Raw genomic sequence first — 57,671 nt, 5'->3', positions numbered from 1 at the left:
GCGGCGTGATGGACGCTGGCGGCGATTTCGCGGGTGGCGGCGGCCTGTTCTTCGACTGCGGCGGCAATGGCCGAAGATATGCCGTTGATTTCGTTGATTCTGGCCGTGATGGTGCGGATTGCTTCGACCGCTCCCGAGGTCGCGGTTTGAACCGACTGCACTTGGGCGATAATCGAATCCGTCGCCTGGGCGGTCTGGTTGGCCAGGGTCTTGACCTCGCCTGCGACAACGGCGAAGCCCTTTCCGGCTTCACCGGCCCGGGCCGCCTCGATCGTCGCATTCAGCGCCAGCAAGTTGGTCTGGCTGGCGATATCGGTGATGAGGTTGATTACCTGGGAAATCTGATCGACCGAATCCGCCAGCGAGCGGATCTGCTCGCCGGTCTTGTTGGCTTCGTCAACCGCCGAACTGGCAACGCGGGTCGAGGTCGCCGCCTGCGAGCCGATCTCACGGATCGATGCCGCCAGTTCCTCCGCCGCCGAGGCGACGGTCTGGACACTGGAGGTGGCCCGGTCCGAAGCCTGGGCGATCTGGTCGGTCTGTTTCGTCGTCGATTGCGACAGCGTCACCAGATCGTTTGCCGCGGTTCGCATGTTCTCGGCCGAGGTGGCGACCGCCTGGGCGATCCCCTTGATCTCGTCTTCGATCTGGGTCGCCAGACGGTTGAGGATCGCACGCTGGCTGGCTTCGGCTTTTTCTTGCTCGGCTGCGGCGCTGGCTTCCAGCGCTTTCATCTGCCGCAATGTGTCGCTGAAGCGGACCACCGCCGTTGTCAGCACGCCGACCTCGTCGCGGCGATCGCTGGCGGCCAGCGTCACCTCGGTATTCCCGGCCAGCAGGCGGTCGATTGCGGTCGTGATGTCGTTCAGTGGCGCCACCATGTGGCGGCGGAACAAGATCGCGGCGATGACGATAACGATGATCCCGACCGTCCCGGTCAGGATCATCAGCCCGGCATAATCCTGGAACCGCGCTTTGACGTCGTCCATGTAGACCCCGGAAATCAGCACCATCTTCCAGGGTTCGAACGACTTGACATAGCTCAGTTTTTCGACGGCTTCGTCATGGCCGGGCTTGGGCCAGTAATAGCTGACATAGCCGCTTTTCCCGGACTGCTGGAAGAAATCGCGGTAGAAATAGCGCCCGGTCTTGTCTTGGATGTTGTTAAGGTTCTTCCCCTCCAATTCCTTCTTGATCGGGTGCATCATCATCACGCCGCTGACGTCGCTGACGAAGAAATATTCGCCGTCGCCGTAACGCAGGCCGCGGATGGTGTCGAGGGCGGCGGCGACGGCGTCGTCGTGGGACAGCTTGCCCTCTGTTTCCAGCCCTTGATAATGAACCAGCACCGAATGAGCGACATCGACCGAGCTTTGCACGGCGAACTGACGCTCCTTGAGGACGGCGGAATTCAGGATGCCGAGGCTTAGCCCCAGCAGCACGGCGACGGTCAGTCCCGAGAGGCTGATGATCATGAACAGCTTGGACTGGAAAGAGAAATCGCCGATTCGCATAGGAAGCCTCCACTGACCATCGATAATTGGTCAAAGGCTACCTTGGAAAAGGTTACCTAATAATAAAAGACTGACCAGACGAAGAGAGGTTCGCCATTTAAGGGCGAGATAATTCATGGATAACGAAGGCGACGTGTTCGGCGGCTTCGGGATGGGGACGAAAGCGGCGGAATTCTCCGGCGGCTGCCCAGTGTCCGTCCAGCAGATCGCGGCGGATTTCAGGTGAGACCTGGGCAATCTCGCTTTCGATATCGGAAACCGCGATCACTGCCTTGGTCTCGATATCGACCACATCCCAGGAATAGCAGGGCGGAACGCTGCCGCGAATGCCGTTGTCCCGGATGGTGAACAGCCTGAACCTCACGGCGGATTTCCTTGGGCGGGTGTGGTGGGAGGGGACAAGACGACGGAGCGGACGACCCGCTCCGCCGCCAGCGGGGCGATTTAGAGCTTCAGCAGGGCGATCAGCGATACGGCGGCGACAAAGGTGGCGGTGCCGTAACACACCCGCTTCAATCCCAGTCCGCCGCCCCAGCCGAGATCGTGGGCGGTGGCCTGGATGCGATGAGCGGCGTGCCAGGCGGGCAGGGCCACCAGGGTCAGAATGATCAGCTTGCCGATCCAGCCCGCGGCCAGGGCGCGGATGTGATCGTAGGAGAGGTCGAGCAACCCGAGCGGCAGCAGTACCCCGGTGGCGAGGATCAGTGCCGGGGTGACCAGGGCGGCGACCATGCCGCCCGCGCCGAACGGCATCCAGACGAAGGGTTCGTTCGATTTGGTCATGGCCTTAGCCTCCCAGCACGAGCAGAACGGCCAGCGACAGCACCGCCCACAAGATGAAATGGCCCCGGATGATGGTGCGGGCCGGGATCGGCTCGCCCTTGACCAGCAGCGGCGGCATCGCCTTCGGCGTCACCCCGAACCAGGTGACGGCATGGAAGGCGGCGAAGGCCAGACAGATCACCTGGACCGTGACGCCGAGCGGGCTGGACAACGCGGCAAGATAGGTCTCCCACGCCTCGCGCCCCTGCGCTAGCCGGATCAGCCCATCCATCAGGATCGCCGAGTAAAGTCCGACAAAGACGCTGGTGCCCTCGCGGACGATATAAAGGAACTGGCGGCGGTCGCGCAGCCACCAATGGGGATGGAGCGGACGAACATAGGGGCGACGGGTCATGGCGTGCCTCCCGGCAGCAAGCGCGCTTTCAGCCAGCGGAACGAGGCGGAAATCTTGGTCCGCTGGATCGCCGCGGCGGGATCGACGTTCTTCGGGCAGACCTCGGAGCAGGCTCCGACGAAGGTGCAGTCCCACACGCCGTGATGGCTGTCGGTGATTTCCGACCGCAGCTCTTCGCCCGAATCGCGCGAATCACGGTTATAGCGGTGGGCGATGGCCAGAGCCGCCGGACCGGAGAACGCTTCGTTGATCGCCACCTGGGGACAGGCGGCATAGCACAGCAGGCAGTTGATGCATTGGGTGAAGGGACGAAACGCCGCCAACTGGGCCGGAGTCTGGAGATTCGGCCCTTCGCTCAACGGCTTGTCGTGCTCGGTGACCAGATAGGGATAAAGGCTGGAGAGTTTCTCGATGAAGCCGTCCTGATCGACGATCAGGTCGCGTTCGATCGGGAAATGATCAAGCGGTTCAACGGTTACCAGCTGTCCGCGATAATCGCGGATGAAGCTGTGACAGGCCAGCTTGGGCTGGCGGTTGATCATCATCCCGCACGAGCCGCATACCGCCATGTGGCACGAGCCGCGATAAGCGAGGCTGGGGTCCAGCACTTCCTTGATATAGGCCAGGGCGTCGAGCACGACCCATTCGTCCCGGTAGGGAACGATGAAATCATCGAAGCGCGGCTCGGCATCCTTGTCCGGGTCATAGCGCAGAACCCGGATCGTGATCGTCTCGCTCATGACCCGCCTCCGCCATAGATGCGCTCGCCGGGCCGCGAGCGGGTGATCACCACGTTGCGGGACCCGATCGCCGGGCGCTCTCCGCTGGAATAGCTGGCGATGCTGTGGGCCAGGAAGTCCTCGTCGTCGCGCTTGGGATAATCGAGCCGCTGGTGCGAGCCGCGCGATTCGGTGCGGGTCAGCGCCGCTTCGGCCATCGTCTGAGCGACGTCGAGCATTGCCCCCAGTTCCAGCACCTGGACCAGATCGGTGTTGAAGACATTGCTGCGATCTTCAAGCCGGACCTGGGCGAAGCGGGTGCGCAGATCGGCCAGGACGGCACAGCTTTGCTGGAGCGACTCTTCGGTGCGGAAGATGCCGACGCCACTTTCCATCGTCTCGTTCATCGCCCGGCGAAGCGCCGGGGCGGATTCGGTGCCGTCATTGAGGAACAGGGCGCGGATTTTGGCCTGGGCTTCGTCGGCGCGGGCCTTGGCGGCACGCTCGGACCCATGCGGGTTGGCCTGGGCGAAGGCGATCGCGCTGCGACCGGCGCGAGCGCCGAACACCAGGATTTCGGCCAGCGAGTTCGATCCCAGCCGATTGGCCCCGTTGATCGAGACGCAGGCGCATTCCCCGGCGGCGAACAGGCCGGGCAGGGGGGTCGCCGCGTCGATGTCGGTGTCGATCCCGCCCATCGTGTAATGGACCACCGGCCGCACCGGGATCGGCGCGTGGACCGGGTCGATCCCGACATAGCTGATCGCCAGTTCGCGCACCATCGGCAGGCGCTCATCGATCTTCTTCTCGCCGAGATGGCGGATGTCGAGATTGACCGCATCGCCGAATGGCGTTTCGACGGTGCGGCCCTTCTGCTGCTCGTGCCAGAACGCCTGACTGAGACGGTCGCGCGGGCCCAGCTCCATCGCCTTGTTGCGCGGCCAGGGGTCGGGCGGCCCCAGCCCGTAATCCTGGAGATAGCGATAGCCGTCGCGGTTGGTCAGCAAGCCGCCTTCGCCGCGCGCGCCCTCGGTAATCAGGATGCCGGTACCGGGCAGGCCGGTCGGATGGTACTGAACGAATTCCATGTCCTTCAACGGCACCCCGGCGCGGTAGGCCATCGCCATTCCGTCGCCGGTCTTGATCGCACCGTTGGTGGTGAAGGGGAAGACCCGCCCGGCCCCGCCGGTGGCGAGGATCACCGCCTTGGCCCGGAACGCGACCAGCTTGCCGCTGCGTAATTCGATGGCGACCAGACCGGTACAGCGCTTTTCCTCGACCAGCAATTCGGTCGAATAGAACTCGTCATAGCGGGTGATCGACGGATATTTCAGCGAGGTCTGAAACAGGGTATGCAGCATATGAAAGCCGCTTTTGTCGGCGGCGTACCATGTCCGCTCGGTCTTCATGCCGCCGAACGCGCGCACAGCGACCCGGCCGTCGGCATCGCGGCTCCACGGACAGCCCCAATGCTCCATCCGGGTCAGTTCCTCGGGCGCGGCGCGGACGAACAGATCGACCGCATCCTGGTCGCACAGCCAATCGCCGCCGCTGACGGTATCGTCGAAATGAAGATCGAAGCTGTCATTGGGCTTGACCACCCCCGCCGCCCCACCTTCGGCGGCCACGGTGTGGCTGCGCATCGGGAAGACCTTGGAGATCAGCGCGATTTTCAACGACGGGTTCTGTTCCGCCACTTCAATCGCGGCCCTGAGGCCCGCGCCTCCGGCGCCGACAATGGCGATGTCGGTGACGATCACGTCCATGGACTGGTTCCCCCGCAAGGCTTTAGCCGGTCCGCGTCGGACCTTTCCGACTTTCGCATGCCTGTTTCCCAACCGCAACTTTCATCCGGTCGGAGACACCATCCCCTATGGAATAGCCGATGAAACCTTCGGCGTAGCCGAGGGATTTGCACGCGGGCGGCGCTTCGGTCAAACTGCGGCCATGACCGAGACCGCCCCCCCCGCCGAGCCCCGTTCCGCCGGTAACGTGCCGGAATACACCGTCAGCGAGATTGCCGACACCCTGCGCCGCACGGTCGAGGAGACCTTCTCCTTCGTCCGGGTGCGGGGAGAGATTTCCGGCTTCAAGCGCCATTCCTCCGGCCATCTGTACTTCGCCCTCAAAGATGCCGAGGCGGTGCTGGACGCGGTCTGCTGGCGTGGGCAGGCGGCGCGGCTGGGGCTGGCGCCCGAGGACGGGATGGAGGTGATCGCCACCGGGCGGCTGACCACCTATCCCGGCCGCTCGAAATACCAGATGGTGGTCGAGCGGATGGAACTGGCCGGGCAGGGGGCGTTGCTGAAGCTGCTGGAGGACCGCCGCAAGCGTCTGGCTGCCGAAGGTCTGTTCGCCAGCGAGCGCAAGCGGCCGATCCCGTTTCTGCCTCGCGTCATCGGCGTCGTGACGTCGCCGACCGGGGCGGTGATCCGCGACATTCTCCACCGTCTCGCCGAACGCTTTCCCCGCCGGGTGCTGCTGTGGCCGGTGGCGGTGCAGGGCGAAGGCGCGGCGGCTCAGATTGCCGCCGCCATTCGCGGCTTCAACGCCCTGCCCGAAGGTGGGCCGGTGCCGCGCCCCGACGTGCTGATCGTCGCTCGCGGCGGCGGCTCGCTCGAAGATCTGATGGCCTTCAACGAAGAGGAGGTGGTGCGTGCCGCCGCCGCCTCGCTGATCCCGCTGATTTCGGCGGTCGGGCACGAGACCGACACCACCCTGATCGACTTTGCTGCCAGCCTGCGCGCCCCCACCCCCACCGCCGCCGCCGAAAAGGCGGTGCCGGTCCGGGCCGAACTGGTGGCGACTGTCGCCGAGCTGAACGGGCGGATGGTCGGTGCGACCCAGCGCAGGCTGGAGGATGCCCGGCAGAGGCTGACCCAGACCTTCCGGGCGCTGCCCCACCCCCGCCGCCTGATCGAAGACGGGACGATCCGCCTTGACGACCGCGCCGAGCGGCTGCGCAACGCCTTGCCCAATCTGCTCGCCCGCCGCACCGCCGAGCTTGACCGCTTGGCCTCCCGGCTGCGCCATCCGCGCGAGCGGCTGGCCGAGGAAAGCCATCGCCTCACCGTGTTGGCGACCCGGCTTGACCATGCCTGGAAAAGTGTCCGCGCCGCCGAACTGGCCGGGCTGGAAAAAGGCGGTCTGCGCCTCGACCAGAGCGGCCGTCGTCTGGGCGAGGCGATCAATCGCCTGTTGGCCGACCGGGCGATGAAAGTCGAGACCTCGGGCAAGCTGCTCGACAGCTATTCCTATCGCAAGGTGCTGGAGCGCGGCTATGCGATGGTGCGCGATGCGGCGGGTCAGCCGGTTCTGTCCGCCGCGATCGTCGCGCCGGGAGCCGCCTTGTCGGTCGAGTTCGCCGACGGTTCCATCGCCGTCACCGCCGGGGGCGAACCGCCGCCTGCGTCGCCGCCGCCGTCTCCCCGCCCGCGCCGGAAGGGAGACGGGGATAAGCGTCAGACGACTTTGTTCTAATCGGCTGATTTTTAAAGAAAGAGGTGGGCTCCGCCCACGCCCGCCAAGGGCACAGCCCTTGGAACCCGATCCGAGGGAACGGGGAGGGGTCTGTCTTATTTATCAATCTCTTGCGGGTGATCGTTTAGGTAAGATCTGCGGCCCGCATCGAGTCGGCAAGACGGCGGATATGGCCCCGCGTGATCGCTTCGGCGGCGTCGCCATCGCGCCGCGCCAACGCTTCGACCATCGCGACATGCTCGTCGGTGCGTTCGTCGAAATCGCCGCCTTTGCGGTTGCGGCGTAGGCACATCGCGGTGATCCGGGTCCATAATTGCGCCACCAATCCGGTCAGGGTGGCGTTGCCGCCCAATTCGGTCAGGCGAGTGTGGAACAGGTTGGCTTCATTGGTGTAAAGCTCGATTGCCCCGGCCTGGATAAAAGCGCGCTGGCGCTCGATCGACAGCCGCAGTTCGATAATCTCGTCCGCCGTCGCCCGTTCCGCCGCCAGCCGGGCCGCCGCGCCCTCCAGCACCTCGCGCACGACAAAGATTTCCCGCAGCCGGTCGATGTCGAAGCCGACGAAGAACACCCCCTGACGCGGCCGCACCTCGACCATCCCCTCGGCTTCCAGCCGGGCGATCGCCGCCCAGACCGGCGACCGGCTGACCCCCAACTGACGCGACAGATCCTCGACGCTGATCTTGTCGCCGGGCAGAAAGCGATCCCCCGTCAACAATTCGTCGCGGATCGCCTGATAGGCCTGTTCGGCCAGATTGGTGCGTTTTATCGTCGCGGTCTTCATCATGCTCGTATCCGTCAGGCGCGGGAAAGCGCGCCCTCGATCCTGCCCGAGCTTGCCGTCCGGCGCAAACGAGTTTACCGTAACACGTAACATGAAACATTAAGGACGAGGCCGATGTCCCCCTCTCTCTCCTTGCCCCGCCTGACGCCGTCTCAGGCTCTTGCTTGGCTGGCCCTGGCTGCCGGTCTGGCGATCCTGATCGTTCGCCCGCTGCCCGGCGGTGAAAGTGCCGCCCTGGCGCTGGCGGTGGCCTGTATCGGCCTGTGGGCGACCGGGGCGGTGCCGGAACCGGTGACGGCGGTGATCTTCTTTACCGCCGCGATGCTGTTGAAGGTCGCCCCGCCCCAGGTGGTGTTCGGCGGCTTTGAATCCGCTGCCTTGTGGCTGGTGTTCGGCGGTTTGGTGATGGGGGTCGCCGTCCGCACGACCGGGTTGGGCGAACGGATCGCCACCCGCCTCAGTGTCGCCTTCGGCTCGACCTATTGGGGCGTCATCGCCGGAACCACCCTGATCGGAGTGGCGCTGGGCTTTTTGCTGCCCTCCTCGATGGGCCGCGCCATCCTGCTGATGCCGATTGCCCTGGGGCTGGCGTCGCGCGCCGGGTTCACCCCCGGATCGAACGGGCATATCGGGGTGGTGCTTGCCGCCGCGTTCGGCTGCCATGTGCCGACCTTTTCGATTCTGCCCGCCAATCTGCCCAATCTGGTTCTGGTCGGCTCGGCCGAGACGCTGGGCTATGCCAGCCCCAGCTATGGCGAGTATCTGCTACTCCATTTCCCGGTTCTCGGCCTGTTGAAGACGGCGATCATGGTGGTTCTGATCGTCCGGCTGTGGCCCGACACGCCCCGGCCGCAGAGTGCGGCGGCGGAAGGCGTATCCCGGCCGATGAGCAAAGCCGAGATTCGTCTGTCGGCGCTGCTGGCGCTGGCGCTGGCCTTGTGGGCGACCGACTTCCTCCACCATGTCAGCCCGGCCTGGGTCAGCATGGCGGCGGCGGTGCTGCTGCTGCTGCCGGGGATCGGACTGGTTGACCGCAAGGATTTCAGCGAGAAGGTCAATTACGGCTCGATGTTCTATGTCGCCGGGATCATGGGGCTGGGCGCGCTGGTCGGCTCGTCGGGGCTGGGGGTGCGGCTGGCCGAGGCGATTTTGACCCTGCTGCCGCTCTCGCCCGGCAACGATGTCGGCAATTTCGCCGGTCTGGCCGCGCTATCGACCCTGCTGGGGCTGGCGACGACGTTGCCCGGCGTCCCGGCGGTGCTGACCCCGATGACCGCCCATCTCGCCGAGGCGTCGGGATGGCCGGTCGAGGCGGTGCTGATGAGCCAGGTTCTCGGCTTCTCGAACCCGATCCTGCCCTATGAATCCGCGCCCCTGGTGGTGGCGATGCATCTGGGCGGCGAGCGGTTGAAGCCCGCTCGCGATCTGTGCCTGCTGCTGGCTCTGATCAGCGTGGTGGTGCTGCTGCCGCTCGATTTTCTGTGGTGGAAACTGCTGGGCTGGCTTTAGGTCCTGTCCCCATAAACGTCACGGTCGCGACGCGCGAGGGTTATGGGGACAGGACCTAGTCACCCGGGCGCGGCCATGCTTTAATCGTCGTCATGACGGAGACGAAAAGCGTTCGGGTGCTGATCGAAGGCCGGGTCCAGGGCGTCTGGTTCCGGGGTTGGACGGTGGAGCGGGCCACGGCCTCCGCCCTGTCCGGCTGGGTCCGTAACCGCTCTGACGGTTCGGTCGAAGCCCTGTTCTCCGGCCCGGCCGCAACGGTTGAGGCGATGGTCGCCGCCTGTCGGATCGGGCCTCCCGCCGCCCGCGTCTCGCGCCTCTTGGTCGAGCCCGCCGAAGCTCCGGCGGGGCCCGGCTTTCACCAGCGCCCCACGGTGTGACCATGAAGCCGAATCGTCGTCAGTTCCTCGCCGGATTTGCCGCCATGAGTATCGCCAGACCCACCGAAGCCGCGCCTGCCCGTCAGTTCCCCAAGGATTTCTTCTGGGGCGCGTCCAGCGCGGCCTATCAGATCGAGGGCGCAACCGAGACCGATGGTCGCGGCCCTTCGATCTGGGACACCTTCACCGCCCAGGGCCATATCCTCGACGGCAGTTCGGCCCGGATCGCCTGCGACCATTATCACCGCTATGCCGAAGATATCGCCCTGATGAAGCAGGCTGGCTTTTCCGCCTATCGCTTCTCGCTGGCCTGGCCACGGATCGTTCCCGCCGGAACCGGCGCGATCAATCCCAAGGGGCTGGAGTTCTACGACCGTCTGGTCGATAAGATTCTCGCCGCCGGGATTCGCCCGATGGCCTGTCTCTATCATTGGGATCTGCCGCAGCCGCTTCAGGATGCCGGGGGCTGGCAGGGCCGCGAGATCGTCGCTCCCTTCGCCGATTATGCCCGGATCGCCGTCGCCCGTCTGGGCGACCGGGTCAAGGATTGGTTCACCTTGAACGAGCCGAACGTGGTGGCGATCATCGGTCATGGCACCGCCGAGCACGCTCCCGGTCTGCGGGCGGGCGATCTGGGCATCCTCAAGGTGCTTCATCACCAGAATCTGGCCCAAGGAACCGCGTTCCGGGCGATGCGGGCCGAACGGTCGGACCTGCGCGTCGGCACCGTCATCAGCCTCCAACCCGCCCGGCCCGAAAACGACGATCCGTTGAACCGCGCCGCCGCGATCCGCTGGGACGCGGTGTGGAACCGGGTGGCGCTGGACGGGGTGCTGCGCGGTGCCATTCCCGACGTGCTGGCCGAACAGATGGCCCCGATCGTCAAGCCCGGCGATCTGGAGACGATCCGCTTCCCGATCGATTCGCTTGGGATCAATTATTATTCGCGGATGACGATGCGCCACGAACCCGGCCGTCCGTTCGATGTCGGCTGGGGTAATGCCCATTGCGACCGCTGGACCGGGATGGGCTGGCCGGTCCAGCCCGACGGGCTGTACGACCTGTTGCAGGAATTCAAGAATTTGTACGGCAACCCGGCGGTGTTTATCGCCGAGAACGGGGCCGCCTATGACGATGTCGTCTCGCCCGACGGGCAGGTCCACGATTCCGAGCGGGTCGCCTTCCTGAAGGACCACGTCGCCGAGGTTGCCCGCGCCCTGAAGGACGGTTGTAACGTCAAAGGCTATCTGGTGTGGTCGCTGCTCGACAATTTCGAGTGGGCGTTCGGCCTGTCGAAGCGGTTCGGTCTGGTTCGGGTCGATTACGACACCCTGAAACGGACGCCGAAGGACAGCTATCGCTGGTTCGCCGAACTGATCCGGACCGGCCGGGTCGCCTGACAAAAAAAGAGAGCGGACTCAACGGAGTCCGCTCTCTTTCTAATCTACTCTGTTCGATGCGCGTGGCTTTAGTAAGCCCGCTCGATACAGAAATCGATGACATCAAGCATCGCCTGACGGGCCGCACAATCGGGGAAGATCGCCAGGGCGGCGCGGGCGTCCTCGCCATACTGGCGGGCGTGCGCAATGGTAACCTCGACGCTGCCATGCTTGGCCAGCAGGGCGTTGGCGTGTTCGAGATCGCCATCCTGCTGGTCTAGCTTTTCGAGGCAGCGGCGCCAGAACGCCTTTTCCTCGTCGTCGCCGGCATGGAAGGCGTGGATGACCGGCAGGGTGATCTTGCCCTCGCGGAAATCGTCGCCGACGGTCTTGCCCAACTCGGCCTCGCGGGCGGAATAATCGAGCGCGTCGTCGATCAGCTGGAAGGCGATGCCGAGGCTGAGGCCATAAGCGGCCAGCGCCTCTTCTTCCGCCGAGGGGCGGTCGGACACCACCGCGCCGATGCGGCAGGCAGCGGCGAACAAAGCGGCGGTCTTCGAACAGATCACCTGAAGATAGGATTCGACGGTGGTCTCGGTGTCGTTGGCGGTGATCAGCTGGAGCACCTCGCCTTCGGCAATCACCGCCGAGGCGCGCGACAGAATCGCCAGCACCCGCAGCGAGCCGTCCTCGACCATCAGTTCGAACGAGCGCGAGAACAGGAAGTCGCCGACCAGCACGCTCGGCTGATTGCCGAACAAGGCGTTGGCCGATGCCCGTCCGCGCCGCAACTCGGATTCATCGACGACGTCGTCATGCAGCAAGGTCGCGGTGTGCAACAGCTCGATCACCGCCGCCAGCTTGACATGCCGGTCGCCCTCATAGCCGACCAGCTTGGCCGAAGCCAGGGTCAGCACCGGGCGCAGCCGTTTGCCGCCAGCCGCGATGATGTGCCCGGCCAACTGCGGAATCAGGGCAATCGGGCTGTGCATGTGATCGACGATGGTGCGGTTGACCTGTTCAAGGTCGTCCTTGACCAAAGTTAACAGTCCGTCCAGGCTTTTGGCCACGCGGTCGCTTTTATTGTCGAGAGAGCCCTCAATCGCCACGGTACCCAAACTCCTCCCACTCCGATCCATGCCGGATCGCGGGACGAACATAGTGTTGCGGCGGAAAGTCGGTCAAGCTTACATCGCAGAGCGTTAAGGGTTTTTTGGAGGGGGAATGCCGGGCGACGAACTCGCGAGCGTCACCGAGGACCGTCTGATCGGCGGAAGGGTGCGGCTTTGCCAGCCCGCGAAGGGCTATCGCGCCGCCATCGACCCGGTTTTTCTGGCCGCCGCAATGACGGTCGAACCGGACGAGACGGTGCTTGATCTCGGCTGCGGCGTCGGTGCGGCCGGGCTGTGTCTGCTGGCCCGCCAGCCGCTGGCGCGGGTCACCGGGCTGGAACTCCAGGCCGGGATGGCCGATTTGGCCCGGCGCAACGGTGACGCCAACGGCCATCCGCCCGACAGGTTCAAGATCGTCGAAGGGTCGGCCCTGTCGCCGCCGCCTGAACTTACGGGGGGCGGCTTCGCCCATGTGATGACCAATCCCCCCTTCCAGCCGCCCGGTCGTGGCACCGCCCCGCCCGAAGGGTCGAAGGCGCTGGCCCATGTCGAGTCCGCGGGCGATCTGGCGGCCTGGGTCAAGGCGGCGGCCCGGCTGTTGGCGCCCAAGGGGCGGCTGTGGGTGATCCACCGCGCCGACCGGCTGGAGGAATTGCTGGCCGCGTTCGCCGGGCGGGGGCTGGGGGAGGTGAGGGTGCTGCCGCTCTGGCCCAAGCCCGGCCGTGCGGCGGGTCGGGTGATCGTCGCGGCGCGCAAGGGATCGCGCACGCCCTTCGCCCTCTTGCCCGGTCTCGTGCTGCATCGGGACGACGGGGGTTACAGCCCGGCGGCCGAGTCGGTGCTGCGCGAGGCTGCCGCGATCTCCTGGGAAGGATAGGGGCCACTCGTCTTGCCCCGTTGCCCCGGCGGCGGGTTGGGGCTAATGTCCTTGCCTCGGTTTTCAATCGTCATTCGGATGTCTGCCATGTTCAAAGGATCTATCACCGCCCTCATCACTCCATTCCGCCAGGGGCGGGTGGATGAGAAGGCGTTTCAGGATCTGGTCGCCTGGCAGATCGAGCAAGGCACCCACGCTTTGGTTCCCTGCGGCACCACCGGCGAATCGCCGACTCTGTCGCATACCGAGCATCACCGGGTGGTCGAATTGTGCATCGAGGTTGCCCGCGGCCGGGTGCCGGTGATCGCCGGAACCGGCTCGAACTCGACCGACGAGGCGATCGACCTCACCCGCCATGCCCGCGCCGCCGGAGCCGATGCCGCCCTGGTGGTGGCGCCTTATTACAACAAGCCGAGCCAGGAAGGGCTGTTCCGCCATTTCGAGGCGATTGCCCAGGCGGTCGATATTCCGATCGTCGTCTACAACATCCCCGGCCGCTCGGTGGTCAACATCTCGGTCGAGACCTTTATCCGGCTGGCCGAAATCCCCAATATCGTGGGCATCAAGGATGCCACCGCCGATCTGGCCCGGCCGCTGCAAATCCGTGCCGCGCTGGGCGACCGGCTGTGCCAATTGTCGGGCGAGGACGCCACCGCCACCGCTTTCAACGCCCAAGGCGGCGTCGGCTGCATCTCGGTGACTTCGAACATCGTGCCCGGCCTGTGTGCGCAAATGCAGAACGCCTGGGCGGCGGGCGATCTCGCCACCTGTTTCGCGATCCGCGACCGGCTGATGCCGCTGCATGACGCGATGTTCTGCGAGGGTAATCCGGTGCCGGTGAAGTATGCTTTCAGCCTGCTCGGTCGGGGCGAGCCCGACGTCCGCCTGCCGCTGGTGCCGGCCTCTCCCGCCGCCCGGGCCAAGGTCGAGGCGGCGATGCGCTCCCTCGACCTGATCTGAGCGCGGCGATGTCGCTTCCCGGTCATATCGCCGCCCAGAACCGCCGCGCCCGCCACGATTACTTCATCGTGTCGGAGATTGAGGCCGGGATCATGCTGGTCGGGACCGAAATCAAGTCGCTGCGGGTTGGCAAGGGCAACGTCAACGAAGCCTATGCCGGGCCGATGCACGACGAATTGTATCTGTTTAACGCCTATATCCCCGAATATCAGTCGAAGATGCCGTTTCCGCATGAGACGCGGCGGCCGCGCAAGCTGCTGCTGCACAAGCGGGAAATGGCCAAGCTGATGGGTGCGATCACCAAGGACGGGATGACCCTGGTTCCGCTCGACATCCATTTCGGCCCGCGCGGGCTGGCCAAGGTTCAGCTTGGGCTGGCCAAGGGTAAAAAGCTGCACGACAAGCGCGAGGCGATCAAGGAACGCGACTGGAACCGCGACAAGGCGCGGCTGATGCGCGAAAAGGGCAAGGAATAGGGGGCCGCGAGGCCCCCTTTTTTCGTCCGCTCAGGCGATTTGCAAAAACGCCTTCGTCTCGGAATCGAGCTTCCACAATTGCCCTTTCTCGACGTCGAACCACCAGCCGTGCAGGGTCAGCTTGCCCTGCTCAACCCGTTCGCGAATCCAGGGAAAGGTCATCAGATTGGCCAGCGAGATCGCCACCGTTTCCCGTTCGCACATCTGCCGGGCGTAATTCCGGTTCTCGCCCGCGCTGTGGGCCAGGGTGAGATAGCGGTCGCGGGCGGCTTGGGCGATTCCCATCCAGGGACGGACGAAATTGGTGCCGTCGGCGACCTCGTCTTCGATCAGGGCGCGGACGCCGCCGCAACCGGCATGGCCCAGCACCACCGTATGCTCGACGTCAAGCTTGCGGATGGCGAATTCGATCGCGGCCGAGGTTCCGTGATAGGTGCCGGTGGTCTCGAACGGCGGGACCAGATTGGCAACGTTGCGGATGACGAACATCTCGCCCGGTTGAGTCCCGAACAACAGGCCGGGATCGACCCGGGAATCCGAACAGCCGATCAACAGCACTTTGGGCCTTTGTCCGCCCTGGGCCAGAGTTTCGAACAGAGTTCTGTTCTCTTCGAAATAGGTGGCGCGGAAATGCCGGAATCCCTCGACCAAACGCTCCATTGTGACGTCCCTGTTTCAAATCGGGTCGAATGACTTAGCACATCGCGTCGGCCGCGAACATCCCCGATGGCTTGGGTACGGGGCGATGCGATCCCGAGGGAGGTGCATGCCTGCCAAGACACACTTAAAAAAAGAAAATGCCGTTTTTTTCTATGATGGATTGGAAAAGGGGAGGGCAGACCGGAACGGTTGCGATGGCGGGTAGAACAGGGCGGCAGGGAGATCGTTTGCTCAATCGTCGTCTTCCTCGCCGTCAAGATCGACCGGGCGGGTAAAGCGGGTGATCCGGCCGCAGCCGCATTGCAACTGGTCCCAGCCGGGGACGTCGAGGGTCAGTTCGGCCAAGGCCCCGGTCGGGTATTTCCGCGCCATCCGGTCGAGCGCCACCGGCTCGCCTTGTCCGCCGCCCAGGAAGTCGGCCAGCCGCTCCAGGCCGGGATTGTGTCCGACCACGATCACCGATTCGAGCGGAGGATCAAGCTTCTGCAAACGCCGGAGCAGGTCGCTTTGCCCGGCGGCGTAGAGGCAGGGTTCAAACGAGGTGGGAATGGCGGGGATCGTCTCGGCCAGCACGTCCCAGGTCTCGCGGGTACGCCGCGCGGTCGAGACCAGCGCCAGATTAGGCGTAAGACCGATTCGCTCGATAAAAGCGGCGATTCGGGCCGCCGCGTCACGGCCCCGTCGGCTGAGCGGGCGGTCGAAATCAGTTAGAACCGGATCGTCCCAACTCGATTTGGCGTGTCGGAGCAGGAAGAGTTTTCGCATGGTCCTCTCAGCCTCGGCCATGACATGATTGGCAGGAGCATATATAACAGATCGCGGGGACACCATCCCCACTCGATCGGAGAAACAGTGGTGACAATTCCGCAGTCAGTCGATCTTCCCCCCATCGGCATCGACTCGAAGGACCGCTTCATCAACCGTGAGCTTTCCTGGCTGGCATTCAATGCCAGGGTTATTGACGAAGCCTTGAACCGCCGTCATCCCCTGCTCGAACGCTTGCGTTTCTTGTCGATCTCGGCCGGAAATCTGGATGAGTTCTATATGGTCCGCGTCGCTGGCCTCAAAGGTCAGGTCAGCGCCGGAATCATCAGTCCCAGCCAGGACGGCCTGTCTCCGGCGCAGCAATTGGCCGCGATCAACCTTGAAGCGGTCAAGCTGCTGGAGGCGCAGAAGGACGGCTGGCACGCCTTGAAGGCCGAATTGCGCGAGGCCGGGCTGGCGGTGATCGCCCGCGCCGAATTGTCGGACGGCGATGTCGCGTGGCTGGAACGCCGGTTCATGGATCATGTCTTCCCGGTGCTGACTCCGCTGGCGATTGATCCGGCCCATCCGTTTCCGTTTCTGCCTAATGGCGGTTTCGCCCTGGTGCTGCATCTGTGCAAGCTCGACGATGGCGAGGTTCTGCGCGCCCTGCTGCCGCTGCCCAGCCAGATCGAGCGCTTCACCCGCCTGCCCGGCGAGGCGATCCGTTTCCTGCCGATCGAGGATTTCGTCCTGCTGTTCCTCGACCACATCTTTCCCGGCTTTAGCATGGAATCGTGGGGTCTGTTCCGGGTCATCCGCGATTCCGAGATGGAGATCGACGAAGAGGCCGAGGATCTGGTCCGGGTGTTCGAATCCGCGCTGAAGCGGCGTCGGCGCGGCAATGTGATCCGCCTGACCTTCAATGCCGGAATTCCCGACGATTTGCGTCGTCTCGTCATCGCCGAAATGAATGTCGATGAGGCCGACGTGTTCGAGATCGACGGCCTGCTGGGGCTGGTCGATACCAGCAAGCTGATCGTCGATGAGCGGCCCGATCTGCTGTTCCCGCCCTATAACGCCCGTTTCCCGCAACGAATAAGGGATTTTGGCGGCGATTGCTTTGCCGCGATCCGCAAAAAGGACATCGTCGTCCATCACCCGTTCGAAAGCTTCGACGTGGTGGTCCAGTTCATCCGTCAGGCGGCGCGCGATCCCCAGGTGGTCGCGATCAAGCAGACGTTGTACCGCACCAGTGCCGATAGCCCGATCGTCAAGGCGTTGGTCGAGGCGGCCGAGGCGGGTAAATCGGTGACCTGCATGGTCGAACTGAAGGCTCGCTTCGACGAAGAGGCCAATATCCGCTGGGCTCGCGATCTCGAACGCGCCGGAGCCCAGGTGGTGTTCGGCTTCATGGAACTGAAGACCCACGCCAAGATATCCCTGGTGGTGCGGCGCGAAGGGCCAGATTTAACCTCCTACGTCCATTTCGGTACCGGGAACTATCATCCGATCACCGCGAAGATTTACACCGATTTGTCGTTTTTCACCTGCGACCCGGTGTTGTGCCGCGACGCCTCGCGGACCTTCAATTTCATGACCGGCTATGCCAAGCCGGAAAAGCTCGAACGGCTGGTGATCGCGCCACTGCATCTGCGCCAGACCCTGCTCGACCTGATCGAAGCCGAAATCGCCCACGCCAAGGCTGGTCGTCCGGCGACGATCTGGGTCAAGATGAACTCCCTGGTCGATCCCCAATTGATCGATGCGCTCTACCGCGCCTCGCAAGGCGGGGTGAAGATCGAACTGGTGATTCGCGGCATCTGCTGCCTGCGTCCCGGCATTCCCGGCCTGTCCGAGACGATCCGGGTCAAAAGCATCGTCGGGCGTTTTCTCGAACACGCCCGTATCGTCTGTTTCGGCAACGGTCACCGGATGCCGTCGCGCGAGGCCAAGGTGTTCATTTCCTCGGCCGACTGGATGCCGCGCAATATGGATTGGCGGGTCGAGACCTTTGTTCCGATCGAGAACCCGACCGTTCATGCCCAGATCCTCGAACAGATCATGATGGCCAACCTCAAGGATCAGGCCCAATCCTGGACCTTGCGGCCCGACGGCACTTTCCAGCGTGTCCGGGCCGGGGTGGGGGCGTTCAACGCCCACAGCTATTTCATGACCTATCCCTCGCTGTCCGGACGGGGCAGCGCGGTCCAACCAGGGCGCAAGCCGAAGTTGCGGATCGGAAACTAAGGAGAGCGCCGTGAAAATCTGGCATCGCGTGGAACCGATCGGAATCATCGATATCGGTTCGAACTCCATCCGTTTGTGCGTGTACGACATCGCGCACCGGGTTCCCGTCCCGTTATTCAATGAAAAGGGTGTTTGCGCCCTGGGGCGTGGGCTGGGCAGTTCCGGCCGTCTCAATCCCGAAGGCGTCCAGGCTGCCCGCGCCGTGGTTGGGCGTTTCGTCGCCCTGTGCCGGGCGATGCAGGTCGAACGTCTCGACATCCTGGCGACGGCAGCGGTCCGCGACGCCGAGGACGGTGATGCCTTCGTCGCCGAGCTCGAAAAACGCTATGACGTCCGCATCAAGGTGCTGTCGGGCGGTCAGGAAGCCAAGATGGCCGCGTCCGGTGTGCTGTGCGGCTCGCCCGATGCCGATGGCATCGTCGCCGATCTGGGCGGCGGCTCGCTCGAACTGGTGACGGTTCAGGGCGGCAAGTCAGGACGTCACGTCACCATGCCGCTCGGTCTCCTCCGCCTGTCCGAAGCCTCGGGCGAAGACCGCATCCGCGCTGGCGAGATCGTCGAAAGCCGGCTGTCCGGAATTTCCTGGCTGGGGGAAGGGCAGGGCCGCAACCTCTATGCCGTCGGTGGTGCGTGGCGCGCCCTGGCCCGCATCTGCATTGCCCACACCCACCATCCCCTGACCGTGCTTGATAATTTCTCGCTCGATGCGAAAGAGGCGCTGACCCTGCTCGATCTGGTCTCGACCCAAAGCCGCAAATCGCTGGAAAAAGTGCCCGGCCTGTCGCGCAAGCGCCTGCCCGGATTGCCGCTCGCTGCCCTGATACTCGAACGGGTCACCCGGGAGGTGAAGCCGTCGCGACTGGTTTTCTCGATCTATGGGATGCGGGAAGGCCAGTTCTTCCGCCGCCTGCCCGAACGCCTGCGCGCCGAAGACCCGCTTTTGTCGGTGTGCCGCCGGATGGCGCTCAGCAATTCCCGCTTTCCCGAACATGGCGACGAGCTTCTGGCCTGGATGGCTCCGCTGTTTCCCCGGGAAACACCGCGCGCCGCTCGACTGCGTCATGCCGCCTGCATCGTCTCCGACATCTTCTGGAACGAGCATCCCGATTATCGGGCCGAACAGGCGTTCCTGCGGATCTTGCGCCTTCCCTTCATGGGGGTCGGCCACGATGACCGAGCCGCGATCGCCTTTACCGTCTATTGCCGCTATCAAGGCGCCGAGGATTCCCCCGTCGTCGCCCGCGCGATCCAATTGCTCGACGAGGAATCGCTCCGCCGCTGCCGGACCGTCGGCCAGGCCCTGCGCCTTGCCCATACCCTTTCGGGCGGCGCGCCCAACCTGCTGCGGCGCACCCGCCTGATTGCCGAGCAGGGCTCTCTCGTCCTCGAAATGCCTGCCGACAATCCCGCCTTCGTTCTCGATCCCGACCGCGCCTTCGACCGACTGGCCCGTTCGCTCGGCTACGAATCCCTGCTGGCTCGCCGCGTATCGTGACCGCGATCTTCGTCGATGGCGACGCCTGCCCGGTCAAGGCCGAGGTGTTCCGGGTTGCCGAGCGCTATGGCTTGCCCGTCACCGTCGTCGGCAATTCCTGGCTGCGGCTGCCCGACCACCCTTTGTTCAAGATGATTGTCGTCTCCGAAGGCCCCGACGTCGCCGACAAGCGGATTGTCGATCTGATTGAGCGGGGCGATATCTGCGTCACCAACGATATCCCCTTGGCGGCGCGCTGCCTGGAAAAGGCCGCCCTTGCCATCCGTCCCGACGGACGGGCGTTTACCGAATCCTCAATCGGTGACGTGCTCGCCACCCGCGATCTGATGACGTCGCTGCGCGAAACCGGGGCGATCACCGGCGGTCCTGCTCCGTTCGGCCCCCGCGACCGGTCCCGCTTCCTCTCCGCCCTCGATACGATGGTCCATGCCGCGCGTCGGGTAACGTAACGCAGCGAGGCGGGAGAGTGGTTGGTCGGGGGAAACCGGCGCATGGGGCACAAACGCAAACCGGGGACCAGAAGCATGGCTCCTGATCCCCGGATGCAGCACTCTTAACGCGCTATTCGGGCTTGCAGGTCTTGATCCCGAACGGGAGATAAGCCGGGCAACGGCGGACCAGAGCGGTCGCGATCGGGAGAACACCGATCCAGCCCCACACGCCGATGGTGCCAGCCAGGGTGAGGATAATCAGCACGATTCCGACGCCGAGACGGAGTATGCGGTCGATGTCGCCGATATTCTTGTCCATGTCGATCCTCTTGGGTTGACGTGACGGGCGGGGGGAGACTTATGCGGCCGCCGGTCTGGCGGCGGCGAACGTGGTCGTAGGCTTAAGACAAGAGCGTCAGCGATCTGCGACGGCCCGTCTTCCCTGTCGGGGGGCATGGCAAACCGTTCGCCATGCCGGATAAATTAGATTCAAAGAATATAATAATGCTCGACTGTCCGCAAGCATTAACCTCTCCGAAAAGGAGAATTCAGCCTTGGCCTGTCTGGCCTAAAGGATGAAAGCGGACCGAGAGTCAGTTCGGCCGCATCGGCGACAAGCGCCCGATGCGCTTATTCCGTGATGTCGGAATCGAGCGGTGGCGGGGCGAGCAGGACCGGTGGCGGCGGGGCGACCGGCGCAGCGGGGGCCGGGCTGGCGGGAGTCGCTTTCAGCGGACGGGGCGCTGCGAGAGTCTCTTCGGACCAGCGCATCGGGCATTCGCCGATATGGCGATTGTGCCAGTCGCGCAGGGCGATTCCGCGCAATTCCAGGGTCAGCCGACCCTTGGTGTCGCGGACGACCCGGCGCTGATAAAGAGCTAGCGTGGGCTGCTGGTTGGGGTCGAAGCGCAGAGTGCCGCGCGCCGAGGCGAAGTCGGCCCGGCGCAGCGCATTGCGGACGGCGTCGCGGTCTCCGGTGCGGCCATTGGTGGCCCGCATCGCCGAATCGAGCAGCAGGGCGGCGTCATAGCCCTGGACAACCCAACTGGTGACCGGGCGGGCATATTCGGCTTCGAAATCTGCGATCAGGCGGCGATTGACCGGCTGGTCGAGATCGGGGCTCCACGACGATACCGTCAGGATGTCGAGGGCGGACTCATCCATCGCCGCCAACAGCGGACGTTCGAATCCGTTCGAGGGTCCGATCAGGGGAATCTCGGCTTTCAACCCGGCGGCGGCGAAATCGCGGACAAATGCCAGCCCCATTCCACCGGTGAGGAGGGAATAGACCGCGTCGGGACCAAGACGGCGCACCGCGTCAAGCTCTGCGGCGAAAGTTGCCGCGCCATGGCGGGGGCGTAAAACAGTGACCACTTCGCCTGTCCAGGTCCGCCGCAGCGCGGCCAGGGCCATGTCGGTCTGGGGCGTATCGGGGCCGATCACCACCAGACGGTGCATTTTGTCGGCAGTGAGGACTGCGCCAACCGCTTCGTGGAGGGCTTCGGGCGGGGTGGAGAGATCGAACAGACTGGGATTGCATCCGGCCCCGGCCAGATCGGTCGGGATGGCGTCGAGATTGAGGATGAACACCCGCGAGTCGAGCAACGTCCGGATGATCGCCGCCATCGAGGCCTGCGACACCGCCGTCATCACGAAATCGACCTTTTCGCGTTCGAGCAGGCGCTGGGTAACCTGGAGAGCGGTATCGGGCGAACCGTGGTCATCGACCGCGACCACTTTCACTTCCTGATTGGCGAAGCGGCCGCCCAATTGGCGAACGGCGGTGATGACGCCGTCCAACTCGTCCTGACCGGCCAGCGCGCCGGGGCCGCTTAAGGTCGCGATCACGCCGATAACGATGGTGGGATTGCCCGCGGCGCTGGTCGGGTTGGGCAGCGCCGCGGCCATCTTGGGGGGAAGCAGCGCCGCCGCCAGCAGCAGCGCGAACGAGACGGCGCGGCGACCCATCGCGGTTACCTCTTTTTCAGCGCGGCCCGGGCAAAGGCGGCGGCCAGCGCGCCGTCGCCTTCCTCGGCCGGACTCGGGGACTTGGCCGGACGGCGCGGCTCACGCGGGGCGGCCGCATCGTTGCCCGAACGCGGGTGACGGGGCGGGCGGGAATCGGTTCCTTTCCGCTCGGGTTTGTCGCCGCCCGACCGGGCCGGAGCCGCCGCTTCGTCCAGCCGCATCGACAAGGCGATCCGCTTCCGCTTCGGATCGACCTCAAGCACCTTGACCTTGACCAGATCGCCCGGCTTGACCACCTCGTGCGGGTCTTTGACGAAGCGATTGGCCAGTAGCGAGATGTGCACCAGCCCGTCCTGATGAACCCCGATATCGACGAACGCGCCGAAATTGGTGACGTTGGTCACCACGCCTTCCAGGATCATGCCGGGCTGAAGGTCGGTCAGGCTTTCGACCCCGTCGCGGAAGGTGGCGGTCTTGAATTCGGGCCGGGGATCGCGGCCGGGCTTTTCCAACTCGCGCAGGATGTCGCGGACAGTCGGCTCGCCGAAACGCTCGTCGGTGAAGTCGGCGGGATCGAGGCTGCGGACAAAGGCGGTGTCGCCAATCAGGGCCTGGACCGGGCGGCCGGTCGTCTTGACGATCCGCTCGACCACCGGATAGGCCTCGGGGTGGACCGCCGAGGAATCGAGCGGGTTGACGCCATCAATGACGCGGAGGAAGCCCGCCGCCTGCTCGAACGCCTTCGGTCCCAGCCGGTCGACCTGCTTGAGCGCCTCGCGGCTGGCGAACGGGCCAAAGCGGTCGCGGTACTCGACGATGTTGCGGGCCACCGTCGGCCCCAGACCGGCGACGCGGGCCAGCAGCGGCACCGAGGCGGTGTTGACCTCGACCCCGACCGCGTTGACGCAATCCTCGACGACGGCGTCGAGCGAGCGGCCCAGCCGTCCCTGATCGACGTCATGTTGATATTGCCCGACTCCGATCGCCTTGGGGTCGATCTTGACCAGTTCGGCCAGCGGGTCTTGCAAGCGCCGGGCAATCGACACCGCGCCGCGCAGGCTGACATCAATGTCGGGGAATTCCTTCGCCGCCAGTTCCGAGGCGGAATAGACCGAGGCCCCGGCTTCGCTGACCACCAGCTTTTCCAGCTTCATCTCGGGGTGCTGGCGGATCAGATCCTGGGCCAGCTTGTCGGTTTCGCGCGAGGCGGTGCCGTTGCCGATCGCGATCAGGTTCGGCTTGTGCTTGCGGACCAGCGCGCCGAGCGCCGCCAGTGCGCCCTGCCAATCGTTACGGGGCTGGTGGGGATACAGGGTCGCGGTTTCGACCAGCTTGCCGGTGGAATCGGTGACCGCCACCTTGACCCCGGTGCGGATGCCGGGATCGAGCCCGATGCAGGCCCGCGCTCCGGCCGGAGCCTGGAGCAGCAACGCGCGCAGATTGCGGGCGAAGACGCGGATCGCCTCCTCCTCGGCGGTTTCGCGCAGGCGACCCATCAATTCGAGTTCGAGGTGCATCTGAATCTTGACCCGCCAAGCCCAGCGCACCGTCTCGGCCAGCCAGGGATCGGCCGGACGCTTGCGGTCGATGATGCCAAAGCGCCGGGCGATCCGGCCTTCGCACTCGCCGGGAGCGGTGGGGGCGGGGGCGTCGTCGGGGCGGGCGGCTTCGTCGGGAGCGAGCAGCTTCAGCGACAGCACCCCTTCGTTGCGCCCCCGGAACAAAGCCAGGGCGCGGTGCGACGGGACCGCCTTCAGCGTCTCGCGGTAATCGAAATAGTCGCTGAACTTGGCGCCCGCCTCGGCCTTGCCCTCGACGACAGTCGAGATCAGCACGCCGCCCTGCCACAGATGATCGCGTAAGCCGCCGAGCAGTTCGGCGTCTTCGGCAAAGCGCTCCATCAGAATCTGACGGGCACCGTCCAACGCCGCCTTGACGTCGGCCACGCCCTTGTCGGCGTCGAGATAGGCTTGAGCGGCTTGATCGGGGACCAGCGCCGGGTCGGCCAGCAGCGCGTCGGCCAGCGGCTCCAGCCCGGCTTCGCGGGCGATCTGGGCCTTGGTCCGGCGCTTCTGCTTGAAGGGCAGGTAAAGGTCTTCCAGCCGTGCCTTGCTGTCGGCCCCGGCGATCCGTTCGGCCAGATCGGGGGTCAGCTTGCCCTGTTCGTCGATGGATTTCAGGATCGCGGCGCGGCGATCCTCCAATTCGCGCAGGTAAGACAGCCGCTCCTCCAGGGTTCGGAGCTGGGTGTCGTCCAATCCGCCCGTTGCTTCCTTGCGGTAACGGGCGACGAAGGGAACCGTCGCGCCACCGTCGAGCAACTGTACCGTCGCCTCGACCTGGGCGGTGCGAACCGACAATTCCTGGGCGATGCGGGAAAGGATCGCGGCCGAAGCCGAAGCGGACTGGGATGAGGAGGTCATGCGCTCTCTGCCGATGAGAAAAACGACCGCCCGGGTCATCCCCGGGCGGGTTCGAAACAAAGCAGGCGACCCGGGCCGATCAGGCGGCGGGCTGGACCTTGGCCGGATCGGCCGTGGGTGCGGGCGGGGCGTCGGTCGAGACCTTGCTCGGCATCACGCTGATCAGCGAAGTGATCAGGGCGGCCAGGAACGGCATCGCCTGCACCACCAGCACCAGCGACCACAGCCGCACATCGGGGTCGTAGAAATTGTTCTTGGGCAGCAGCACCACGATTGCCGCGATCCATTGCGCCAGCATCAGGGCACTTTCTTCCGATGCCATCAGGAAGCCCTGGGTAAAGGCGGCCTTGTTGGCCATCTTCGGCGTCCGCATGAACGGCGTCGATTTGGTGAACATCCCCTGCCACATCGCCCGGGCGATCGAATAGGTCAGCCCCATGCCAGCAATCGCCGCCAGCGAGCGCTGACGCAGGGTGCATTTGACCCGGGTGGTGTAGAGGAAGAAGTGGTGAACGATCTTGGCGACGAACACACCGACGGTGGGCAGGGTGAACACCGCGAGCGGGGTGGGGAAGTAACGCGGCGCCAGCACCATACCCAGCGACCAGATCAAGCTGGCGATGGTGAACAGCAGATAGAAGGCGTCGGCGAACCACGGCAGCCAGCCCGAGACAAAATGGTACTTCTGCCCGGCGGTCAGCCCGCTCTTGGTAAACGGCATCAGCGAGCGCCAATGCGCCTTCAGAATCTGCACCGCGCCATAGGCCCAGCGGAAGCGCTGCTTCTTGTAGGCCATGAAGCTGTCGGGAACGAGGCCGTGGCCGATGCGGTCCTGGACATAGACGGATTCGTAGCCGTCTTTGAGGAAGCGCAGACCCAGTTCAGCGTCCTCGACGATGCACCATTCGCCCCAGCGCCCAGCCTTTTCCAGCGCTTCCTTGCGGATCAGGGTCATGGTTCCGTGCTGGATGATCGCGTTGGCTTCGTTGCGATAGACCATGCCGATGTCAAAGAACCCGGCATATTCCCAATTGATCATCTCCTTGAACAGGTCGTTTTCCCATTCGCGGTGATCCTGCGGGGCCTGGACGTGGCCGACCTTGGGATTTTCGAAATAGGGGACCAGCCCCTTCAGCCAGTTGGGGGAGACGATATAGTCGGAATCGACGACACCGATGATCTCGGCCTCGGGATCGGTGACGGTCAGCGCGAAATTCAGCGCCCCGGCCTTGGCCCCCGGCCAGGGGGCGAGGTGGAAGAACTTCACCTTCTCGCCCAGCGTGTCGCAATAATCGCGCACCGGCCCCCACACGTTCGGATCCTTGGTGTTGTTGTCGAGCACCAGGATTTCGAAATTGGGGTAGTCGAGCGCCATCAGGCTGTCGATGGTCAGCTTCACCATGTCTGGCGGTTCGTTATAGCAGGGCAGATGCAGCGACACTTTGGGGAAGCGTTTGCACTCGGCCGACGGCAAGGCGGTGAAGCGACGCTTGAAACGGCTGGCCCAGGTCAGTTCGGTAACCTCGATCCCGGCGATCAGGACCACGAACAGCAACAGCAATTGTGCGGGCAGCAGCAATCCCAGCATCAGCCCGGTGCCGGGCGCGACGTCCTTCAGCACCGGCGTCGACATCGTCCAGATCACCAGGGTGGCGGCGAACTGGACCAGGACGCCAAAGAAAATCTTACCGGGCAGGCGCAGATTGCGCCATTTGAACAGGAACCAGGCGACCGGCAGGAAGGCGATGAAGGTCGCGGCGGCGGCCTGGAACGGCCATTCCTCGAATTCGATGACTGGGCCGATCCAGTTGAATTTCGGCTGGCGATCGACGGTCCAGATACCCCAGTGCTTTTCACTGGCGTTGTTGTCGAGGTTGACCTTCCATGGCTGGTCGAACGCCTCGACGATGTTGTAATCAAGCTTTTCCTGATGCGCCCAATTGAGGAAATGGCGCAGGAACAGGGCCTGATTGACCAGTGACGGTTCGGAATCGCCATAGGAGCGTCCAGCCGAGGGCCAGCCGACTTCCCCGATGAACAGCGGCTTATCGGGATAGGCGTTCTTGACCTCGCGCACCATTCGCTTGGTGAAATCAAGCGCTCCGCTGATATCGACCCGCTCCCAGAAGGGCAGGGTATGGATGGTGATGAAATCGACTTCGCGCGCCAGTTCGGGATAATCGAGCCAGATCGACCACGCCTCGGCGGTGCTGATCTTGACCCGGTCGGGAAGCGCGGCGCGGACCCGGCGCAGATAGCGGATCATCTGATCGACGCTGAGACGGTGGAGCGTCAGATTTTCGTTGCCGATGATCACCCGTTCGACGTTGGGATTGTCCCGCGCGATCCGGATGATGTTGTTGAGTTCGACCTCGTTGCGGGCGAGGCGCTCGTCGAGCCAGGCCCCCGGCAGTGCCTTCAGCCCATGATGGGCGGCCAGTTCCGGCACTTGGTCGAGCCCTTCCAGGGTCGAATAGGTGCGGACCTGCTCGACCTTACCGGCGAGCAGGGCGAGATCCTCGTCCATCTCTTCGCGGGTGGCGAGGCGGGTCTCGTCCAGATAGGGCAGCTTGCGGACCAGCGTCGGGTCGTCATCGGCCCGGCTGGGGCTGAACGACACGCTCTTGATGGTGCCTGACCAGGGCAAGCCGGTCTGGGGGCGGTTGATCGCCGCCCAGAAGCCGAGATTGCCAAGAACGATCAACAGCAGGACAACGATACCGGAGAGGCGCATGAAGGGGCGGGGTCCGAATGGGGGTGAAGGAAACCGACCGCGCGCCCACCTTCGCGTCCTGTGACGGAAATCGACGCGATCAGGACAGGCGCGGCGGTCCTTATCCCTAAGAAACGAGCGCGATTATTAGCCCAGCCGCCGCCCGCTGTCCATGGTCACCGCCACAGGCCCCCATGCCGGAGCCGCGCGCGCGTGCGACGGTGACAGACGGGGCGATCGGGAGTAAACTGGCGGTCTCATCAATCGGTGGGGAGCTTCACCTTGGCGATCAGCGGTTTGAACCGTCGTCTCGACGATCGGCACCAGGGAGACGGACTGTTCCTGCTGTTCCAGGGTACTCTGGTCGAGGTGATCGACGTTTCGATTGGCGGTCTTAAATTCCGCAATCCTCCCTACCGTCTCGATCCCGGATTTCGGTTTTCGTTCGAGCTTCGCTCGACCTTTGAGGCTCCCAATCCGCTGGCCCGGGGGATCGCGGTGGTCCGCGCCGCCCGGGAGGATTGGGTGGCGGTCGAGTTCGTGCGGCCGACCTTCGCGTTGATGAAGGTGGTGGGCCGCCATATCGGCCGACAATTGAACGGTCGCAACCATTTGTTCCGGCTCTGATCGACCGATGCGTCTGGCCATCGCCGAATCGGGCGGGTCCGCTGCGCCGCCGCTGGTGATCCTGCACGGATTGCTGGGCTCGTCGCGCAATTGGGGCGGTGTGGCGAAAGCGTTGAGCGCAGAGTGGCGCGTCCTCGCCCTCGACCTGCCCAATCACGGGGCCAGTCCGTGGTCCGAGACAATGGATTATCCCTTCATGGCCCGCGAGGTCGCGGCGACGATTGAGTCCTTGGGACGAAAGGTCGTCCTGATCGGCCATTCGATGGGCGGTAAGGCGGCGATGGTTCTGGCCCTGACCCGTCCCGATCTGGTCGAGCGTCTGGTTGTCGTCGATATCGCTCCGGTGACCTACGATCACACCTTCGCTCCCTTCATTCGGGCGATGCGGGCGGTACGGCTGTCCGAGGTCCGCACCCGTGCCGACGTCTCCGCCGCCTTGGCGCAGGCAGTGCCCGACCCGGCCTTTCGCGCCTTTTTGTTGCAGAATCTGGAGAGTGGTGCCGAAGGGTATCGCTGGCGGCCCAATCTGGCGGTGCTGTTGGCTCATATGGAAGATATCCTGGGCTTCCCTGCACTTGCGCCCGCAAGCGTCTTTTCCGGGCCGACCCTGTTTTTGGCCGGGGGACGTTCGGATTACCTGCGTCCTTCCCATTGCGAGGCCATCTCCGCTTTGTTTCCCGCCGCCCGTCACACCGTGATCGCCGAAGCCGGGCACTGGGTTCATGCCGACGCGCCCGAGGCTTTTCTCGCGGCCCTGGGGGACTTTCTTCGCCGATAAGGGCGAGGGTTACCCTCTGTTACAGACAATAAACGTGGCTAGCGGCCATAATCCTCGCCGCGACCGAGCCAAAGGGAGTTGACGGCGTGTCTTCACACCAGCCTAACAACAGCACCGCGTTCCGGCGGCTGGCGATTGCCGTCGCCGTTCTGGTCGGCCTTGGTCTGGCGGCTTATTTTTTCTTTCCCGGCCTGACCTCCGGATTGCTGGCCTCAAGCGGATCGCGCTCCGCTCCCGCCAAGGGTGGCCCCGGTGGCCCCGGAGGCCCCGGCGGGCCGGAAGGACGTCCGGTGCCGGTGCTGACCGCCGCCGTGTCGCGGCGTGACGTCCCGATCTATCTCAACGCGCTGGGGACGGTGCAGGCGTTCAACACCGTTACGGTGCGCTCTCAGGTCGATGGCGAACTGATCGAGGTGCTGTTCCGCGAGGGCCAGGACGTCAAGGCGGGCGACGTGCTGGCTCAGATCGACCCGCGCACCTATCGGGCCGCCTTCGAGCAGTCCCTGGCCACCCGCGACAAGGATCTGGCCCAGCTTGATGCGGCCCGGCGCGATCTCGCCCGCTATGTCGCCCTGGGCGACCGCGTCACCGGCCAAAGCGTCGATACCCAGCGTGCTCAGGTCCGTCAGCTTGAAGCGACGGTTCGCGCCGACGAAGCGGCGATCAGTTCGGCCAAGGTCCAACTCAGCCATACCGTGATCACCGCTCCGATCGACGGCCGGGCCGGGTTGCGGCTGGTCGATCGCGGCAATATCGTTCGCGCCTCGGACACCACCGGGCTGGTCACCCTGACCCAGGTCCAGCCCATCGCGGTTATTTTCACTCTGCCGCAACAGACTCTGACCGCGATCAACGAGCAGATGGCCCAAGGCAAGCGCTTGACCGTTCTGGCGACCCAGTCGGATGGCAAGGGCGGCGTGATCGATGCGGGCGAACTGGAACTGATCGACAACCAGATCGACCAGACCACCGGGACGATCAAACTGAAGGCGGTGTTGCCTAATGCCGAGCGGCGGCTGTGGCCGGGCGGATTCGTCACGGTGCGGCTGCTGCTCGACGTTCGCCGCGCCGGATTGGTGGTGCCGCTTCCGGCGGTGCAGCGTGGACCGCAAGGGCCTTATGTCTTCCACGTCACCCCGGACAAGACAGTCGAGATGCGTCCGGTCACGGTGGGTGCGATCGAGTCCGAGCAGGCGCTGATCGATTCCGGGCTGGACGAGGGCGAGGTGATCGTTACCGACGGCGTTGCCAAGCTGAAACCGGGCTCGAAGATCAGCCTGCCCGAGGATCGCGCCAAGGGTGCGGCGGCACCGGCCTCTGTTCCGGTCGCGACTCCGATTCCGCCTGCTCCGGCTCCGGCTCAAGAGCAAGGCCGGTGAGGCGAACCGCCATGACCACGTCGCGCCCGGCGATTGAGGGGCATCCAATATGAACATTTCCGAGCCGTTCATTCGTCGGCCGATTGCGTCCTGGTTGCTGGCTTTCGCGGTGGTTTTGGGCGGGCTGCTGGGCTTTCGCATGCTGCCGGTGTCGGCGCTGCCTCAGGTCGATTTTCCCACCATCCAGGTTACCACCCGCCTGCCGGGAGCCAGCGCGGACACGGTCGCGTCGTTGTTGACGACTCCGCTTGAGCGCCAGTTCGGGTTGATCCCCGGTCTGACGACGATGACCTCGACCAGTTCGCAGGGAATCAGCGCGATCACTCTGCAATTCGACCTGTCGAAGAATATCGACGTTGCCTCGCAGGATGTTCAAGCGGCGATCAACGCCGCCAACGGGGTGTTGCCGGACAATCTGCCCTATCCCCCCGCTTATGCCAAGGTCAACCCGGCCGACCCGCCGATCCTGACCCTGGCGTTGCGGTCGGAGACCTTGCCGATTACCGCCGTCAATGACGTTGCCGACACGCTTTTGTCGCAGAAATTGAGCCAGATCGGCGGAGTCGGTCGGGTGGTGGTCGAAGGCGGCCAGCGTCCCGCGGTGCGGGTGCGGATCGATCCGGCCCGGCTGTCGGGCTACGATCTGTCGCTGGAGGAGGTGCGGACAGCGCTGGCCAAGGCCAATGTCGATCTGCCCAAGGGCAGCTTCGATGGCGTCACCCAGTCTTTGTCGCTGGGGGCCAACGATCAGATCACCACGCCCGCCGGGTATGCGGCCCAGGTGATCGCCTGGCGCAATGGCGCGCCGGTCAGGGTGCGCGATGTCGGCGAGGTGATCGAGGGGGTCGAGAACGCCCGTGTCGGCGGCTGGCACGACGGCAAGCCCGCGGTGATCCTCAACGTCCAGCGCCAACCGGGGGCCAATATCGTCGAGACGGTCGATCGGTTGAAGGCAAAGCTGCCCGATCTGGCATTGTCGATCCCGGCCGGGATAACGCTTTCGGTGCTGGCCGACCGCACCGAAACGATTCGCGCCTCGGTTGCCGACGTCGAATTCACCCTGGCTCTGACCGTTCTGCTGGTGATCGGGGTGATTTGGGGCTTCTTGCGCAGCCCGCGCGCGACGATGATTCCGGCAGTGGCGCTGCCCTTGTCGCTGATTGGCACCTTTGGGGTGATGTCGCTGGCGGGGTTCTCGCTCGACAATCTGTCGCTGATGGCGCTGACGATTTCGGCGGGCTTTGTCGTCGATGATGCGATCGTGATGATCGAGAACATTGTCCGCTATATCGAGAAGGGGATGAAGCCGTTCGAGGCCGCGCTGGAAGGCGCGCGCGAAATCGGCTTCACCATCGTCTCGCTGACGGTGTCGCTGGTGGCGGTGTTCATTCCTCTGCTGTTCATGACCGGGATCGTCGGGCGGCTGTTTCGCGAATTCGCCCTGACCCTGACCATCGCGGTGGTGGTGTCGGCGGTGGTGTCGCTGACCCTGACCCCGATGATGTGCGCCCACATGCTGAAGGGCGGCGACCGCGAGGCACGCTCGGGGCGGTTGTTCCTGGCCTTGTCCGCCGCCTATGCCCGTTCGCTCGATTGGGTGCTGGTGCGGCAGACGGCGACGTTGTGGCTGGCGGTGGCGACGCTGGTGGGTACGGTGGCGCTCTATGTCGCGATGCCCAAGGGCTTCCTGCCGTCGCAGGATACCGGTCTGATTGTCGCGACCACCGATGCCCGCCCGGAAATCTCGTTTTCGGCGATGACGGAGTTGCAGGGCCAAGTGGCGGCGATCGTCCGCCAGGATCCCGACGTCGCCGGGGTGGCGTCGTTCCTGGGAGCGGGGCCGACCAACATCACCGCCAATACCGGGCAATTGACGATCGTGTTAAAGCCCCGGCGCAAGCGCGAGGCGACGGCCGAGGAGGTGATCACCCGGCTGTCGCGTCAACTGGCCCCGGTGGCGGGGATTCAGGTCCATCTGCGCGCCGCTCAGGATATCCAGATCAGCCCGCGCACCAGCCGGACCCGCTTCCAATACACCATGGCCGACGTCGATGCCGCCGAACTGGCGGAGTGGGCGCCCCGGGTGTTGGAGCGGATGCGGGCCTCGCCGCTGCTGACCGATCTCGCCTCGGACGCGCAAGAAGGCGGCCTGGTCGCCCAGATCACGATCGACCGCGACAAAGCCGGGCGGTTGGGGGTGCTGCCTCAGGTGATCGACGACACCCTCTATGACGCGTTCGGCCAGCGCCAGATTTCGACGATCTATTCCCAGGTCAACCAATATCATGTGATCCTTGAGGTCACGCCCGACTTCCAGTTGGGTCCGGATGCGCTGGAATCGATCTATCTCCGCTCGTCGAACGGCTCGTTGGTGCCGCTGTCGGCGGTGGCGACGGTGACCCGCAAGACCGCGCCGCTGGTGGTGATCCACCAGAGTCAGTTCCCGGCGGTGACGCTGAGCTTCAACCTCGCTCCCGGCGCGTCGCTGGGGCAGGCGATCGAGGCAATCGGCGCGATCGAGGCCGAGATGGGGCTGCCCGAGACGATCGCGGGCGATTTCACCGGCGACGCCGCCGAGTTCCGCGCTTCGCTGAAGAACGAGCCCTGGCTGATCGTCGCGGCGCTGGTGGTGATCTACATTGTGTTGGGCGTGCTGTATGAAAGCTTCATCCACCCGCTGACGATCATGTCGACCTTGCCCTCGGCCGGAATCGGGGCGTTGCTGGCCTTGTCCTTCACCGGCAACGATCTGTCGCTGGTCGGGCTGATCGGCATCTTGCTGCTGATGGGCATCGTCAAGAAGAACGCGATCATGATGATCGACTTCGCGCTGGAGGCGGAACGGGTCGAAGGGCACCCACCGCTGGAGGCGATCCGTCAGGCCTGCGCGCTGCGGTTTCGTCCGATCATGATGACGACGATGGCGGCGCTGTTGGGCGCGATCCCGCTGGCGATCGACAGCGGGACTGGGTCCGAATTGCGCCGTCCCTTGGGCATCGCGATCGTCGGTGGCCTGCTGCTCAGTCAGTTCCTCACCCTTTACACCACGCCGGTGATCTATCTGGCGCTTGACCGGCTGCGGCGGGGCAGGGCGGCATGAGCCCGAGCGAACTGTTCATCCGCCGTCCGGTTGCCACCCTGTTGCTGGCGCTGGGGATGCTGCTGGCTGGAATGGTGGCGTTCGAGCGATTGCCGGTGGCACCGCTGCCCTCGGTCGATTTTCCCACCATCATGGTGATGGCCCGGCTACCCGGAGCCGATCCGGCGACGATGGCGGCGACGGTCGCGGCCCCGTTGGAGCGGCGGCTGGGTGAGATCGCCGGGGTCACCGAACTGATCTCGACCAGCAACCGGGGCTCGACCTCGATCATCGTCCAGTTCGACCTGGAGCGCGACATCAACGGCGCGGCCCAGGATGTGCAGTCGGCGATCAATTCGGCCGGGGCCGAATTGGCGGTCGATCTGCCGACGCCACCGACCTTTCGCAAGATGAATCCGGCCGACGCGCCAATCATGATTTTGGCGGTGACCTCGCAGAGTCTGCCGCCGGGCAAGATCTACGACGCCGCCGACGCGATCTTGCTCCAGCGTATATCGCAGGTCGATGGGGTCGGGCGGGTGTTCCTCGGCGGGGCCGATAAACCGGCAGTCCGGGTCGCGGTCGATCCCGGCCGGTTGTCGGCGATGGGGCTGTCGCTCGAGGAGATTCGCAGCGTTCTGGCCCAATCGAACGTCGCCCAGCCGCTGGGCAGCATCGACGGCCCGAAGGAGGCGATGAGCCTTGCCACCAACGATCAGATTTTCAACGCGGCCGGGCATGAGCCGCTGATCATCCGGGCGCAGAACGGGGCGATCGTGCGGTTGTCTCAGATCGCCCAGGTGACGGATTCGGTCGAAAGCATCCGTCAGGCCGGGTGGTACAATCGCGACCGCGCCGTGATCGTGATGATCAGCAAGCAGCCCGGGGCCAACGTCGTCGAAACCACCGAGCGCATTCACGCCATTCTGCCCCAGTTGCAGCGTTGGATGCCGGCCGGAACCACGGTCACAGTGGTCAATGACCGCACCGGAAATATCCGCGATACCCTGGCCGACGTCGAAACGACCTTGCTGATCTCGATCTTTCTGGTCGTGCTGGTGGTTTATCTGTCGCTGGGGCGGGCGACGCCGACTCTGGCCGCGACGGTGACGGTGCCTTTGTCGTTGGCGGCGACGTTCGCGGCGATGGCGCTGCTGGGCTACAGCCTCAACACGATTTCGCTGCTGGCGATCATCATCTCGGTCGGTTTTGTCGTCGATGACGCCATTGTGATGATCGAGAACATCTCCCGTCATATCGAAGCGGGCGAGACGGCAATTGATGCCGCGATCAAGGGCGCGTCGGAAATCGTCTTTACCGTGATCTCGATTACCCTGTCGCTGATTGCCGTGTTCATCCCGCTGTTGTTCATGGGCGGCATTATCGGCCGGATGTTCCGTGAATTCGCGGTGACGCTTTCGGTGGCGATCGCCGCTTCGGCGTTGGTGTCCCTGACGGTAACCCCGGCTTTGTTCGGCTATCTGATGGCGCGGGCGAAGCCGGGCGGGCGGCCCTGGCTCCCGGCGCGGGCGGGCGAAGCGGCGATGGCCTGGATGCAACGGGTCTACGAGGCCGGTCTGGTCCATGCCCTGGCCTTTCCCCGACTGATGCTGGGGGTGACCTTCGCGGCGGTGGGGCTGACGATCTATCTCTACGGAGTGGTGCCCAAGGGGTTCTTTCCGCCCCAGGATACCGGGATGATCTTCACCTCGGTCGAGGCGCGGGTCGATATCTCGTTCCGGGCGATGGCCGATCGCCAGCAGAAAGTCGCCGAAGTGGTTCTGTCCGACCCGGCGGTCGAGGGGGTCGCCTCGTTCATCGGCTCGGGCGGCGATGGCGGCCTCAACAACCAGGGGCGGATGTTCGTTACCTTGAAGCCGATCGACCAGCGCAAGGCGAGCGCCCAGGACGTGATCGACCGCTTGCGGCCCAAGCTGGCAAAGATCGACGGCGTCACCGCCTTCATGCAGCCCGGTCAGGATATCCGCGTCGGCGGCAACCGGGGACGGGCGCAGTTCCAGTTCGCGCTGTCGTCGGATTCCCTTGAGGAATTAAAGGAATGGACCCCGAAGCTGGCCGAGCGTCTGAAGAAGGATCCTGCGCTTGCCGATATTTCGAGCGACCTCGACATCGCGATGCCGCAATTCCAGGTGGTGATTGACCGCGATGCCGCCGCCCGTCTGGGGGTCAATGTCGCCGCGATCGATCAGGTGATGCAGAACGCCTACGCCGAGCGGCAGGTGGCGACGATGTACACCCAGCGCAACCAGTACAAGGTTGTGCTGGAGGTCGATCGCAAACACACCGAAAACCCGGATTCGCTCCATCAATTGTGGGTTACCGCCACCGACGGCACCCTGGTTCCGTTCGACGCGCTGGCCCGGTTCGAGTACGGGACCTCGCCGGTTACGGTGGCCCATCGTGAGCAATTCCCGACCGCGACGTTGAGCTTCAACCTGTCGCCCGGCACCCCGCTCAGCATCGCGGCAGAGCGGATGGAGCAGGCCGGGCGTGAGATCGGCCTGCCCGCCACCATTCGCATCGCTCCGGCCGGTAACGTCAAAGCCTTTGCCGACACCGCCCGCGATCAGCCGATCCTGATCGGCGCGGCACTGCTGACGATCTTCATCGTGCTCGGCATCCTTTACGAGAGCACGCTGCACCCGCTGACGATCCTCTCGACCCTGCCCTCGGCCGGGCTGGGGGCGCTGCTGGCTCTGCTCGTCACCGGGACCGAGCTGACCCTGATCAGCGTGATCGGCGTGTTCCTGCTGATGGGCATCGTCAAGAAGAACGGTATCTTGCTGGTCGATTTCGCCATCACCGCCGAGCGGCGCGGCCTGACCCCCGATCAGGCGATCCGTGAAGCCTGCCGTATCCGCTTCCGCCCGATCACCATGACCACCCTGTCCGCGCTGTTGGGCGCGTTGCCGCTGGCGCTGGCCTCCGGGCCGGTGGGCGCGCTGCGCCAACCGCTCGGCATCGCCATCGTTGGCGGTCTGCTGCTGTCGCAGATGCTGACCCTGTTCACCACCCCCGTGGTTTATCTTTCGCTGGCCCGTCTGTCCCGCTGGTGGCGGAACCGGCGCGAGCGGCGGATGGAGGTTGCCCCGTGATTCGAACGCTTCCTTATCCCCTGGCCCTGGCCGTCTTGTTGGGCGGCTGCTCGATTGGCGATCCCTATGCCGTCCCTGCCGTGCCGCCGCCCGCCGCCTGGAGCGGGGCCAGCCATACCGCCGAGTGGCCCTCGCCCGATTGGTGGCGCCGGTTCGGCTCGCCCCGGCTCGACGCGCTGATGCAGGACGCGATGCGGGGCAATTTCGATATCGCCGCCGCGATGGCCCGGGTGCGTCAGGCCGAGGCCCAGGTCGAGATCGCCGGAGGAGCGCTGTTGCCCTCGCTGACGGGGGATGGCAGCGCGACCCGTGGCCGCGCCTCGATGGCGACCAGCAGCAGTTCGAGCGTGGTCAGCCGCAAGCCGACCTACACCACCACCTATGGCGCGACCGTCAGCGCCAGCTATGAGATTGATTTCTGGGGCAAGAACCGCGCCGGGGTCGATTCGGCGGCGGCGGCGGCCGAAGCCAGCCGCTTCGACTACCAGACGGCGATGCTGACGATGCAATCCTCGATTGCCACCACCTATTTCGACATCCTGGGCTATGGCGAGCGGTTGCGGCTGGCGCGGGAGTCGGTGGCCAATGCCGAGGCGGTGCTGGCGGCCTATCGCGACCGTCTGGCGGCGGGAACGGCAACCTCGCTCGACGTCGCCCAGCAGGAATCGGTTGTCGCCGCCCAGCGGGCCAGCGTCCCGCCGCTGGAAAAGCAGATCAGACAGTCGCGCAACGCCCTGGCGATCCTGGTCGGTCGCCTGCCCGAGGAGTTGGCGCTGGAGCCCGAGACGTTGGATGTGCTGGCGGTGCCCGAGGTCGCTCCGGGCCTGCCGTCGGAATTGCTGGTTCGCCGTCCCGATGTGCTGTCGGCCGAAGCCAACCTGCGCGGAGCCAATGCCGACATCACCGTCGCCCGTGCCGCCTGGTTCCCCAGCATCTCGCTGACCGGCCAGGGCGGCTTTCAAAGCATCGACCTCGCCAAGATGATGACCCATCAGAGCCTGTTGTTCTCGATCGGTCCCAGCGTCACCGTTCCGCTGTTCGATGGCGGCAAGATCGCGGGGACGGTCGAGCAGAAGCGGGCGCGGTGGGATGAACTGGTGCAGACCTACCGCAAGGCGGTGGTCTCGGCCTTTTCCGACGTCGAGGATTCGCTGGTCGCGGTCGAGAAGACCGAAGCGGCGGAGCAGGAGCAGCGCGTCGCCGAGGCGACGTCGCGGCGGGCGTTCGAGATCGCCCAATCGCTGATGCGGGGGGGCACAATCGACGTTACCACCGTGCTGAACACCCAGAAGACCCTGTTCTCGTCACAGGATCTGCTGGCCCAGGCTCGGCTGGCCCGGTTTCAAGCCCTGGTCGGGCTCTACAAGGCGCTGGGGGGCGGCTGGTCGTCGTCCGACGAGGCGGCGCGCTGAGGCAAGGGCGGGTCGAACCCCCGCCACCCTTCCGGCCCGAACGCTTCGAGCGGGCGGAAGCGGGCCTTATAGGACATCTTGCGGCTGTCGGAAATCCAGTAGCCCAGATAGACATAAGGCAGCCCGATTTCGCCCGCCTGCGCGATCAGCCACAGGACCACCTGGGTGCCCAGGCTGCGGTGGGAGAGATCGGGGTCGAAGAAGCTGTAGACCGCCGACAATCCGTCTCTCATCCGGTCGGCGAGGCAGACGGCGGCGAGGCTGCCATCGGGACGGCGGAATTCGATCAGGAAGGTATCGACCGGGCTGTCCTCGACCATCGAGCGGTAATCGTAAAAGCCCATCAGCGCCATGTCGCCCCCGGCATGGCGGGATTCCTGATAGCGCGCGAACAGACGGAACTGCTCCGCCGTGGCCTTGGCCGGAACCTTGCGGGCGACCAGTTCGGCGTTGGCGCGGGCAATCTTGCGCATGGTGCGGCCGGGGGCAAAGCCATCGACGACGATCCGCACCGGAATGCAGGCCGAACAGCCGGGGCAGGCCGGGGTATAGGCGATCGAGTGGCTGCGGCGGAAGCCCGCACGCGACAGCGCTTCGTGCAGACCCTCGGCGTCGGCTCCGTTCAACTCGGTGACGATCTTGCGCTCGAGCCGCCCGGCGACGTAGGGGCAGGGCAAAGGAGCGGTGGTAAAGAAGAAATGGGGTCGCTTGAGCGGAAAATGATCCATTATGTCACGTCCGGTCTCGCCTCTCGACGGTCAAGCCTTACGCCGCCGGAGGGCCGGAGCGTTCTACGACCTAGCATATAGGAACCCGGTGACGCCGGTTCAAACCTCCGATTGCCGACTCGACCCGTCCCACTGCGCCGGGTCGTTGACGACGACCGTCGCCGCCAGGAAATCGTGCACGGTCCGGCGGCGCGGATTGAACAGCGCCACCAGCAAGATCAGGCTGCCGGTCATCGCCAGCGAGGCATAGAAGGCGACGGTCTGGACCAGCGCTTGCCCCAGGCTGGGACGGCCGCCATTGGCCTCGGCTCCCGGCGCAATCGACATCACCCGCAATCCGGCGATCCGCATCCCAAAGGTGGCCGAGCGCGGCCCGCCGATCGTCAGGGTATGATACGCGATCGGCACAAGCGCCAGCACCACTCCCAGAACCGGCATCAGCAGGCCCAGACTGAGCGCGCCCAGAATCACGCAGCCGATAAACACGACCAGCCACAGCAGTCCGACCACAACGAGATCAAGGCAATAGGCGTAAACCCGCCGGGGGGTGACGCCCAGATAATAGATCGGGTGCCGCCACGGGTCACCCCAATCCGGAACGGTCGGCGCGGGAAAGGCCGGGGAGGGGGGACGCGACATGATCAGGGTGGTCCTTGAGCGTTATTGCTTGGACATCGGCACCGACAGGGTCTTGGATTCGGTCGGGCCAAGATCGTTTTCGCGCAGCAAGATGATGCTGATCCGTCGGTTGCGCAGCCCCTTGGGATCGTTCTTTTCGAGCGGGTCCTGATCGGCGCGGCCGACGACGCGATCGACCCGGTTTTCCGGCACTCCCGAGGCGATCAGGGCGCGGCGGCTGGCCAGGGCGCGGTCGGCCGACAATTCCCAGTTGGTATAACCCGACGGGTCTTTGAACGGCACCGAATCGGTGTGGCCCGAGATCGAGATGCGGTTATCGGGCAATTGGCGGACGATGCGGGCGACGAGATCGAGCATCGCCCGGGTATGGCCGTAAGGGGCGCTGGAGCCGGACGGGAACATCGCCAGCCCTTCCTGGTCGGTGATTTGAATCCGCAACCCCTCCGGGGTGTTATCGACCAGCATACTGCCCTGGAACTGCTTCAGTTCGGGGATGCCCTTGACCGCGTTTTCCAGCATTTCCTTGGCCTTGTCGAACTTCTGCTGTTCGCGCTGGGCCATTGCCTCCTTGAATTCCTGCTCGGTCATGCCGGGCTTGTCCTGGCCATCGGCCCCTTGCTGGTCGGGATTGTTCTGGGTGCTGGGGGCGGACAGATCCTCGCCCTCGGCGCTGATCGAGGAGGGAGGGAGCGACTGGACCAGGGTCGGCGACGAGGTCTGGCTGACCTGAGCGCCCTCGCCGATGGTCTGGCCGCCCAGCACTCCGCCCGCGCCGCTCGAGCTTTTTGACGCCATGCTGGGGGCGAAATAGTTCGAGACGCCGGTCAATTGTTCTTCGGTGACGGCATTCAACAGCCACAACAGCAGGAAGAAGGCCATCATCGCCGTCACGAAATCGGCATAGGCAACCTTCCAGGCGCCGCCATGATGGCCGCCCGCATATTTCTTGACCCGCTTGATGATGATGGGGCTGCCGCCTTCGGCCATGATGTCAGGCTCAGTCCGGCGGGAGGTTGGTGACCGTCTCTTCCAGTTCCTGGAAGGTCGGGCGCAATTCGTCGGGCAAAATCTTGCGGGCGAACTCGATCGAAACCTGGGGGGCGTAGCCCTGCATGTGGCCGAGCAAACCCGCCTTCATCGCCAAAAAGTAATTGTGGTCCGAGTCGAAGCACAATTGCATGTTGCGGGCGATCGGGGCGACGAAAGCATAGGAGATCAGCACGCCCGAGAAGGTGCCGACCAGCGCGGCACCGATCAGGTGACCCAGCACTTCCGGCGGTTCGGTGATCGAGCCCATCGTGTGGATGACGCCCAACACGGCGGCGACGATGCCAAGGGCGGGCATCGCGTCGCCCATCAGATTCACCGCGTGGGCGATCTCGTGATAGTGCTTGTGGTGGGATTCCATCTCGCCGTCGATGATCGATTCCAGCTCGTGGGCGTTGCTGGTTCCGAGCGTCAGCAAGCGGAGGTAATCGCACAGAAAGGTGCGGGAGTGATGGTCGCCGGTGAATTTGGGAAACTTGGCGAACAGCGGGCTTTCCTCGGGCTTCTCGACATGGCTTTCGAGCGCCAGATCGCCCTTGGTCTTGGCCAGCTTGAACACGGCGTACAGCATCGACAGCAATTCGATGTAGTCGTCCTTACTGTGATGGGCGCCTTTGAACACGACACCAATGTTCCCGGCGATGCCGGTGATGATTGATTTCGGGTTGCCGAGCAGAAGAGAGCCGATTGCCGCGCCGACAATGATGATCCATTCGAACGGCTGGAACAGCACGTCGAGATGGCCACCGGGAGCAGCATAGCCGCCGATCACGCTGACAATGGTAACGATAATGCCGATGATCGCGAACATGGACCTCCCCTGTTCCGCCGCTCCGCCGGTCCGACGGATCATCAATCCGTCCGAAAGGATGCAATAATTCCCGGTCGCTGTCGCGAGTCAACTCGCAGGTTGTGAAAATTTGCGGTCGGGGATGCGCTCTTTCCTCTTTTCCTGCGACGTCCGGGCCGTCAAACTTATGCCATGGACAGGACATATGTCGGGACGCGACGGAGGAATACCAAGTCATGATGCGCCAATTCGAGTTGGTGGAGCGCGTCAAATCCTACGATCCCGGCGCGGACGAGGACGCGATCAACCGCGCCTACGTCTATGCGATGAAAATGCACGGGTCGCAATTGCGGGCCTCGGGCGATCCCTATTTCTCGCATCCGATCGAGGTCGCCGGCATCCTGACCCGTTATCGGCTCGATTGCGCCTCGATCATTACCGCGCTGCTGCACGACACGATCGAGGATACCCCCGCCACCCAGGAGGAGATCGAACGGCTGTTCGGGCGCGAGATCGCCCGTCTGGTCGATGGCGTCACCAAGCTCAACCGGATCGAGTTGCAGTCCGACCACGCCAAGCAGGCCGAGAATTTGCGCAAGCTGGTGCTGGCGATGAGCGAGGACATCCGCGTCCTGCTGGTCAAGCTGGCCGACCGCATGCACAACATGCGGACCCTCCATTACATCAAAAATCCCGACAAGCGGCGCCGTATCGCGCTCGAAACGATGGAGATTTACGCGCCCCTGGCCGAACGCATCGGCATGCAGGAAATCAAGATGGATCTGGAGGATCTCGCTTTTGCCGAGCTCCACCCCGATGCGCGCAGTTCGATCGTGGCCCGGCTGGGCTTCCTGCGCGAGCAGGGCGGCGATCTGATCGGGCGGATTCTCGAGGAACTGCGCAAGATCCTGACCGAGGCCGGGATCGTCGCCACCGTGTCGGGACGGGAAAAGACTCCGTTCTCGATCTGGCAGAAGATGCAGCGCAAGAATGTTGGATTTGAACAATTATCCGACATCATGGCGTTTCGCGTCGCCGTCGATGGCATCGAGGATTGCTACCGGGCGCTGGGGGTGATCCACTCGCACTACCGAATGGTGCCGAACCGCTTCAAGGATTACATCTCGGTCCCCAAGCCCAACGGATACAGCTCGCTTCACACCGGGGTGTTCGGGCCGGAACGTCAGCGGATCGAGGTGCAGATCCGCACCTCCGAAATGCACGAAGTCGCCGAATTGGGCGTCGCCGCGCATTGGAAGTACAAGCGCGACGGGGCCAAGCTGACCGATGGGCGCCAGTATCGCTGGCTGCGCGAACTGCTCGACATCCTGGAGCACGCCTCGAACCCCGAGGAATTCCTCGAGCATACCAAGCTTGAGATGTTCCAGGATCAGGTGTTCTGTTTCACGCCCAAGGGCGATCTGATCTCGTTGCCGCGCGGGGCCTGTCCGGTCGATTTCGCCTATGCCGTCCATTCCCAGATCGGCGACACCTGCGTCGGCGCAAAGGTCAACGGCCGCATCATGCCGCTGCGGACGCAGTTGCAGAACGGCGATCAGGTCGACATCATCACCTCGAAGGCGCAGACCCCCAACCCGACCTGGGAACGCTTCGTCGTCACCGGCAAGGCCCGCGCCCGCATCCGCCGCTTTATCCGCACCCAGCAGCGGACCCAATATACCGAACTGGGCCGGGGCATGCTGGTCCGTGCCTTCCGCCAGGAGGGCTATGATTACACCGACAAGGCGCTGGACGGCGTCTTGAAGATCTACAAGGCCGTCGCGGTCGAGGATTTGGTCGCGCTGGTCGGCGAAGGGGTGCTGTCGGCGCGCGAGGTGCTGTCCTCGGTCTATCCCGAGCTGAAGAACCGCGCCCAGCATGCCGACAATGTTGTCGCTCTGAAGGCCCGTCCGCCCGAGCGTAAGGACAAGTCGGGGGCGATGCCAATCAAGGGGCTGATCCCCGGCATGGCGATGCATTTCGCCGGTTGCTGCCATCCATTGCCGGGCGACCGCATCGTCGGGATCGTCGCGACCGGACGCGGCGTCACCATTCACACCATTGATTGCGAGAACCTCGAACAATTCGCCGATCAGCCCGAACGCTGGCTCGACATCGCTTGGGACGAATCCGAGGTCAAGGCCCATATCGGGCGGATTGATCTGGTCGTCACCAACGAACCGGGCACGTTGGGTGCCGTCTCGACGGTGATCGCCAAGAATATGGGCAACATCACCAATCTGAAGATCACCAACCGGACTTCCGATTTCTTCGAGATGATTATCGACATCGAAGTGCGCGACGTAAAGCATCTGACCAACGTCATCGCTGCTCTTCGCGCCACTCCGGCGATCAGTTCGGTCGAGCGTGCCCGCAACTGATCCAATCTGCGTTCCCCCCACAGGAGCACTGCCCGACATGACCCCCCGGCGTCTTCGCCTTGGCGTGAACATCGACCACGTCGCTACCCTTCGGAATGCCCGCGGCACCACTCATCCCGATCCGGTTCGGGCCGCCCTTCTGGCCGCCGCCGCTGGAGCCGACAGCATTACTGCCCATCTGCGGGAGGACCGCCGTCATATCCGCGACCGAGACATCGAACGTCTGCGGAGCGAAAGCCCCCTGCCGCTGAATATGGAGATGGCGGCGACTCCGGAAATGGTCGCGATCGCGCTGCGCCTGCGCCCGCATGCCGTCTGCGTCGTGCCGGAAAAGCGCGAGGAGCGCACCACCGAGGGCGGGTTGGACGTCGCCGGTCACCGCGAGGCGCTGCGCCCGCTGCTGACTCCCCTGATCGAGGCCGGCATCCGCGTCTCGCTGTTTGTCGAGCCCGATCCGCGCCAGCTTGACGCCGCCCGCGATCTGGGCGCGCCGGTGGTCGAGTTGCATACCGGGGCCTATTGCGAGGTCGAGGGCGCGGCCCGCGCGCTTGAGCTGGCCCGGATTGTTGCGGCGGCGGCCCATGCCGAGGCAATCGGGCTGGAATGCCACGCCGGTCATGGGCTGGCTTACGACACCGTTGCCGCCATTGCCGCGATCCCGACCATCGTCGAACTGAATATCGGCCATTTCCTGATCGGCGAGGCGGTCTTCTCCGGGCTGGAGAGCGCGATACGGGGAATGCGCGAACGGATGGAGGCGGCCCGTCTTGCCTCCGGACGGGGGTGACGAGATCGGAGCCGCGCGGCGCTCTGGCCGCCATCGGCTTGGGCGGGTGGACAGCGGCCCGCGCTCCCGGCTTGACTTGCGGGCGCGGGGCTGGCTTGATCGGCGCGGTCAATGCCGTCGCCTCTGTGACGGCTTTTATATTGAATCCAAAGCTTTAGGCGGCATTCTTCATGTCTAGAGGCAAATCCAGCGGGATGGGCGAGACGATCCGCACGATCATCTATGCGATGTTGATCGCTGGCGCGGTGCGTACCCTGGCCTTCGAGCCCTTTAATATTCCGTCGGGATCAATGATTCCGTCTCTGTTGATCGGCGATTATCTGTTCGTGTCGAAATACGCGTATGGCTACTCGCGCTATTCGATGCCGTTCGGGATCGGCCCCGGCGGCGGACGCATCCTGGGCAGCGCTCCCGAGGTCGGCGACATCGCGGTGTTCAAGAAGCCGACCGAAAACAAGATCGACTATATCAAGCGGGTGGTCGGTCTGCCCGGCGACCGGATTCAGGTCGTCGGCGGCATTCTCCACGTCAATGGAACCCCGGTCGAGCGCAAGCGGATCGAGGATTTCATCGACCGCGACCGCGACGGCAACATCATCCGCGCGCCCCAATATATCGAGACTTTGCCCAACGGCCGCGCCCACCGGATCATCGAGTTCCTGGGCGACAACGGCCCGGCCGACAATACCGGCGAGTACGTGGTTCCGCCCGGCCATTATTTCATGATGGGCGACAATCGCGACAATTCGGCGGATTCGCGCTATCTGAGCGAGGTCGGCTACGTTCCCGCCGAAAATCTGGTCGGTCGCGCTGAAATCCTGTTCTTCTCGGGCGATGGCAGCGCGGCGTTGTGGGAAGTGTGGCGTTGGCCCTGGGCGATCCGCTATTCTCGGCTGTTCCAGCGGATCGAGTAGACGATGAGCGTCGATCATGATCTTTACGCCGTGCTGGGGCACCGGTTTTCCCAGCCCGGCCTGCTGACCCAGGCGCTGACCCATCCCAGTATCGACCAGGGGCGGCGCAATCGGCGGCGCTCGGCCGATTACGAGCGGCTGGAATTCCTGGGCGATCGGGTGCTGGGGCTGGTGGTCGCCGACATGCTGTACCACCGCTATCCCAACGAGCCCGAGGGCGCGCTGGCCCGGCGCTTCACCGCGCTGGTGCGGGGCGAGACGGTGGCCCAGGTGGCCGAGACGATCGGGCTGGGGGCGCATCTGGCGATGGCGCGGGGCGATGACGAGGCCGGGGGCCGCGCCAATCCCGGTATTCTCGCCGATGCGTGCGAAGCGGTGATTGGCGCGTTGTTCGCCGATGCCGGATTCGAGGTGGCCGCCGCCTTCGTGCGCGGCCGCTGGCAAGGGTTGATGGAAGAGACGGCGGCTCCGCCCAAGGACGCCAAGACGGCGTTGCAGGAATGGGCGCAGGGGCGGGGCAAGGCCTTGCCGTCCTATCGCGTCGAGGGCGCGGAAGGGCCGCCGCACGAGCCGATTTTTCTGGTTTCAGTCTCGGTCGAGGGACTGGCGGCGGCTTCCGGTCGCGGGCCGTCGAAACGGGTGGCCGAACAGGCCGCCGCCGCCGCTTTGTTGGAAAAGGTGAAGGAATGAGTGAAAACGACGGGCAACGCTGCGGTTTCGTCGCGGTGGTGGGAGCCCCCAACGCCGGGAAATCGACCCTGGTCAACGCCCTGGTCGGGACCAAGGTCTCGATCGTGTCTCCCAAGGTTCAGACCACCCGCTTTCGCGTGCTGGGAATCTGCATGACCGGCGACGCCCAGGTGATCCTGGTCGATACCCCCGGCATCTTTCAGCCGCGCAAACGGCTGGAACGGGCGATGGTTGCCGCCGCCTGGAACGGTGCCGCCGATGCCGAGCATGTCTGTCTGGTCGTCGATGCCCAGCGCGGCGACGACGACGACACCCGCGCGATTGTTGCCCGGCTGAAGGAAGCCGGGCGTCAGGTGGTGCTGGTCCTTAACAAGATCGACCTGATCCGCCGCGATTCCCTGCTCGAACTGACGGCGCGGCTGCATGCCGAGGGGCTGTTCTCCGACGTGTTCATGCTGAGCGCGCTAAAGGGCGACGGTGTTGACGATCTGATGGCTCATCTCGGCCGGGCGATGGCGCCGGGGCCGTGGATGTTCCCCGAGGATCAGGTGTCCGATCTGCCGCAGCGTCTGCTTGCCGCCGAGATCACCCGGGAAAAGGCGTTTCTGACCCTCTATCAGGAATTGCCCTATTCGCTGCATGTCGAAAGCGAAAGCTGGCAGGAGCGCGACGACGGATCGGCCCGGATCGATCAGGTGATCTATGTCGAGCGCGACAGCCAGAAGGCGATCGTGCTGGGCAAGGGCGGCCGCCAGATCAAGGCGATCGGCGAGGCGGCCCGCACCGAACTCGAAGCTTTGCTGGAACGGCGCGTCCATCTGTTCATTCACGTCAAGGTCCGCGAGGATTGGAGCGAGAAGCGCGACGCCTATTCCGACATCGGCCTCGATTACGACGCCTAGCGGTAAGACGCGGGCGAGGCCACGGTTCGAGGGAGAGCGGCGCGGACGCGATGGAGTGGGAAGACGAGGCCCTGGTGCTGTCGGTCCGCCGCCACGGCGAGCATGGCGGTATCGTCGGGCTGTTGACCCTGACCCATGGCCGCCATGCCGGTCTGTTGCACGGGGCCGCCTCGAAAGCCAATCGCGGCATCGTCCTGCCCGGCAACCGGGTGCGGGCGTGGTGGCGGGGGCGGTTGGCCGAGCAATTGGGCTCGCTGCGCTTGGAGTTGCTGAAGGCTCATGCCAGCGACGCTCTGGGCGATCCGGGGCGGCTGGCGGCGTTGGGCTCGGCCTGCGCCCTGGCCGAGTGCAGTCTGCCCGAGCGTCAGGCTCATCCAGGGGCTTATGCTGCCCTGTCGGCGCTGCTGACCGCGCTGCCCGCCGAATCCTGGCCCAGTGTCTATGTTCATTTCGAACTGGCGCTGCTGCGCGACATCGGCTTCGGTCTCGATCTGTCGGCCTGTGCCGCCACCGGAACGACCGAGGATCTGGTCTATGTCAGCCCCCGCACCGGTCGGGCGGTGTCGCGCCAGGCCGGGGAGCCATGGAAGGACCGGCTGTTGCTGCTGCCGCGTTTTCTGAGCGGAGGCGGCGAGGGCGACCGGGACGAAATCCGCGCCGGTCTCGATCTGGCCGGGTTCTTTCTTGGCCGCCATCTCGGCACGTTGCCGCCCGCCCGTTCGCGTCTGGTTGACCGTTTCCGCGTCTGAATTACAATTCCAGGGACCCGGCGAAGCCTGACTTTGCCGCGAAGATTCGAGGATTTCCCCCATGAGTAAGACCGCCGCCGCCAATGGCGACATCCGCGTGACGCCGCTGGCCGATGCCCTGGGCGAACGCTATCTCGCTTATGCGATGTCGACGATCGTGTCGCGCTCGCTGCCCGATGTCCGCGACGGACTGAAGCCGGTGCACCGCCGTCTGCTGTTCGCGATGCGGCAATTGAAGCTCGATCCCGATGGCGGCTTCAAGAAATGCGCCCGCGTCGTCGGCGACGTGATCGGTAAATATCACCCGCATGGCGATATCGCGGTGTACGACACCCTGGTCCGGCTGGCCCAGGATTTCGCGGTGCGCTATCCGCTGGTCGAAGGGCAGGGCAATTTCGGCAATATCGACGGCGATAACGCCGCCGCGATGCGATATACCGAAGCGAAGCTGACCGCCGTCGCCGCCGCCTTGATGGACGGTCTCGACGAGGATGCGGTCGATTTCCGCCCGACCTATGACGGTACCGAGGAAGAGCCGGTGGTAATGCCCGCGGCCTTTCCCAACCTGCTGGCCAACGGCGCCGCCGGGATCGCGGTGGGGATGGCCACCAGCATTCCGCCGCACAATGTCGGCGAGATCTGCGATGCGCTCGATCTGCTGATCAAGCAGCCCGATTGCGCCATCGACGATCTGATCGTGCGGATGCCGGGACCGGACTTCCCCACCGGCGGCGTTCTGGTCGAAAGCCATGCCGCGATTGCCGAAGCCTATCGGACCGGCAAGGGATCGTTCCGGCTGCGGGCGCGTTGGACGGTCGAAAAGCTGTCGCACGGCCTCTATCAGATCGTCATCACCGAAATTCCCTATCAGGTGCAGAAGGCGCGGCTGATCGAACGGATCGCCGAATTGCTGGGCGAGAAGAAGTTGCCGCTGCTGGCCGACATCCGAGACGAATCCGCCGAGGACGTCCGGTTGGTGCTGGAGCCGCGCAACCGCACCGTTGAGGCGGCGCTGGTGATGGAGCAATTGTTCCGTCAGACCGACCTGGAAAGCCGGGTTCCCCTCAACATGAACGTGCTCGACGCCAATTCGGTGCCGCGCGTGATGACGTTGAAAGAAGTGCTGCGTGCCTTCCTTGATCACCGGATGGTGGTGTTAGAGCGGCGCTCGCGCTTTAGGCTCGACAAGATCGACCGGCGCCTCGAAATCCTCGAAGGCTTTTTGAAGGTCTATGCCGATCTCGACACCGTGATCCGGATCATCCGCTACGAGGACAATCCCAAGGCCGGGCTGATCGCCCGCTTCGAGCTGACCGAAGTCCAGGCCGAGGCAATCCTCAATATGCGGCTGCGCAGCCTGAATAAGCTCCAGGAAGTCGAAATCCGCACCGAGCACGATGCGCTGTCGGCGGAAAAAGCCGGTCTGGTCGCGCTGCTGGGCGACGAGGGGCAGCGCTGGGGCGTGATCTCCGGGCAGATCGCCGAAACCCGCAAGGCGTTCGGCGGCGCGACGAAGCTGGGACGGCGACGCACCGAACTGGGCGAGGTTCCGGCGGCGGCGGTGGTGCCGATCGAAGCCTTCGTCGAACGCGAGCCGATCACGATGGTTCTGTCGGACAAGGGCTGGGTGCGGGCGCTGAAAGGCCATGCCGACACCTCCCCCGAGGCGTTGAAATTCAAGGAGGGCGACGAACTCCGCCTGGCCGTGAAGACCTGGACCACCGACAAGATCCTGATCCTGTCGACCGATGGCCGCATCTTCACCCTGGGCGGCGACCGTCTGCCGTCGGGGCGCGGTCACGGCGAGCCGTTACGGCTGATGATCGATCTGGCTCCCGAAGCCGACGTCGCCGCCGTTCTGGTCCATCAACCTGGGCGGCGGCTGTTGCTGGCGACCGACGCGGGACGCGGCTTCATCGTTCAGGAGAGTGAGGTTCTGGCCCAGACCCGCGCCGGCAAGATGGTCCTCAATGTCGGCGAGGGCGAAAAGGCCCATTTCTGCCTGCCGGTCGAAGGTGATGCCGTCGCGATCATCGGCCAGAATCGCAAGATGCTGGTGTTCATGCTCGACGAAATCCCCGAACTGAGCCGTGGACGCGGGGTGATCTTGCAGAAATATCGCGATTGCGGCACCGCCGATATCAAGATGTTCACCCTGGCCGAGGGATTAAGCTGGGCGCTGGGCGAGCGGACGCGGACCGAGACGGCGCTGACGCCGTGGTTGGGCAAGCGTGCCTCGGTCGGGCGGCTTCCTCCCAGCGGCTTCCCTCGCGCCAACCGCTTTTCCTGACGAGGAGGGCGCCGTTCGGGTGGGATCAATGCTACAATGAGCCGAATTTAGGCCGAGCCCCCGGGAACAATTCCCGGTTGGGCTTGACCAGACAGGGGCGGCGGGAGATAAGACCCTTATGTTCCTCAAAATTTTCATTCTTGTTTTGGTTGTTGCCATTGTCTGGTTCGGCTTTCGCTCCCTGACCCGGGTGGCGGAGATGCTGATCCAGCATGGCGGCTTTCCCCCCGGTTCGCGGCGCGATTCCGCTCCGACCGAGACGATGACCGAGTGCCGTGTCTGCGGCGTCTGGCATCCGTCGCGGTCGGTTTCGTCGTGCGGTCGCGCCGATTGTCCCTTTTGACCCGATTTCGCCAGGGATTCCGGCCATGCTCCAATCGATTGTCACCGCCTTTAAATCCCTTCTCGGCGGCAGGTCGGATCAGGTCCGCCAAGTCGATCCCGCCCAGATCCGTCAATGGTGGCAGGCGGGGCAGGCGCTGATCATCGACGTGCGAGAGCCTGACGAATTCGAGCAGGGGGCGATTGCGGGGGCGATGAATCTACCGTTGTCGCGGTTCGACCCCGCCTTGGTGCCGCATCCCGCCCCGGGGCAGCATCTGGTGCTGCATTGCATGAAAGGGATACGCTGCGCCCCGGCCTCGGACCAACTGGTCGCTTCGGGCTGGTCGGGCGAGATCGTGCGGATGCAGGGCGGTCTGATCGGCTGGGTTGCCGCTGGCGGTCCGACCACGGCGCGGCGATGACGTTTCGTTAACGCGTTTCGGCGTATCGTGAGCCTCCCGCACTTCGAGAAGGGAGTGATCATGGGCCAGAAGGCCATTCGCCGCGAACGACTCGCGGTGATCCGGGATCGGGTGTGGGAGGTTCTCTCGTCACCCGATTCCCATTCGCTAATGACCCGGGAGCGGGCGCTCGATTCGCTGGCGATCCTGTGGGAAAGCGAACGGGGCCGTGTCGGGCCGCTGCTGGCCTGTTGACGGACCGGCTCCGGCTTCTGGCAAGTCTTTCGCGTCAGAAGCCGGTCGCGCGGGCGCTGCCTCTATTCAGGTGGGCGCGGTGCCCAGAGCAACGTCGCATTGCCCTCGGTCTGATTGCACAATTCGGTCAGCCGCGCCGCCGAAACCCGCATCGGCGTGATGCCGTTGATGGTCAGCACGCCCCGCCGCACCAGCTTCCATCCGACCGAAACGCAGAGCGGCGGCGGGACGTTCTCCGCCGTCACCAGCGTGACCCCGCCCTTTCGCTCGGTCCGGATCGCGCCGTTGAAAACGCTGGTCTCAATCGTCTCTCCGGCGGCGGCCTGCTGCATCTGGGCAAAAAAGACATCCCCCGCACCCGATGGCAGCCCCGGAGGAGACGGCGGCGAAAACGCCACCCATGCTCCGATTGCCCCGGCTAACGCCACGCCCCCGCCGATCGATGCGAGTATCACCCCCAGATTGCGTTTTGGGGGTGGGTGTTTCGCGTGAGGGGTGGGGTGGTGATGCGCCGGGTGACCGCTCATGGCCCGTTCCCTGCCAAAAAGGTGAGGGGATTTAAAATGATGATGTCAGTAAAGTTTTAACACATTCTTATCCGATTAGGGGGCAAGACAGCCACCTCCTGCCTTGCCGATAAAGAATCCCATGGTACGATAGAATGATATTGGTGGCTGAGCGCCACCTCCGGTCGACCGGCCATGCCGGAGATTGCTTTGGAGAAGGATGATGGATATCCGCCGTTTTGCCATTCCCCTTGCTACCTCGCTGGTGGTCGGGATCGTCGTTTATGGCTTGTCCCTGGCCGGTCAGCAGTCGTTGCGCTCGGAACTCGAGCAGATCAACACTCTGCGCAGCGATATCGACAAGCGTTTCGCCACCGTTGAGGATCTGGCCAGCCGTCTCGAATCGCTCGACCATCGCGTCGTCGCGGTCGAGAAGACGCTGCCGCCCGCTCCGGTGGTCGAGGCGGCTCCGCCTGTCGCCGAACCCGCTCCTGCCGATGCTGCGGCGCCGGTTGCCGCTCCGGCCCCGCCCGCGACGCAGCCGTAACCGGCCAGCGTCAGCGGGGTGTCAGAAAACCCGTTTCCACAGGAAGAGATTTCTTCCTGTGGGGCGTGTTTTGCGTTGAAGGGGGCGGACATCGACCCAAGCCCCGGCGCAAGCCTCAGGGCCGGTTGGGGAGGGCGATGGTGAAAGTTGTGCCCTGGCCGGGATTGGACTCGACCCAGATCCGCCCTTGATGCTGCTCCACCACCTTCTTGCAGATGGCAAGCCCGATCCCGGTTCCTTCGTATTTGTCCGGGGTGTGCAGGCGCTGGAAGATGCGGAAGATCGTCTCGAAATAATCGGACTCGATGCCGATGCCGTTATCGCTGACGGAAATGTGATGTTCGGTCGTGGTACTGACCGAACTGATCCGGATCAGCGGAGGACGGTCGGGAGCCCGATATTTGATCGCGTTGCCGATCAGATTCTGGAACAGTCGGACCAGATCGGTCGAATCGCCTCGGACCGTCGGCAGGGGCGGGGTGACCTCGATCGTCCCGCCGGACTCAGCCAGGCTGGCGCTGAGATTGGCACTGGCGTCGGCAACGACCTGGGACAATTCGACCGGTTCGACCGGCTTGGTATTGCGGCCGATCCGCGAATATTCCAGCAGATCGACGATCAGGCGGTCCATCCGCACCGCGCCGTCGTGGGCAAAGGCGATGAACTCGCGGGCGGTGTCGTCGAGGTGCTCGCCATAGCGTCGTTGCAGCAAAGAAACGTAGCTGGAGACCTGTCGCAGCGGCTGGCGTAGATCGTGGCTGGCGACATAGGCGAATTGTTCCAGTTCGGCGTTCGATTGGGCGAGGTCGCGGCGGTTTTCGTCCTGCTCCAGCACCGAACCGACCAGCCGTGACAGCAGGCGCATGAATTCGATGTCGCCCTCGTCGAAGCCGCGAGCCGAGGCCTGCGCCGAATAGAACGCGATCGTGCCGTAATCGCGCCCGCGCTGGCGGATCGGCGCGCCGAGATAGCTTCCCACCCCGTGCAACCGGTGGCTGGGATGGTCGGCGTAGGGTGAAGTGGCAAGATCGGGCAAGGCCAGGACATTGCCGGTTTCGATCACCTGGGCGCAGAAGGTTTCGGATAGATCGATGCGGGTGCCATCGACGATCCCAGCCTCCGGTGGGGCGCTGTGATGTTCGATGGTCGATCCGCCTTCCTCGATCCGGGTGATCTGGCCGATGGTCAATCCGAGGTGGCGGCGGCCGAGATTCAGCGCTGCGGCCAATTGCTGTCCCGCGCCGAAGCCGCCGGGGAGGGCGGCGATCTCGCTCAATGCCCGCAGGTTGTTGTACTGGCGTTGCAGCCGCTCCGTCCGTTCTTTCAGATCGATTTCGATCCGTTTGCGTTCGGTGATCTCCTCGTGGACGACGACGATTTCCGGGACGGTATCGTCGCTACCTTCACTGCTCTGGATCGGATAGATGTGGGCATGGACCCAGCGTTCGGGGATGTCGCGGCCCTGGGCCGGGATACGGACGGCGGGAATGTCGATGCTTTGGCCGTTCCGGGCCTGTTCGAGATGGCGACTCATCTCGAGGGCCTGGGGGACAATCCCTCCGCCCTGAGACGGATTGCGCCCCCAGAGCCGGGTCCAGGCGCGGTTCGACATCCGGGGAACGCCGTTGGCATCGACGATTTGAACCGCCATCGGATTCTGCTCGAAGATGGCGCGAAAACGGGTTTCAGACTCGAACAGGGCCTGTTCGGCCGCCTTGCGGTCGGTAATATCGAACGCTGTGGTCAGACAGCGCCAGCTTTCGCCCCACGACGAACCTAACGGCACGCTTTGCAGGATCACCGGAAAGGGCGGGCGCTGTTCGGGCAGCAGCCACAATTCAGTCCGGGCGCTGCCGTTACGGACTTGGAGAAAATGCTCATCGAGGGTGCGGCGACAGGATTTATCAACAAAAAGAAGAAACGGCTTCGCTAAAATTCGCCCCTTGGTCCTGCCGAGCATCTCCATCCCGGCGACATTGACCTCTTGAACGGAATAGTTTGTATCTATAATGAAATAACCAGCAGGTGAGTTCTCAAAAAGGTCGTGATATTTTTGGCTTGTCTGTTCCAGGCTGATCTGGGTCAGGCGTAATTGTTCATTTTGTGTGTTTAGCTCTTCCTGATGGACCTGAAGCGAGTGAAGGGTTTCAGACATCTGCTGCTGCACGGCAGAGGCGATCGGCCCCCGATCACGTAAATCCCTGAGTTCAGCCTCGACCGAGGCTAACTCTAATTCGATTTGCGCTTTGGTCTTTCGCGAAGTATCTGCTTTGCTCATCATCGGTAGAGTTTAACGGGAACAAATTGCGCAGGACATCGAAGTTATCTAACCCATATGGCATATATCTATATGGTCATTGGTGTGTCGCAATCAATCTGGAATCTTCAGAAGCACGTGGTCGCTTTGTTTATGGAAAAAATAAGGGGACGTCCCCATAATATTTATGGTGATGGAGGGGAGAGACATTGAAACGGCCTAAGGAAGACGCAGTGTCGGTCAATATTTCGCGCCCGACGGTCCCCGCGAACGCGGCACCCGTATCGTCCGCTCCGGTCACGTCAACTGCGCCGACTGGACGCAAGGCCCGCGGTCGGCGGAACGATCTATTTGTCGTCGGAATCGGGGCTTCAGCCGGTGGCTTGGAAGCGTTGCGTCCGTTCGTCGCCAATCTTCCCCAATCCTCGACGATGGCCTATGTCATCGTCCAGCACCTGTCGCCGCAATATCGCAGCATGATGGTGCAGCTTCTCGGCCGTGAGACCAAGCTTCCGGTCGAGGAGATCAAGGACGGACTGGTGATGGTGCCCAACACCATCTACATCACCCCGCCGAACAAGGACGTCCGGGTCAAGAACGCGACCTTGTGGCTGCGAGAACCCTCCGCACCGCTGGGGCCCAAGCCGTCGGTCGATGTGTTCTTTTCCTCGCTGGCCGAGGATTTGGGACAACAGGCGATCGGGGTGATTTTGTCGGGGACCGGCAGCGATGGCGCCCACGGGATGCGCGCGATCAAGGCCTGTGCCGGCCTGACGGTGGCGCAGGATCCCGAAACCGCGAAATATGATGGGATGCCGAAAGCGGCGATCGATTCCGGCTGCGTCGATCTGGTGATGCCGCCCGACGCGATTGGGCCGGAACTGGCCTCGATCTCGCGCTTTCCCCGCCCGGTGGTGGTGCAGAAATCCGAGCATACCGAGGCCAGAGACACCATCAACGAAATCTTCCTGCTGGTCCGCAAGCGGACCGACGTCGATTTCACCCAGTACAAGACCAATACCGTCCGCCGCAGGCTGGAGCGGCGAATGGCGGCCAATCGGATCGAGACGCTGGATTCCTACCTTGAATTCGTGCAGCGGAATCCGGCCGAACTGGATTTGCTGTGCAAGGACATCCTGATCTCGGTCACCTCGTTTTTTCGCGATACCAAGGCGTTTGACGACATCAAGGCGACCCTGGCCGATCTGCTCGCTACCAAGAAGCCGGGCGACAGCATCCGCATCTGGGTTCCGGCCTGTGCCACCGGCGAGGAAGCCTATTCCTTCGCGATGATGCTGAGCGACCAGTTGGGCGAAGCGATCGGGCAGTACAAGGTTCAGGTGTTCGCCACCGATATCGACCTCGATGCGATGCGCCATGCCCGCAAGGGGGCCTATTCGGCGACGACGGTCGAGACTCTGGACAAGGCGTTCCTGTCCAAATATTTCGACGCAATGGGGCAGATTTATCAGGTCAAGAAGCCGGTTCGCGAAATGGTCGTCTTTGCCCGCCAGGATCTGATCAAAGACCCTCCGTTCGTCAAGGTTGATCTGATCAGTTGCCGCAATGTCCTGATCTATTTTAATGCCGATCTTCAGGACCGGATTTTCCAGATGTTCCACTATGCCCTGTCGATCCAGGGCTATCTTTTCCTGGGAAAATCCGAATCCGTCGGCCATTGCGCCGATCTGTTCCGCTCGGTCAAGGCGAATTCGAAAATCTTCCAAAAGCGGATTGTCGCGCCGCGCTCGACCAACCCTGTGTTTGGCGCGTTCCGAATCAAGCCGCCGGACGCCGTCGATGCCAGCCGGGCCACCAGTGCCGGATCAATCGAGTCGATCGTCCGCGACGGCTTCATTGAGTCTTGCATGCCGCCCAGCGTTGCGGTGAACGAGAATCTCGACATCCTTTATTATCACGGCGACGTCGATGGGTTTATCCGCTTTCCCCAGGGCTTGCCCAATCAGAATCTGGGCAAGCTGATCATCGAGGATTTCCGTATCGACCTGCGCGCCCTGGTCCATCATGCCCGCGAAAAAGGGGTGGTGGCGATGGGACCGAAACGTCATCTCAAAATTCGCGATGGCGACCTGTACGCCCGTCTCGCGGTGCGTCCGCTGAAGGGCGAGGGCGGTCATGAGACCTTGTTTCTGATCAGCTGTGACAAGGTCGATTTGCCGGTTCCCGATGGCGGCGAGGAATCTTTGCTGCCATCCGGCAACGAGGCCCGCCTGATTGAACTTGAGCAGGAGTTGACCGCGACCCGCGAGCATCTCCAGACCGTGGTCGAGGAATTGGAAACCTCGAACGAAGAGCTTCAGGCACTGAACGAGGAATTGCAGGCCGCCAACGAGGAACTGCAATCTTCGAACGAGGAGTTGGAAACCTCGAACGAAGAACTGCAATCGACCAACGAGGAACTGACCACCGTCAATGAAGAGTTGCAGGTGCGCACCGCCGAATTGGCCGGGGCCAACGCCGATCTGCAAAACATCCAGGACAATATCGGTTTCCCGCTGCTGGTGGTCGATAAGTCGCTGCGAATCACCCGCTTCACCCCGCAGGCGGCGCGGATGTTCGGTCTGCTCCCCTCCGACGCCGGGCAGATGATCACGGCCGTTCCCAGCCAGTTCCACATCCGCGACCTGAAGGCGCTGTTGGTGACCGTGATTGCCAGCAGCACCTCGCACGAAGAAATCGTCGAGGTCGATGGCCGCTTTTATCGGATAGGGGTCTATCCCTATCGCGACCTGCGCGATCAGACCGCCGGGGCGATCATGAGCTTCATCGACGAGACGGAACTTCGCGTCACCCAGCGCGAGCTCGAGGCGACCATCGCCAATCTGCGCGCGACCCAGATCGAATTGCGCGAGGCCAAGGAAGCGGCCGAGGCCGCCAACAACGCCAAGTCAGACTTCCTCGCCAACATGAGCCACGAATTGCGGACGCCGCTGAACGCGGTGCTGGGGTTTGCCCAATTGATGGCCGACGAGATGTGGGGACCGTTGGGCGACGAACGCTATCGCGAATACGCCAATATTATCGTCGATAGCGGCCAGCATCTGCTGTCGCTGATCAGTCAGGTTCTCGACATGTCGGTGATCGAAGCGGGGCGCACCATCCTGCACGAGGGGACGGTGCGGATCAACGAGGTGATCGCCGCGACCCAGCGCCTGATGTCGTCCCAGGCCGAGCGACGCGACATCCATCTGTTGACCGATCTGCCCGATGATTTGCCCTGGGTCCATGGCGATCTGACCGCGATTCAGCGGGTGCTGTTCAATCTGGTCGGCAACGCGCTGAAATTCACCCAACCGGGCGGTCGGGTGACGGTTTCGGCCCGGGTCGATCAGCACGGAATGCGTGTTTTTGTCAGCGATACCGGCATCGGCATCAAGCCAGCCGACCTGTCGCGGGTGCTGATGCCGTTCGAGCAGGGCGGCTTGCGTACCGTGCGTGAACGCGAAGGGGTCGGGCTGGGGTTGCCGATCTCGAAATCGCTGATCGAGTTGCATGGCGGTTGCCTGTCGATCGAGAGCGAGGAAGGGGTTGGGACAACCGTAAGTATGCTCATTCCGACCGAACGGCTGCTTCATCGCACCTGATCCGGCCTGGAGGGGGGCTTGCCTCCGATTGCCCGTTGACAAGGTGCGAAACTGCCCGGAAAACTCTCCCCGTTCCGGGGCCTTGGGGGCGTGCCGGAGGGAGTCCTCTGTCTCCATCGAGTAGAAGGGGTGTAGGCGATGCGTCTTGGCTTTACCGGTCTCGTGGCCCTGGCGGCGACGGCTTCGATTCTGTCCTTCTCGGCGCGCGCCGAAGAGGAGAAGGTTCTTAACGTCTACAACTGGTCCGACTATGTCGCGCCGGATACGTTGGAGAAATTCACTCAAGCGACCGGCATCAAGGTGAATTACGACGTCTATGACGGCAATGAGATCCTGTCGACCAAGCTCCAGGCCGGTCGTTCGGGCTATGACGTCGTGTTTCCGTCCGCTTCGCCGTTCCTGGCACAGCAGATCAAGGCC

General features: G+C 64.0%; 49 protein-coding genes (2 of these 49 only partly in view). 29 read left to right on the top strand and 20 right to left on the bottom strand.

Going from position 1 to position 57,671, the window contains the following annotated elements; genetic code table 11:
* The 6 genes from BLW40_RS00740 to frdA form a co-directional block, all read right to left on the bottom strand.
* Positions 1-1,514 carry the 5' portion of a methyl-accepting chemotaxis protein gene (locus BLW40_RS00740; RefSeq protein ID WP_074764552.1) on the bottom strand. 166 nt of this gene lie to the left of the window's left edge, so 1,514 of the gene's 1,680 nt are visible here — the first part of the coding sequence; its start codon is at positions 1,512-1,514; its stop codon lies beyond the left edge, outside the window.
* A 97-nt stretch (positions 1,515-1,611) separates the two neighbouring features.
* Positions 1,612-1,878 carry a hypothetical protein gene (locus tag BLW40_RS00735; RefSeq protein ID WP_074764550.1) on the bottom strand — a complete coding sequence of 89 codons (267 nt, stop codon included), beginning with the start codon at positions 1,876-1,878 and terminating at the stop codon, positions 1,612-1,614.
* 80 nt (positions 1,879-1,958) lie between these two features.
* Positions 1,959-2,297: a fumarate reductase subunit FrdD gene (gene frdD, locus BLW40_RS00730; protein WP_074764548.1), complete on the bottom strand. Its 339-nt coding sequence runs from the start codon at positions 2,295-2,297 to the stop codon at positions 1,959-1,961.
* 4 nt (positions 2,298-2,301) lie between these two features.
* Complete coding sequence (locus tag BLW40_RS00725) at positions 2,302-2,691, bottom strand: fumarate reductase subunit C (protein WP_074764546.1); 390 nt, start codon at positions 2,689-2,691, stop codon at positions 2,302-2,304.
* Entirely contained in the window at positions 2,688-3,431 is a 744-nt protein-coding gene (locus BLW40_RS00720) for a succinate dehydrogenase/fumarate reductase iron-sulfur subunit (RefSeq protein WP_074764544.1), read from the bottom strand. The genes BLW40_RS00725 and BLW40_RS00720 overlap by 4 nt, the downstream gene beginning before the upstream one ends.
* Positions 3,428-5,176 carry a fumarate reductase (quinol) flavoprotein subunit gene (frdA, locus tag BLW40_RS00715; RefSeq protein ID WP_074764542.1) on the bottom strand — a complete coding sequence of 583 codons (1,749 nt, stop codon included), beginning with the start codon at positions 5,174-5,176 and terminating at the stop codon, positions 3,428-3,430. The genes BLW40_RS00720 and frdA overlap by 4 nt, the downstream gene beginning before the upstream one ends.
* 181 nt (positions 5,177-5,357) lie before the next feature.
* Here frdA and xseA point away from each other — a divergent pair, with 181 nt between their 5' ends.
* Entirely contained in the window at positions 5,358-6,890 is a 1,533-nt protein-coding gene (gene xseA, locus BLW40_RS00710; protein WP_074765045.1) for an exodeoxyribonuclease VII large subunit, read from the top strand.
* A 124-nt stretch (positions 6,891-7,014) separates the two neighbouring features.
* On the opposite strand, the gene BLW40_RS00705 is transcribed toward xseA, so the two are convergent.
* Entirely contained in the window at positions 7,015-7,677 is a 663-nt protein-coding gene (locus BLW40_RS00705; RefSeq protein WP_244511006.1) for a GntR family transcriptional regulator, read from the bottom strand.
* A 111-nt stretch (positions 7,678-7,788) separates the two neighbouring features.
* On the opposite strand from BLW40_RS00705, the gene BLW40_RS00700 reads away from it, so the two are divergent.
* The 3 genes from BLW40_RS00700 to BLW40_RS00690 all read left to right on the top strand — a co-directional run bounded on the left by BLW40_RS00700 (position 7,789) and on the right by BLW40_RS00690 (position 10,960).
* Positions 7,789-9,183 (top strand): SLC13 family permease, encoded by a 1,395-nt coding sequence (locus tag BLW40_RS00700; protein WP_074764540.1) that lies wholly within the window; start codon positions 7,789-7,791, stop codon positions 9,181-9,183.
* Positions 9,184-9,275: 92 nt separating this feature from the next.
* Entirely contained in the window at positions 9,276-9,560 is a 285-nt protein-coding gene (locus BLW40_RS00695) for an acylphosphatase (RefSeq protein ID WP_074764538.1), read from the top strand.
* Between the two features lie 44 nt (positions 9,561-9,604).
* Positions 9,605-10,960: a GH1 family beta-glucosidase gene (locus BLW40_RS00690; protein ID WP_083386580.1), complete on the top strand. Its 1,356-nt coding sequence runs from the start codon at positions 9,605-9,607 to the stop codon at positions 10,958-10,960.
* 68 nt (positions 10,961-11,028) lie between these two features.
* Here BLW40_RS00690 and BLW40_RS00685 read toward each other — a convergent pair whose 3' ends face one another.
* Positions 11,029-12,048 (bottom strand): polyprenyl synthetase family protein, encoded by a 1,020-nt coding sequence (locus BLW40_RS00685; protein ID WP_074764534.1) that lies wholly within the window; start codon positions 12,046-12,048, stop codon positions 11,029-11,031.
* Between the two features lie 115 nt (positions 12,049-12,163).
* Between BLW40_RS00685 and BLW40_RS00680 the strand changes: the two genes are divergently transcribed.
* The 3 genes from BLW40_RS00680 to smpB all read left to right on the top strand — a co-directional run bounded on the left by BLW40_RS00680 (position 12,164) and on the right by smpB (position 14,364).
* The gene (locus tag BLW40_RS00680) at positions 12,164-12,928 is read left to right on the top strand and encodes a tRNA1(Val) (adenine(37)-N6)-methyltransferase (RefSeq protein WP_074764532.1); all 765 of its coding nucleotides are present in this window, start codon (positions 12,164-12,166) and stop codon (positions 12,926-12,928) included.
* Between the two features lie 87 nt (positions 12,929-13,015).
* Positions 13,016-13,888, top strand: a complete 873-nt coding sequence (gene dapA, locus BLW40_RS00675) for a 4-hydroxy-tetrahydrodipicolinate synthase (protein WP_074764530.1) — start codon at positions 13,016-13,018, stop codon at positions 13,886-13,888.
* An 8-nt stretch (positions 13,889-13,896) separates the two neighbouring features.
* A complete protein-coding gene (smpB, locus tag BLW40_RS00670) occupies positions 13,897-14,364 on the top strand; it encodes an SsrA-binding protein SmpB (RefSeq protein WP_021130498.1) in 468 nt (155 codons plus the stop codon).
* Positions 14,365-14,394: 30 nt separating this feature from the next.
* Here the strand turns inward: smpB and BLW40_RS00665 are convergent, their stop codons facing one another.
* Positions 14,395-15,024 carry a carbonic anhydrase gene (locus BLW40_RS00665; RefSeq protein ID WP_074764528.1) on the bottom strand — a complete coding sequence of 210 codons (630 nt, stop codon included), beginning with the start codon at positions 15,022-15,024 and terminating at the stop codon, positions 14,395-14,397.
* 231 nt (positions 15,025-15,255) lie between these two features.
* Positions 15,256-15,789 carry a SixA phosphatase family protein gene (locus BLW40_RS00660; protein ID WP_074765042.1) on the bottom strand — a complete coding sequence of 178 codons (534 nt, stop codon included), beginning with the start codon at positions 15,787-15,789 and terminating at the stop codon, positions 15,256-15,258.
* Between the two features lie 90 nt (positions 15,790-15,879).
* Between BLW40_RS00660 and BLW40_RS00655 the strand changes: the two genes are divergently transcribed.
* From BLW40_RS00655 to BLW40_RS00645, 3 genes are read left to right on the top strand one after another with little or no spacing between them, the layout of a single operon-like run.
* Positions 15,880-18,018 (top strand): RNA degradosome polyphosphate kinase, encoded by a 2,139-nt coding sequence (locus tag BLW40_RS00655; RefSeq protein WP_074765040.1) that lies wholly within the window; start codon positions 15,880-15,882, stop codon positions 18,016-18,018.
* A gap of 10 nt (positions 18,019-18,028) precedes the next feature.
* On the top strand, positions 18,029-19,513 hold the full coding sequence (locus BLW40_RS00650; RefSeq protein WP_074764526.1) for a Ppx/GppA family phosphatase: 1,485 nt from the start codon (positions 18,029-18,031) through the stop codon (positions 19,511-19,513).
* On the top strand, positions 19,510-19,962 hold the full coding sequence (locus BLW40_RS00645; RefSeq protein ID WP_074764524.1) for a YaiI/YqxD family protein: 453 nt from the start codon (positions 19,510-19,512) through the stop codon (positions 19,960-19,962). The genes BLW40_RS00650 and BLW40_RS00645 overlap by 4 nt, the downstream gene beginning before the upstream one ends.
* 112 nt (positions 19,963-20,074) lie before the next feature.
* Here the strand turns inward: BLW40_RS00645 and BLW40_RS00640 are convergent, their stop codons facing one another.
* From BLW40_RS00640 to BLW40_RS00625, 4 genes are all read right to left on the bottom strand, one after another.
* Complete coding sequence (locus BLW40_RS00640; RefSeq protein ID WP_074764522.1) at positions 20,075-20,263, bottom strand: YgaP family membrane protein; 189 nt, start codon at positions 20,261-20,263, stop codon at positions 20,075-20,077.
* Positions 20,264-20,574: 311 nt separating this feature from the next.
* Positions 20,575-21,912, bottom strand: coding sequence for an ABC transporter substrate-binding protein (locus tag BLW40_RS00635; protein WP_074764520.1), 1,338 nt, complete (start codon positions 21,910-21,912; stop codon positions 20,575-20,577).
* 5 nt (positions 21,913-21,917) lie between these two features.
* Positions 21,918-24,335, bottom strand: coding sequence for a Tex family protein (locus BLW40_RS00630; protein ID WP_074765038.1), 2,418 nt, complete (start codon positions 24,333-24,335; stop codon positions 21,918-21,920).
* Between the two features lie 79 nt (positions 24,336-24,414).
* The gene (locus BLW40_RS00625; protein ID WP_074764518.1) at positions 24,415-27,069 is read right to left on the bottom strand and encodes a glycosyltransferase; all 2,655 of its coding nucleotides are present in this window, start codon (positions 27,067-27,069) and stop codon (positions 24,415-24,417) included.
* Positions 27,070-27,330: 261 nt separating this feature from the next.
* Between BLW40_RS00625 and BLW40_RS00620 the strand changes: the two genes are divergently transcribed.
* From BLW40_RS00620 to BLW40_RS00595, 6 genes are all read left to right on the top strand, one after another.
* Positions 27,331-27,675: a PilZ domain-containing protein gene (locus BLW40_RS00620; RefSeq protein WP_074765036.1), complete on the top strand. Its 345-nt coding sequence runs from the start codon at positions 27,331-27,333 to the stop codon at positions 27,673-27,675.
* A gap of 7 nt (positions 27,676-27,682) precedes the next feature.
* Complete coding sequence (locus BLW40_RS00615) at positions 27,683-28,453, top strand: alpha/beta fold hydrolase (RefSeq protein WP_074764516.1); 771 nt, start codon at positions 27,683-27,685, stop codon at positions 28,451-28,453.
* Positions 28,454-28,539: 86 nt separating this feature from the next.
* Positions 28,540-29,832: an efflux RND transporter periplasmic adaptor subunit gene (locus tag BLW40_RS00610; protein ID WP_074764514.1), complete on the top strand. Its 1,293-nt coding sequence runs from the start codon at positions 28,540-28,542 to the stop codon at positions 29,830-29,832.
* A 49-nt stretch (positions 29,833-29,881) separates the two neighbouring features.
* Positions 29,882-32,932, top strand: a complete 3,051-nt coding sequence (locus BLW40_RS00605; RefSeq protein WP_074764512.1) for a multidrug efflux RND transporter permease subunit — start codon at positions 29,882-29,884, stop codon at positions 32,930-32,932.
* Positions 32,929-36,027 carry an efflux RND transporter permease subunit gene (locus tag BLW40_RS00600; RefSeq protein WP_074764510.1) on the top strand — a complete coding sequence of 1,033 codons (3,099 nt, stop codon included), beginning with the start codon at positions 32,929-32,931 and terminating at the stop codon, positions 36,025-36,027. The genes BLW40_RS00605 and BLW40_RS00600 overlap by 4 nt, the downstream gene beginning before the upstream one ends.
* Positions 36,024-37,439, top strand: a complete 1,416-nt coding sequence (locus BLW40_RS00595; protein ID WP_074765034.1) for an efflux transporter outer membrane subunit — start codon at positions 36,024-36,026, stop codon at positions 37,437-37,439. Before BLW40_RS00600 ends, BLW40_RS00595 begins: the two co-directional genes overlap by 4 nt.
* Here BLW40_RS00595 and BLW40_RS00590 read toward each other — a convergent pair.
* The 4 genes from BLW40_RS00590 to motA all read right to left on the bottom strand — a co-directional run bounded on the left by BLW40_RS00590 (position 37,388) and on the right by motA (position 40,664).
* Positions 37,388-38,167, bottom strand: coding sequence for an arginyltransferase (locus tag BLW40_RS00590; RefSeq protein ID WP_074764508.1), 780 nt, complete (start codon positions 38,165-38,167; stop codon positions 37,388-37,390). The two genes, BLW40_RS00595 and BLW40_RS00590, sit on opposite strands and share 52 nt — an antisense overlap.
* A 99-nt stretch (positions 38,168-38,266) precedes the next feature.
* Entirely contained in the window at positions 38,267-38,806 is a 540-nt protein-coding gene (locus BLW40_RS00585) for an RDD family protein (protein ID WP_083386556.1), read from the bottom strand.
* A gap of 21 nt (positions 38,807-38,827) precedes the next feature.
* Positions 38,828-39,793, bottom strand: a complete 966-nt coding sequence (locus tag BLW40_RS00580) for a flagellar motor protein MotB (protein WP_074764507.1) — start codon at positions 39,791-39,793, stop codon at positions 38,828-38,830.
* Positions 39,794-39,803: 10 nt separating this feature from the next.
* Positions 39,804-40,664: a flagellar motor stator protein MotA gene (gene motA, locus BLW40_RS00575; RefSeq protein ID WP_074765030.1), complete on the bottom strand. Its 861-nt coding sequence runs from the start codon at positions 40,662-40,664 to the stop codon at positions 39,804-39,806.
* A 215-nt stretch (positions 40,665-40,879) separates the two neighbouring features.
* On the opposite strand from motA, the gene BLW40_RS00570 reads away from it, so the two are divergent.
* From BLW40_RS00570 to BLW40_RS17560, 10 genes are all read left to right on the top strand, one after another.
* Positions 40,880-43,024 carry a RelA/SpoT family protein gene (locus tag BLW40_RS00570; RefSeq protein WP_074764505.1) on the top strand — a complete coding sequence of 715 codons (2,145 nt, stop codon included), beginning with the start codon at positions 40,880-40,882 and terminating at the stop codon, positions 43,022-43,024.
* A 37-nt stretch (positions 43,025-43,061) separates the two neighbouring features.
* Positions 43,062-43,811 carry a pyridoxine 5'-phosphate synthase gene (locus tag BLW40_RS00565; protein ID WP_074764503.1) on the top strand — a complete coding sequence of 250 codons (750 nt, stop codon included), beginning with the start codon at positions 43,062-43,064 and terminating at the stop codon, positions 43,809-43,811.
* A gap of 170 nt (positions 43,812-43,981) precedes the next feature.
* Positions 43,982-44,725 carry a signal peptidase I gene (lepB, locus tag BLW40_RS00560; protein WP_074764502.1) on the top strand — a complete coding sequence of 248 codons (744 nt, stop codon included), beginning with the start codon at positions 43,982-43,984 and terminating at the stop codon, positions 44,723-44,725.
* A gap of 3 nt (positions 44,726-44,728) precedes the next feature.
* Complete coding sequence (gene rnc / locus BLW40_RS00555; RefSeq protein WP_074764500.1) at positions 44,729-45,415, top strand: ribonuclease III; 687 nt, start codon at positions 44,729-44,731, stop codon at positions 45,413-45,415.
* Positions 45,412-46,317: a GTPase Era gene (gene era / locus BLW40_RS00550; RefSeq protein WP_074764498.1), complete on the top strand. Its 906-nt coding sequence runs from the start codon at positions 45,412-45,414 to the stop codon at positions 46,315-46,317. The genes rnc and era overlap by 4 nt, the downstream gene beginning before the upstream one ends.
* Before the next feature lie 50 nt (positions 46,318-46,367).
* Positions 46,368-47,066 (top strand): DNA repair protein RecO, encoded by a 699-nt coding sequence (gene recO / locus BLW40_RS00545; protein ID WP_074764496.1) that lies wholly within the window; start codon positions 46,368-46,370, stop codon positions 47,064-47,066.
* A gap of 61 nt (positions 47,067-47,127) precedes the next feature.
* Positions 47,128-49,356, top strand: a complete 2,229-nt coding sequence (parC, locus tag BLW40_RS00540) for a DNA topoisomerase IV subunit A (protein WP_074764494.1) — start codon at positions 47,128-47,130, stop codon at positions 49,354-49,356.
* 118 nt (positions 49,357-49,474) lie between these two features.
* Positions 49,475-49,699: a hypothetical protein gene (locus BLW40_RS00535; protein ID WP_074764492.1), complete on the top strand. Its 225-nt coding sequence runs from the start codon at positions 49,475-49,477 to the stop codon at positions 49,697-49,699.
* Between the two features lie 25 nt (positions 49,700-49,724).
* Complete coding sequence (locus BLW40_RS00530) at positions 49,725-50,102, top strand: rhodanese-like domain-containing protein (RefSeq protein ID WP_074764490.1); 378 nt, start codon at positions 49,725-49,727, stop codon at positions 50,100-50,102.
* Positions 50,103-50,162: 60 nt separating this feature from the next.
* A complete protein-coding gene (locus BLW40_RS17560; protein ID WP_170834501.1) occupies positions 50,163-50,336 on the top strand; it encodes a hypothetical protein in 174 nt (57 codons plus the stop codon).
* 62 nt (positions 50,337-50,398) lie between these two features.
* On the opposite strand, the gene BLW40_RS16965 is transcribed toward BLW40_RS17560, so the two are convergent.
* A complete protein-coding gene (locus BLW40_RS16965; protein WP_139305437.1) occupies positions 50,399-50,734 on the bottom strand; it encodes a hypothetical protein in 336 nt (111 codons plus the stop codon).
* 328 nt (positions 50,735-51,062) lie between these two features.
* On the opposite strand from BLW40_RS16965, the gene BLW40_RS17755 reads away from it, so the two are divergent.
* Positions 51,063-51,389 (top strand): hypothetical protein, encoded by a 327-nt coding sequence (locus tag BLW40_RS17755; protein WP_211656690.1) that lies wholly within the window; start codon positions 51,063-51,065, stop codon positions 51,387-51,389.
* Positions 51,390-51,504: 115 nt separating this feature from the next.
* Here the strand turns inward: BLW40_RS17755 and BLW40_RS00515 are convergent, their stop codons facing one another.
* The gene (locus BLW40_RS00515; protein ID WP_074764484.1) at positions 51,505-53,544 is read right to left on the bottom strand and encodes a PAS domain-containing sensor histidine kinase; all 2,040 of its coding nucleotides are present in this window, start codon (positions 53,542-53,544) and stop codon (positions 51,505-51,507) included.
* 335 nt (positions 53,545-53,879) lie between these two features.
* Between BLW40_RS00515 and BLW40_RS00510 the strand changes: the two genes are divergently transcribed.
* Entirely contained in the window at positions 53,880-57,251 is a 3,372-nt protein-coding gene (locus tag BLW40_RS00510) for a chemotaxis protein CheB (protein ID WP_074764483.1), read from the top strand.
* A gap of 138 nt (positions 57,252-57,389) precedes the next feature.
* A protein-coding gene (locus BLW40_RS00505) for a polyamine ABC transporter substrate-binding protein (RefSeq protein ID WP_074764481.1) crosses the window boundary here: on the top strand, positions 57,390-57,671 show its 5' portion. The gene runs 825 nt beyond the window's last position; 282 of the gene's 1,107 nt are visible here — the first part of the coding sequence; its start codon is at positions 57,390-57,392; the stop codon falls past the right edge of the window.

It is taken from the genome of Magnetospirillum fulvum, from assembly GCF_900108475.1.
GTDB lineage: Bacteria > Pseudomonadota > Alphaproteobacteria > Rhodospirillales > Magnetospirillaceae > Phaeospirillum > Phaeospirillum fulvum_A.
The sequence above is the reverse complement of the archived record's forward strand: the minus strand, read 5'-3'. Positions and strand labels throughout refer to the sequence as shown.

Bases quoted from the DNA above. Each gene is read 5' to 3' on its own strand.
- frdD (WP_074764548.1), bottom strand. From the start codon at position 2,297: ATGACCAAATCGAACGAACCCTTCGTCTGGATGCCGTTCGGCGCGGGC.
- BLW40_RS00725 (WP_074764546.1), bottom strand. From the start codon at position 2,691: ATGACCCGTCGCCCCTATGTTCGTCCGCTCCATCCCCATTGGTGGCTG.
- BLW40_RS00720 (WP_074764544.1), bottom strand. From the start codon at position 3,431: ATGAGCGAGACGATCACGATCCGGGTTCTGCGCTATGACCCGGACAAG.
- frdA (WP_074764542.1), bottom strand. From the start codon at position 5,176: ATGGACGTGATCGTCACCGACATCGCCATTGTCGGCGCCGGAGGCGCG.
- xseA (WP_074765045.1), top strand. From the start codon at position 5,358: ATGACCGAGACCGCCCCCCCCGCCGAGCCCCGTTCCGCCGGTAACGTG.
- BLW40_RS00705 (WP_244511006.1), bottom strand. From the start codon at position 7,677: ATGATGAAGACCGCGACGATAAAACGCACCAATCTGGCCGAACAGGCC.
- BLW40_RS00700 (WP_074764540.1), top strand. From the start codon at position 7,789: ATGTCCCCCTCTCTCTCCTTGCCCCGCCTGACGCCGTCTCAGGCTCTT.
- BLW40_RS00695 (WP_074764538.1), top strand. From the start codon at position 9,276: ATGACGGAGACGAAAAGCGTTCGGGTGCTGATCGAAGGCCGGGTCCAG.
- BLW40_RS00690 (WP_083386580.1), top strand. From the start codon at position 9,605: ATGAGTATCGCCAGACCCACCGAAGCCGCGCCTGCCCGTCAGTTCCCC.
- BLW40_RS00680 (WP_074764532.1), top strand. From the start codon at position 12,164: ATGCCGGGCGACGAACTCGCGAGCGTCACCGAGGACCGTCTGATCGGC.
- dapA (WP_074764530.1), top strand. From the start codon at position 13,016: ATGTTCAAAGGATCTATCACCGCCCTCATCACTCCATTCCGCCAGGGG.
- smpB (WP_021130498.1), top strand. From the start codon at position 13,897: ATGTCGCTTCCCGGTCATATCGCCGCCCAGAACCGCCGCGCCCGCCAC.
- BLW40_RS00665 (WP_074764528.1), bottom strand. From the start codon at position 15,024: ATGGAGCGTTTGGTCGAGGGATTCCGGCATTTCCGCGCCACCTATTTC.
- BLW40_RS00660 (WP_074765042.1), bottom strand. From the start codon at position 15,789: ATGCGAAAACTCTTCCTGCTCCGACACGCCAAATCGAGTTGGGACGAT.
- BLW40_RS00640 (WP_074764522.1), bottom strand. From the start codon at position 20,263: ATGGACAAGAATATCGGCGACATCGACCGCATACTCCGTCTCGGCGTC.
- BLW40_RS00635 (WP_074764520.1), bottom strand. From the start codon at position 21,912: ATGGGTCGCCGCGCCGTCTCGTTCGCGCTGCTGCTGGCGGCGGCGCTG.
- BLW40_RS00630 (WP_074765038.1), bottom strand. From the start codon at position 24,335: ATGACCTCCTCATCCCAGTCCGCTTCGGCTTCGGCCGCGATCCTTTCC.
- BLW40_RS00625 (WP_074764518.1), bottom strand. From the start codon at position 27,069: ATGCGCCTCTCCGGTATCGTTGTCCTGCTGTTGATCGTTCTTGGCAAT.
- BLW40_RS00615 (WP_074764516.1), top strand. From the start codon at position 27,683: ATGCGTCTGGCCATCGCCGAATCGGGCGGGTCCGCTGCGCCGCCGCTG.
- BLW40_RS00605 (WP_074764512.1), top strand. From the start codon at position 29,882: ATGAACATTTCCGAGCCGTTCATTCGTCGGCCGATTGCGTCCTGGTTG.
- BLW40_RS00600 (WP_074764510.1), top strand. From the start codon at position 32,929: ATGAGCCCGAGCGAACTGTTCATCCGCCGTCCGGTTGCCACCCTGTTG.
- BLW40_RS00590 (WP_074764508.1), bottom strand. From the start codon at position 38,167: ATGGATCATTTTCCGCTCAAGCGACCCCATTTCTTCTTTACCACCGCT.
- BLW40_RS00585 (WP_083386556.1), bottom strand. From the start codon at position 38,806: ATGTCGCGTCCCCCCTCCCCGGCCTTTCCCGCGCCGACCGTTCCGGAT.
- BLW40_RS00580 (WP_074764507.1), bottom strand. From the start codon at position 39,793: ATGGCCGAAGGCGGCAGCCCCATCATCATCAAGCGGGTCAAGAAATAT.
- motA (WP_074765030.1), bottom strand. From the start codon at position 40,664: ATGTTCGCGATCATCGGCATTATCGTTACCATTGTCAGCGTGATCGGC.
- BLW40_RS00570 (WP_074764505.1), top strand. From the start codon at position 40,880: ATGATGCGCCAATTCGAGTTGGTGGAGCGCGTCAAATCCTACGATCCC.
- BLW40_RS00565 (WP_074764503.1), top strand. From the start codon at position 43,062: ATGACCCCCCGGCGTCTTCGCCTTGGCGTGAACATCGACCACGTCGCT.
- lepB (WP_074764502.1), top strand. From the start codon at position 43,982: ATGTCTAGAGGCAAATCCAGCGGGATGGGCGAGACGATCCGCACGATC.
- rnc (WP_074764500.1), top strand. From the start codon at position 44,729: ATGAGCGTCGATCATGATCTTTACGCCGTGCTGGGGCACCGGTTTTCC.
- era (WP_074764498.1), top strand. From the start codon at position 45,412: ATGAGTGAAAACGACGGGCAACGCTGCGGTTTCGTCGCGGTGGTGGGA.
- recO (WP_074764496.1), top strand. From the start codon at position 46,368: ATGGAGTGGGAAGACGAGGCCCTGGTGCTGTCGGTCCGCCGCCACGGC.
- parC (WP_074764494.1), top strand. From the start codon at position 47,128: ATGAGTAAGACCGCCGCCGCCAATGGCGACATCCGCGTGACGCCGCTG.
- BLW40_RS00535 (WP_074764492.1), top strand. From the start codon at position 49,475: ATGTTCCTCAAAATTTTCATTCTTGTTTTGGTTGTTGCCATTGTCTGG.
- BLW40_RS00530 (WP_074764490.1), top strand. From the start codon at position 49,725: ATGCTCCAATCGATTGTCACCGCCTTTAAATCCCTTCTCGGCGGCAGG.
- BLW40_RS17560 (WP_170834501.1), top strand. From the start codon at position 50,163: ATGGGCCAGAAGGCCATTCGCCGCGAACGACTCGCGGTGATCCGGGAT.
- BLW40_RS17755 (WP_211656690.1), top strand. From the start codon at position 51,063: ATGATGGATATCCGCCGTTTTGCCATTCCCCTTGCTACCTCGCTGGTG.
- BLW40_RS00515 (WP_074764484.1), bottom strand. From the start codon at position 53,544: ATGTCTGAAACCCTTCACTCGCTTCAGGTCCATCAGGAAGAGCTAAAC.